The 44,360-nt window shown below is 49.3% G+C and carries 25 protein-coding genes, 4 tRNA genes and 1 riboswitch; of the genes, 26 read left to right on the forward strand and 3 right to left on the reverse strand.

Annotation, left to right across the window (positions count from 1 at the left end; genetic code table 11):
* Positions 1 to 294 precede the first annotated feature (294 nt).
* The 9 genes from PUQ60_RS07370 (at position 295) to PUQ60_RS07410 (ending at position 5,573) form a co-directional block, all read left to right on the forward strand.
* A complete protein-coding gene (locus PUQ60_RS07370; protein WP_273381415.1) occupies positions 295 to 1,242 on the forward strand; it encodes a diacylglycerol kinase family protein in 948 nt (315 codons plus the stop codon).
* 97 nt (positions 1,243 to 1,339) lie between these two features.
* Positions 1,340 to 1,906: a 2-C-methyl-D-erythritol 2,4-cyclodiphosphate synthase gene (gene ispF / locus PUQ60_RS07375; RefSeq protein WP_273381417.1), complete on the forward strand. Its 567-nt coding sequence runs from the start codon at positions 1,340 to 1,342 to the stop codon at positions 1,904 to 1,906.
* A gap of 18 nt (positions 1,907 to 1,924) precedes the next feature.
* Positions 1,925 to 3,334: a cysteine--tRNA ligase gene (gene cysS, locus PUQ60_RS07380; protein WP_107000478.1), complete on the forward strand. Its 1,410-nt coding sequence runs from the start codon at positions 1,925 to 1,927 to the stop codon at positions 3,332 to 3,334.
* Positions 3,319 to 3,807: a ribonuclease III domain-containing protein gene (locus PUQ60_RS07385; protein WP_273381420.1), complete on the forward strand. Its 489-nt coding sequence runs from the start codon at positions 3,319 to 3,321 to the stop codon at positions 3,805 to 3,807. The genes cysS and PUQ60_RS07385 overlap by 16 nt, the downstream gene beginning before the upstream one ends.
* A gap of 68 nt (positions 3,808 to 3,875) precedes the next feature.
* A complete protein-coding gene (gene rlmB / locus PUQ60_RS07390; RefSeq protein WP_022358985.1) occupies positions 3,876 to 4,640 on the forward strand; it encodes a 23S rRNA (guanosine(2251)-2'-O)-methyltransferase RlmB in 765 nt (254 codons plus the stop codon).
* Between the two features lie 234 nt (positions 4,641 to 4,874).
* Positions 4,875 to 4,947 (forward strand) — tRNA-Thr (locus tag PUQ60_RS07395).
* 102 nt (positions 4,948 to 5,049) lie between these two features.
* A tRNA-Ala gene (locus PUQ60_RS07400) sits at positions 5,050 to 5,122 on the forward strand.
* A 276-nt stretch (positions 5,123 to 5,398) separates the two neighbouring features.
* Positions 5,399 to 5,478 (forward strand) — tRNA-Leu (locus PUQ60_RS07405).
* Positions 5,479 to 5,489: 11 nt separating this feature from the next.
* Positions 5,490 to 5,573 (forward strand) — tRNA-Leu (locus PUQ60_RS07410).
* Between the two features lie 149 nt (positions 5,574 to 5,722).
* Here the strand turns inward: PUQ60_RS07410 and PUQ60_RS07415 are convergent.
* Entirely contained in the window at positions 5,723 to 6,058 is a 336-nt protein-coding gene (locus PUQ60_RS07415; protein ID WP_022358984.1) for a cyclic-di-AMP receptor, read from the reverse strand.
* Positions 6,059 to 6,246: 188 nt separating this feature from the next.
* Here PUQ60_RS07415 and PUQ60_RS07420 point away from each other — a divergent pair, with 188 nt between their 5' ends.
* From PUQ60_RS07420 to PUQ60_RS07470, 11 genes are all read left to right on the forward strand, one after another.
* Positions 6,247 to 6,861 (forward strand): HAD family phosphatase, encoded by a 615-nt coding sequence (locus PUQ60_RS07420; protein WP_273379747.1) that lies wholly within the window; start codon positions 6,247 to 6,249, stop codon positions 6,859 to 6,861.
* A gap of 304 nt (positions 6,862 to 7,165) precedes the next feature.
* Positions 7,166 to 7,411, forward strand: coding sequence for a (2Fe-2S) ferredoxin domain-containing protein (locus tag PUQ60_RS07425; protein ID WP_022358982.1), 246 nt, complete (start codon positions 7,166 to 7,168; stop codon positions 7,409 to 7,411).
* A 37-nt stretch (positions 7,412 to 7,448) separates the two neighbouring features.
* The gene (locus tag PUQ60_RS07430; RefSeq protein WP_118522987.1) at positions 7,449 to 9,164 is read left to right on the forward strand and encodes a [Fe-Fe] hydrogenase large subunit C-terminal domain-containing protein; all 1,716 of its coding nucleotides are present in this window, start codon (positions 7,449 to 7,451) and stop codon (positions 9,162 to 9,164) included.
* Positions 9,165 to 10,349 carry a SpoIIE family protein phosphatase gene (locus PUQ60_RS07435; RefSeq protein WP_107000473.1) on the forward strand — a complete coding sequence of 395 codons (1,185 nt, stop codon included), beginning with the start codon at positions 9,165 to 9,167 and terminating at the stop codon, positions 10,347 to 10,349. It abuts the gene before it with no gap.
* A 15-nt stretch (positions 10,350 to 10,364) separates the two neighbouring features.
* A complete protein-coding gene (locus tag PUQ60_RS07440) occupies positions 10,365 to 11,816 on the forward strand; it encodes a 4Fe-4S dicluster domain-containing protein (RefSeq protein WP_118522985.1) in 1,452 nt (483 codons plus the stop codon).
* Between the two features lie 646 nt (positions 11,817 to 12,462).
* Entirely contained in the window at positions 12,463 to 14,076 is a 1,614-nt protein-coding gene (locus PUQ60_RS07445; protein ID WP_273379742.1) for a DUF6273 domain-containing protein, read from the forward strand.
* A 116-nt stretch (positions 14,077 to 14,192) separates the two neighbouring features.
* Positions 14,193 to 18,095, forward strand: a complete 3,903-nt coding sequence (locus PUQ60_RS07450; RefSeq protein ID WP_273379740.1) for a peptidase A26 — start codon at positions 14,193 to 14,195, stop codon at positions 18,093 to 18,095.
* 83 nt (positions 18,096 to 18,178) lie between these two features.
* A complete protein-coding gene (locus tag PUQ60_RS07455; RefSeq protein ID WP_273379739.1) occupies positions 18,179 to 19,123 on the forward strand; it encodes a hypothetical protein in 945 nt (314 codons plus the stop codon).
* Positions 19,124 to 19,183: 60 nt separating this feature from the next.
* Positions 19,184 to 32,683 carry a SpaA isopeptide-forming pilin-related protein gene (locus PUQ60_RS07460; protein WP_273379738.1) on the forward strand — a complete coding sequence of 4,500 codons (13,500 nt, stop codon included), beginning with the start codon at positions 19,184 to 19,186 and terminating at the stop codon, positions 32,681 to 32,683.
* Between the two features lie 59 nt (positions 32,684 to 32,742).
* On the forward strand, positions 32,743 to 33,726 hold the full coding sequence (locus PUQ60_RS07465) for a hypothetical protein (protein WP_273379736.1): 984 nt from the start codon (positions 32,743 to 32,745) through the stop codon (positions 33,724 to 33,726).
* 120 nt (positions 33,727 to 33,846) lie between these two features.
* A riboswitch (glycine riboswitch) is annotated at positions 33,847 to 33,951 on the forward strand.
* A gap of 149 nt (positions 33,952 to 34,100) precedes the next feature.
* A complete protein-coding gene (locus PUQ60_RS07470; RefSeq protein WP_022359445.1) occupies positions 34,101 to 35,504 on the forward strand; it encodes a sodium:alanine symporter family protein in 1,404 nt (467 codons plus the stop codon).
* 253 nt (positions 35,505 to 35,757) lie between these two features.
* Here PUQ60_RS07470 and PUQ60_RS07475 read toward each other — a convergent pair whose 3' ends face one another.
* Entirely contained in the window at positions 35,758 to 36,696 is a 939-nt protein-coding gene (locus tag PUQ60_RS07475) for a DUF4392 domain-containing protein (protein WP_118570162.1), read from the reverse strand.
* A 533-nt stretch (positions 36,697 to 37,229) separates the two neighbouring features.
* Here PUQ60_RS07475 and PUQ60_RS07480 point away from each other — a divergent pair.
* Entirely contained in the window at positions 37,230 to 37,748 is a 519-nt protein-coding gene (locus PUQ60_RS07480) for a MazG nucleotide pyrophosphohydrolase domain-containing protein (RefSeq protein WP_022359442.1), read from the forward strand.
* A 93-nt stretch (positions 37,749 to 37,841) separates the two neighbouring features.
* On the opposite strand, the gene PUQ60_RS07485 is transcribed toward PUQ60_RS07480, so the two are convergent.
* A complete protein-coding gene (locus PUQ60_RS07485) occupies positions 37,842 to 38,270 on the reverse strand; it encodes an Rrf2 family transcriptional regulator (RefSeq protein ID WP_022359441.1) in 429 nt (142 codons plus the stop codon).
* A gap of 548 nt (positions 38,271 to 38,818) precedes the next feature.
* On the opposite strand from PUQ60_RS07485, the gene PUQ60_RS07490 reads away from it, so the two are divergent.
* From PUQ60_RS07490 to sdaAA, 5 genes are all read left to right on the forward strand, one after another.
* Positions 38,819 to 40,102 (forward strand): O-acetylhomoserine aminocarboxypropyltransferase/cysteine synthase family protein, encoded by a 1,284-nt coding sequence (locus tag PUQ60_RS07490; protein WP_273379730.1) that lies wholly within the window; start codon positions 38,819 to 38,821, stop codon positions 40,100 to 40,102.
* Between the two features lie 348 nt (positions 40,103 to 40,450).
* Complete coding sequence (locus PUQ60_RS07495) at positions 40,451 to 41,323, forward strand: phosphoribosylaminoimidazolesuccinocarboxamide synthase (RefSeq protein WP_273379728.1); 873 nt, start codon at positions 40,451 to 40,453, stop codon at positions 41,321 to 41,323.
* A 211-nt stretch (positions 41,324 to 41,534) separates the two neighbouring features.
* A complete protein-coding gene (locus PUQ60_RS07500) occupies positions 41,535 to 42,299 on the forward strand; it encodes an SDR family oxidoreductase (protein ID WP_337539901.1) in 765 nt (254 codons plus the stop codon).
* Between the two features lie 21 nt (positions 42,300 to 42,320).
* Positions 42,321 to 42,980 carry an L-serine ammonia-lyase, iron-sulfur-dependent subunit beta gene (gene sdaAB / locus PUQ60_RS07505; RefSeq protein ID WP_107000463.1) on the forward strand — a complete coding sequence of 220 codons (660 nt, stop codon included), beginning with the start codon at positions 42,321 to 42,323 and terminating at the stop codon, positions 42,978 to 42,980.
* A 42-nt stretch (positions 42,981 to 43,022) separates the two neighbouring features.
* The gene (gene sdaAA, locus PUQ60_RS07510) at positions 43,023 to 43,907 is read left to right on the forward strand and encodes an L-serine ammonia-lyase, iron-sulfur-dependent, subunit alpha (RefSeq protein ID WP_273379725.1); all 885 of its coding nucleotides are present in this window, start codon (positions 43,023 to 43,025) and stop codon (positions 43,905 to 43,907) included.
* Positions 43,908 to 44,360 lie beyond the last annotated feature (453 nt).

The following is a 44,360-nucleotide window of genomic DNA, read 5'->3' on the forward strand; positions in this document are numbered from 1 at the left end:
CCTGTGACCCTCTGCTTGTAAGGCAGATGCTCTCCCAGCTGAGCTAAGATCCCGCTGACACTCACACAAATCGCGACTGCTTTGCAAGTATAATATAAATTTTCAAGATTGTCAACACTTTTGAGAAAATAATTTATAGAAATTTTCTTATCATTTAAAAGGAAGTATGGTATACTTATCTCATGCAAAATTGTAATGGCGCTGTATCCTGTGACAGGTATTCTGGCAGGGTAAAAGATAAAATATAACGCCCCAGCAGGGGAGTTTCTGTATTTTCGGAAAGCAGGGGACGTTATGGCAAAATATGAGGATGGAGTAATGTATTATTTCATTATTAATCCCGCTTCACAGAGTGGCCGCGGCTATAAGATATGGGAGAAAATAGAGCAGCGGCTTGTGCGGGACGGGGTTGAGTATCAGGCATATTTGACAGAATATGCGGGGCAGGCGACAGAGTATGCAAGGAAGCTGACGTCCCACTGCAAGGAGGCACGGGTGATTGTGGTCGTGGGCGGTGACGGGACGATGAATGAGGTCGTGGACGGAATCGTTTCCTGCGACATGGTGACGCTGGGCTATATTCCGGTGGGGACAGGCAGTGATCTGGCACGCGGGCTCCGGCTTTCGAGAAGACCGATGCGCGGACTGCGCCGGATTTTTAAGGCGCGGCGGATCCGGCAGATCGATTATGGTGTGATTGCATACGGCGATGATGTGCTCCGACATCGGCGTTTTATCGTCAGCGCGGGGATCGGGCTGGATGCGGAAGTATGCCAGCATATGCAGCGTTCGGCGATCAAAAATATCTGCAACCGGATTCATCTGCGGCGATTGTCGTACCGGATACTGGGATTTATACAGTATTTGAAGGCGAAACCGATCCGGGGGTATATTTTGCTCGATGGAACGCGCCGGGTGGAATTTAATTATATTTATTTTATCAGTGCACAGATTCAACCCTGCGAGGGCGGCGGATTCTGGTTTGCGCCGAAGGCGGACAGCAGCGACGGCAACCTGGAGGTCTGCATTGTCAGCCATGCCTCGAAGCGGCAGGTGCTTGGAACCCTGCTCCGGGCGTTGTTCCGGCGCTCCCACAACCGGGGGCTTCGGTGCTTCAGCTGCCGGGAGGTCCAGATCTACACGGAATGCCCGATGGCAGTTCACGTGGACGGCGAGAGCTGTCAGTACCAGAGCAATCTGGAAGTCCGCTGTATTGAGCGTAAATTAAAAATTGTTGGATAAGTGTATATTTTTCAAAAGTATAAAATAATTTATCAAATAAAGTAACTGCGGGCAGTCCGGACAGTTACAAAATGACCAAGAAAGGAACTGGAATACGATGAGAATAGGACAGGGATATGATGTGCATAAACTTGTTCCGGATCGGGAACTGATTTTAGGCGGCGTGACGATCCCGTATGAGAAGGGGCTGTTAGGACATTCGGATGCGGATGTGCTGGTGCATGCGGTGATGGATGCGCTCTTAGGGGCGGCGGCACTGGGCGACATCGGACAGCATTTTCCGGACACGGATCCGGCATATGAGGGTGCGTCGAGCATCGAGCTTCTGAAAAAGGTAGGGAAACTTCTGCAGGAACGCGGCTATGTGATTGAAAATATCGATGCCACGATCATTGCGCAGCGCCCGAAACTGGCTGCATACCGCCCACAGATGGCAGAAAATATTGCAGATGCGCTGGGGCTTCCGGTCAGCCGTGTGAGTGTCAAGGCGACGACCGAGGAAGGGCTTGGTTTTACAGGCAGCGGCGAGGGCATTTCCTCACAGGCGATTACCCTGTTGACGGAAGTGGAGAATTACTGTTATGATAGTGAAATGATGACGCAGGCAGCGGCTTGCGGCGGCTGTGGCGGCTGTCAGGCAGCACCGGAAGCAGATTTAAAATAGAAGAGGAGTAATGAGGTTATGAAAATTTTCAACACATTGTCCCGCAGAAAAGAGGAGTTTGTGCCGATCGAACCGGGCAAGGTTAAGATGTATGTGTGCGGACCGACCGTTTACAATTTTATTCATATTGGAAATGCAAGACCGATGATCGTATTTGATACGGTCCGCCGGTATTTTGAGTACAAAGGATATGAAGTAAACTATGTATCTAACTTTACTGATGTGGATGACAAGATCATCAGGAAAGCCATCGAGGAGGGCGTGGATGCGGAGACGATCTCCAAGCGCTATATCGCAGAGTGCAAAAAAGATATGGAGATGATGAACGTCAAACCGGCGACGAAGAATCCGCAGGCAACTCAGGAGATCGGCGGTATGATCGAGATGATCAATACGCTGATCGAAAAAGGACATGCGTATGTGGCAGCTGACGGCACGGTTTATTTCCGCACCAAATCCTTTAAAGAGTACGGAAAACTGTCCCATAAAAATCTGGACGATCTGCAGTCCGGCTTCCGTGAGATCAAGGTAACCGGCGAGGAAGGCAAGGAAGATCCGACCGATTTCGTTCTCTGGAAACCGAAAAAAGAAGGAGAGCCGTTCTGGGAGTCTCCGTGGTGCCAGGGCCGTCCAGGCTGGCATATCGAGTGCTCTGAGATGTCCAAGAAATACCTTGGCGAGTCCATCGATATCCATGCAGGCGGAGAGGATCTGATCTTCCCGCACCATGAAAATGAGATCGCGCAGAGCGAGTGCGCGAACGGCAAGACCTTTGCCAACTACTGGATGCACAACGCATTCTTAAATATTGATAACCGCAAGATGTCCAAATCTCTTGGAAACTTCTTTACCGTGCGTGAGATCAGTGAGAAATACGATTTGCAGGTTCTGCGTCTCTTCATGCTGAGCGCCCAGTACCGCAGCCCGCTCAATTTCAGCGCGGATTTGATGGAAGCTTCGAAAAACAGCTTAGAGCGCATCCGCACTGCGGCAGAGCATCAGGCAGACTGCCTGAAAGCAGCGAAAGAGGGCGAGATGACGGCAGAGGAGAAGCAGAATCAGGCAGCAGTCGAGGAGTTGGTTCAGAAGTTCGAGACGGCGATGGACGATGATTTCAACACCGCAGATGCGATTTCAGCTATTTTTGAGATTGTACGCCTGAGCAACTCCACGATTTCGGAAGCATCGACGAAGGCATATGTTTCCTATGTCAAAGAGACGATGGACAAACTCTGCGATGTGCTCGGTATTATCACGGAGAAGAAGGAAGAGATTCTGGACAGCGAAGTAGAAGACTTGATCGCAAAACGCCAGCAGGCGAGAAAAGACAAGAATTTTGCACTGGCAGATGAGATCCGTGGACAGCTTCTCGATATGGGAATTATTCTGGAAGATACGAGAGAGGGCGTCAAATGGAAACGGGCTTAAATGCGTTTAAGGAAGCGCTGCATTTAAAACATGTTGAGGCGGGGGAGTATTCCCCGCTGGCGCTGGCGTATATCGGCGATGCGGTCTATGAGCTGGCGATCCGAACCCTTGTCATGAACCGCGGCAATATGCAGGTCAACAAGATGCACAAGAAGACGGCGAACCTGGTCAAGGCGGACGCACAGGCACGTTTGTATCTGCTTCTGGAGGAAGAGCTGACGGATGCGGAGAAGGCGGCATACCGACGCGGACGCAATGCGAAATCTTTTACGATGCCGAAGCACGCGACGATGAAGGATTACCGGATGGCGACCGGATTTGAGGCGCTGATGGGCTATCTCTATCTGACCGAGCAGTTTGACAGGATGGCAGAACTTCTGGGAAAAGGGCTGGAACAGATGGGAGAATTGGCGGAGGCAGAGGGAACATCCACAGATTCGCATGCGCTACAGGAAGCAGAGAACGAGAAATAACAGTGAGAGTGCGGAAGTACCGCCGGAAACGCTATAAATATCGTTATAAATCATGATGAGGAAGATAGATGGAACAGGAAAATAAGCAGGAAAATAGATTTGAAGAGACGATGATCGAAGGCAGAAACGCCGTTTTAGAGGCATTCCGTTCGGGCAAGACGGTGGATAAGCTGTTTGTGCTGGATGGCTGCCAGGATGGACCGGTCAAGACGATCACGAGAGAGGCAAAAAAGCAGAATACGATCATCCACTATGTGGCGAAGGAGAGACTCGACCAGCTTTCTGAGACCGGCAAGCATCAGGGCGTGATTGCACAGGCAGCGGCATACCGCTATGCAGAGGTGGAAGATATGCTAAAGCTGGCAGAAGAGAAAGGCGAGCCGCCGTTTCTCTTTATTCTGGATGGCATTGAGGATCCGCACAATCTGGGTGCGATCATCCGTACTGCCAATCTGGCAGGCGCACATGGCGTGATCATCCCGAAACGCCGCGCAGTGGGACTGACATCGACGGTTGCGAAGACCTCGGCGGGAGCGCTGAATTATACGCCGGTGGCGAAGGTAACCAATATTTCAGCCACGATCGAGGAGCTGAAAGAGAGAGGACTCTGGTTTGTCTGTGCCGATATGGGAGGAGAGAGCATGTACCGCCTCGACTTAAAAGGACCGATCGGTCTGGTGATTGGCAATGAGGGCGAAGGTGTCAGCCGTCTGGTGCGGGAAAAATGTGATTTCATCGCATCGATCCCGATGAAGGGAGATATCGACTCCCTGAACGCATCGGTGGCAGCTGGCGTGCTGGCATATGAGATTGTGCGTCAGAGAATGATGTAGGGGAAGTGAAAGGTATCGGGCAACCGATTCCGCTATTCCCCTCCCCGTTGGAATCATATAGAAATATGAAAAGATAGGAAATGAGAATCGGATGTCTGCGAATGAAAACGGAGGCATCCGATGAAAAAAACGGGAAATTTAAAAAAATAAAAAAAATTCAAAAAAACCGTTGACAAAACGATTGTATCATGATAAACTAATCGAGGCTTAGAGATGAGCCGAAAACAAAAAGATGCTGCTGTAGCACAGTCGGTAGTGCGTCGCATTGGTAGTGCGGAGGTCACGGGTCCGATTCCCGTCAGCAGCTCTGCTAGAAAAGAACGGAAGCCTTTGATTTACAAGGGTTTCCGTTTTTTTATTCTCTACTTGCAATTCATTCCAGTTGTGCTATAATGATAACAGTTTGGACGGGGACATAGCTCAGCTGGGAGAGCGTTGCGTTCGCAACGCAAAGGTCGCGGGTTCGAATCCCGTTGTCTCCATGATAGAGAAAGCCTTGAAAACATTGGTTTTTCCGTTGTTTTCAAGGCTTTTTGTGTTTTTAAGATTTCAAGCGGAACAAAATATTCCGTTATAGGTACACACGTTTCGGTACAAGGATCACACGAAAGATCACACGGACTTTCAGTATCGATGAATTTGCCGCACATTTTTTCTAAAAGAACTTTCGAAAAAATTCAAAAAAATAAAAAAAACTCTTCCATTTTGAACTACCCTATGTTATAATAAACTCACTTGTGAGTCAGAAAGACAAGCAAGCGGGCATGGCGGAATTGGCAGACGCGCCAGATTTAGGTTCTGGTACGAGAGTGTGCAGGTTCAAGTCCTGTTGCCCGCACTAGAAATTACGCAGAAGTGGCGGAATTGGCAGACGCGCACGGTTCAGGTCCGTGTGATGGCAACATCATGAGGGTTCAAGTCCCTTCTTCTGCATGATTAGCTGCAGAACCTGAGTGCAGCGTGGAACTCCCAGAGATGATTTCTCCGGGAGTTTTTCTTTTTCTATAAAAGGAATCAAAAAGGGGCAGACGCGCAAGCGAAAGCCCCTTTTGTGATTCGGATTTGTAATATAAATCAAAAAATTAGAATTTCTGAAATTCTTCTACATTTATTACAAATACGGTTGCTCCGCCGACTTTCATGTTCATCGGAACGGTCATATTGACAGTCGGGCAGCAGTTTCCGGCCATGGTCGGCGGCGTGTATACAAGCTGCTCGCGGGCACCGGACATTTTTTTGATGATGGAGATGGCGTCCTCGACGCGTTCATCTTCGACACCGAGCATCAGGGTTGTACTTTTCTTTTTCAGAAAGCCGCCCATCGTGGAAAGCTTGGTGACAAAGAAGGAGTGCTGGTTTAATTCATATACTAAATCATCGGCGTCCTCACTGCCAATGATTGCGATAATCATTTTCATAAGCGGTACCTCCTGAAAAATTTTCTATTATTGTACCATTAATTTATGAAAATGGAAATAAAAAAATGAGAAATTTATGTTAAAATATAAATGATTATGATTGCTTGCAGGTGAGAATTTTTTGGACTGAAAATTCCATCTGCCGCAGGAATGGCGGCAGATTTGCGGGAATAGAGAAAGGCAGAAGTATGATTCGAAATATAGTATTTGATATGGGAATGGTATTACTGGAGTATGATCCGGTCAAGGTGTGCTGGGAGTACACAGATAATCCGGAGGATGTGGAGTGGATGCGCCGCGAATTGTTTGATTCGAAGGAGTGGTCGCTTTTAGACGAGGGAACGCTGACGGATGCACAGGCGCTGGAGCGGGTGCAGAAACGCCTGCCAAATGAACATCTGCGCTGGCTGGCGAAGGAAAGTCTGGAACACTGGCATGAGTACAACATCTGGGCGAAGCCGGGGATGGGAGAGCTGGTGAAGGAACTGAAAGAAAAGGGCTGCGGCATCTACCTCTGCTCGAATTGTTCCGTGCGCCTGCGTGTGTTCGAGCATGAAATTCCGGGCATTGAATATTTTGACGGCACGCTTGTCTCAGCGGAGGAGAAGCTGGCGAAGCCGAATCCGGCGATCTATGAGAGATTGTTTGAAAAATTTCATCTCAAAGCGGAAGAATGCTTTTTCATCGATGACCGTCAGGATAACATCGACAGCGCGAAGGGCTGCGGCATGGATGGTTACTGTTTTGCGGACGGGAATGTGGAGAGGCTGCGGGCGTACATGGGGGAGATGGAAATATTATAGAAAAGCAGTGCAAGGTGCCCGATAAAAAGATTATTTTCCTAAAAAACACCGGGAGAGTCATAAGCTGATGAAAAGAAAGTGAAAAGGTTTTGGAATCAGGTACTTATGGTCTAAAAAAAATACAAAATCAGAAAGAAATTTGATTGATAATAATATCACAATATGAGATAATGAAGAAGAATGGGGAAAGATGCATTTTTAGTAAATTCCCCTGGAAGATGCATGTGAACAGACAGTTTTTTGACCGGGAATCTCCGGTGAAGGGCTGCGTCTGTTTTATAACGGATAGTGAGGAGGTCATTATATGAGAGTATCGATTTGTATCGGAAGTGCCTGTCATCTGAAAGGATCCCGCGAGGTAATCCAGAAGCTGCAGAAGCTGGTTTCAGAGAATCATCTGGACAGTGAGGTGGATTTAAATGGAGATTTCTGCAGCGGCAACTGCCGTAAAGGTGTCTGTGTGACGGTAGATGGAGAACTGTATTCCGTAAAACCGGAGACAACTGAAGAATTTTTCCAGAAGGAGATTCTGGGACGCCTGAACGCGTAATCGTTTACATATAACGGCAAAAAGAGAGGGAGAGTCTATGCCGATTATTGATTTTAAGGCGACGATGTGTAAGCATTGTTATAAATGTGTGCGGGGCTGCGAAGTGAAATCAATCATGATCCGGGATGGTCATGCATATATCATGCCAAATCGCTGTATTCTCTGTGGGCAGTGCCTTTTGAACTGCCCGCAGTCGGCAAAACGTGTTCCGAGCGAACTTTCCAAGGTCAAAAAGCTGATTGAGAGCGGCGCACCGGTTATTGCATCGCTGTCGTCTTCCTATATGGGAGTTCTGCCGTATAAAAAGCGGGGGCAGGTCAAGTCAGCATTAAAAAAGCTGGGATTTACGAATGTTTGTGATGCGGCGGAGGGCGCCGCGCTGGCGACGGAAGAGTATGTCCGTTTATTAGAGCAGGGCGAGATGAAAAATATCATCACAACTGCCTGTCCGAGTATCGTGAACCTGATTGAGATTCATTATCCGGAACTGATCAAATATCTGGCACCGGTGCTGATTCCGTCGGGGATCCATACGCGCATGCTGCACGCGGAGTTCGGCGAGGCGGCGAAGGTAGTCGTGATCGGACCGTGTATCGCGGAAAAAGAGAAAAACAGGGTTGTGAAGCCCGATGCAGTCCTCACATTTGAGGATTTAAAACAGTGGCTGTCAGAGGAACAGATCGAGATCGAAGCATGTGAGGAAGAACCGTTCGAAGATCGTGAACCGGGCGCGAATCTGCGTTATCCGGTCAGCGGCGGACTGCTTACGGCGGTGACGGCGACCCAGAAGAAACCGGACAAGTACCGCAAGTTCTACGTCAGCGGCGTGAAGGACTGCCTGGATGTCTGTGAGGCGATGAAAACCGGCGAGGTGGCTGGCTGTTTCATCGAGATGAACGCCTGTCATGGAGGCTGTGTCAATGGACCGTCCACGGCGACCTCAGTGTCGAGTTTTAAAGTTAAGCTGGATCTGGAAGCGATGCTTCCGAAGGAACCGGCAGATCTATCCCTGATGCATGAGGCGGCGCGCCAGGTGGAGATTCACCGGACGTTTGTGGATCGTTCCCAGAAGGAGCGGATTCCGACCGAGGAAGAGATCCGGGAGATCTTGAAAAAGACGGGCAAGATGACGCCGGAGCAGGAATTAAACTGTGGTGCGTGCGGTTATCCGACCTGCCGGGAGAAGGCAATCGCTGTTTTCCAGAAAAAGGCGGAGGTCGATATGTGTATTCCGTACCTGCATGACCGGGCGCAGTCGCTGTCTCATCTGGTGATGGATACGTCCCCGAACCTGATCATGATCATCGACGATGATATGCGGATCCGGGAGTGTTCGGTGGCGGCAGAAATGTATTTCGGCGTCAAACCGGAGGCGATCAAGGGAAAACCGCTGGAGGACTTTATCAACGCCGAGGATGTCCGCGAGGTATTCCGGACGCACACAAGCGTCCACAGCCGGAAGGTGATCTATCCGGATCGGAATCTTGTGACGCTTCAAAACATTGCGTATATCGATGACGGCAATTTTGTCATTGCCACGATCATTGATGTGACGCGCGAGGAAAAACAGGCAAAACAGGAATATGCCAAGAAAAAGGCGACCATTGATCTGGCACAGAATGTCATTTACAAACAGATGATGGTTGCACAGAATATTGCCGGACTCCTGGGTGAGACGACGGCGGAGACGAAGACAACCCTGATGAAGCTTTGTTCCCTGATTGACGATGAGAGCGAAAGTGAGGTCCGATAAATGGGAGTAACCGTAGATGTCACGTTTAAAAGTCTGAATAAGTATTCAGAGATCCTGTGCGGCGATACGGTAGAGTGCCTGAAAACGGAAGATTCGGACGTTATCATTCTGGCGGACGGCATGGGAAGCGGCGTCAAGGCGAATATTCTTTCGACGCTGACGGCAAAGATTCTGGGTACGATGTTTTTAAATGGAGCCACGCTGGAGGAATGTGTGGAGACGATTGTGCAGACGCTTCCGATCTGTCAGACGAGACAGGTGGCGTATGCGACGTTCTCGATTCTCCAGATTTTCAACAACGGCGAGGTATATTTAGTTGAATATGATAACCCGCGATGCATTTTTTTGCGCTGTGGTCATGTGGTGGAGCTGCAGAAATACAAGCGTCTCGTCAAGGACAAGGAGATCAGTGAGTGCCGGTTCCAGGTTCAGAAGGGGGATGCACTGGTACTTGTCAGCGACGGCGTGACGCACGCGGGAGTCGGAAAGAGCGGAAAATATAAATTTGGCTGGCCGTGGGAGTCGGTGGCAGAGTTTGTTTCGGAACAATGCCTGACCTCTCTTTCGTCGGCACGTATGGCGGCGGCACTCTGTGCGGAATGCAGCCAGATTTACGAGGGAAAACCGGGCGATGATACGACGGTTGTGGTAGCTCGGATCATTGACCGGAAACCGGTCAACCTGATGACGGGACCGCCGCTCGACCGCAATGACGATGAGACGATCACGGCGGATTTTATGAAAGATGAGTCGGCAAAGCACATTGTATCGGGCGGAACCAGCGCGACGATCCTGTCGCGGGAGCTGGGACGACCGCTGCGGGTATCAATGGATTACAGCGACCCGGATATTCCGCCGATCGCTTTTATGGAAGGCATCGATCTGGTGACGGAGGGAGTCCTGACGCTGCGGAAAGCGATCGAACTTCTGAAACGCTATCTGATCGAATGCGATTTAAGTTCTGAGTTTTTCAGCGAGTTGGACAAGAAAAATGGTGCGTCCATGATCGCGAAGATTTTGATAGAAGACTGCACGGAATTACATATGTTTGTGGGAACGGCGGCGAACAGCGCCTACCAGAATCCAGGGCTGGCGTTTGATCTGGGAATCCGCCAGAACCTGGTCAAACAGCTAAAAGAAGCAGTCGAAGGTATGGGAAAGAAAGTTACGGTAACGTATTATTAATAAGGAGGATAAACCATGGTAACGAATGACGCGACAATTCTGCGCATCAAACATGAGATACTTTATGAGGTAGCAAAGCTTGCCTGGAATGATCAGTTAGAGGACGGAAGAGACGATATTCCGTACAAAATCAGCCCTGGTCCGCAGGCACAGTACCGCTGCTGTGTATACAAGGAGAGAGAGATTGTCCGCCAGAGAATCCGTCTGGCAGAAGGTAAATGTCCGTCTGACCGCAATACAAACAACGTCGTACAGGTTATCAATGCAGCCTGTGAGGAGTGCCCGATTGCGTCCTACACAGTCACCGATAACTGCCGTAAATGTATGGGTAAAGCCTGCCAGAACTCCTGTCCGTTTGGAGCGATCAGCATGGGAAATACCAAGGCGCACATCGACCCAGATAAATGCCGCGAGTGCGGAAAGTGTTCCCAGGCATGCCCATACAATGCGATTGCCCATCTGGAGCGCCCGTGTAAGAAGGTCTGCCCAGTGGATGCGATTACCTACGATGAGTATGGTGTATGTGTGATCGATGAGAAAAAATGTATCCAGTGTGGCGCCTGCATCCATTCCTGCCCGTTCGGTGCGATCGGTTCCAAGACCTTCATGGTCGATGTGATCCGCCTGATCAACGCAGGCAAAAAGGTCGTAGCGATGCTGGCACCGGCGACCGAAGGCCAGTTTGGACCGGACATCACGTTTGCAAGCTGGAAAACAGCTTTAAAGAAGATTGGATTTGCAGATATGATCGAGGTTGGTCTGGGCGGCGATATGACCGCGGCAGCCGAGGCAGAAGAGTGGGCGGAAGCTTACAAAGAGGGCAAGAAGATGACGACCTCCTGCTGTCCGGCATTTGTCAACATGATCAAACAGCATTTCCCACAGCTGCTTGACAATATGTCCACGACGGTTTCCCCGATGTGTGCGATCTCCCGTATGCTGAAGGCGCAGGATCCGGAGGTTGTCACTGTCTTTATCGGACCGTGTATCGCGAAGAAGAGCGAGACGCTGGATCTGAATATCCAGGGCAATGCGGACTATGCGATGACTTACGGAGAGATCCGTGCGATGATGCGGGCGAAAGACGTAAATCTGGAGCCGGAAGAGAACAGCATGCAGGAAGCCAGTGTATTTGGAAAACGCTTCGGCAACGGCGGCGGTGTAACAGCGGCGGTATTAGAATGTCTGAAGGAGTCTGGTGAGAATACCGATATCAAGGTAGCGCGCTGCAACGGTGCGGCTGAGTGTAAGAAAGCCCTTCTTCTTCTGAAAGTGGGACGTCTGCCGGAGGACTTCATCGAGGGTATGGCGTGCGTCGGCGGCTGTGTCGGCGGACCGAGCAAGCACAAAGCCGAGATGGAGGCGAAGAAGTCGAGAGACAAACTCATCGCCGAGGCAGATGCAAGAGAAGTACATGAGAACCTGAAGGCGTATGATATGTCGTCGTTCTCGATGCATCGGCATTGATGTGGGATACCCTTGGGAGAATGTGGCTGAGATAAAATAAATAGGAATTTATATATGAGTTAGTGGGAAAGTGCCTGCTCTGGAAAATGAAATTTGGAATATGAATTTTATTTTCTGGGGCGGGCGTTTTTCGTTGTGAAAATTCCAAAAGAGTTCTTGCATTTAGAGAATAGATGTGTTAGACTCAATATATCTTATCGAAATGAACTGCGGTCGCAGGTGGTTTCGTTCTAATTTATCTTTTTATTCTGGTAATTTGTGAGGTGCGTTTCGCACAGAATTCGATGATTTAGGAAAATTTGGGAGAATCGGATAACTGTATCGTTATAAAAAATGTGCAATATATTATATGATATATGCAATGCAAAATGAAAGCTTTTTATAGACGGAAAGAACCGCTGTCTGACTCAGAGTGAGAGTGTGTTTTGAATCAAATTAGAACTTATATAGTTACTGTTCACAGGTAGGCACTTTTGGAACCGAAAGTGCCGTAAGAAAACGTGGTGGCAGCAGGAATTTGCCGTATTTAAATGCGAAGCCACGGCAAATTCCGTTACTGGGCACGTATGCGTGAACAGTAACCTTATATAACTTGCGAAAGAGGATAAGAAAAGGGATGTGAAAAGGGTTTGAGGGGAGGTTTGAGTTGTTAAAAATAAACATGGGGGCTCATAAAGGGTGTCGCTGCCGGAATGGTACCATTTTGGGAATATCACTGATATTGATATTTTCATCCGCTAGAATGGCGCTGGCAGCTGAAAATGCAGTGAAACAGGCAGAAACAGCTGTCATAGTCGGCTACAGCGTCTCATTTATAGATGCTGAGAATACAAATCATCTTATATTTCATACGCAGACGGGCAAAGTTTTGGAAGGAACTTCCCTGAACGTATCTTTCCCAGAGCAAATCATAGGGAGCGACGGGCATATCTGGAAATCAGCGGTACAGTCACCGCAAATATTTGAATTGTATGGAACAGGAACTGAAAAAATTTATATCAAATATGAAAGAGGCGGCAAGGTTCCAGAAATAGGGGCAGAGGAGGATACCGCCATGCTGGCGCTTCGGAAACGCCTGGAACGATGGAAACAGAGTGCATGGGAGGCGGAGTGCGCCATATTTGGGCGCGAGGATGCGGCGGTATCGGGCAGCGGTTCCGGTCTGACCGTTCAAAATCAGTCGGAAAATGATGCCAGGATCCGGAATCTGGTATCTGCGATCGGGGATGCAGCGTGGCATGAATTTTATCTGATTGGTCAGGATTTTACACCGTCGGCAAAAACAATCGGGGTGGAATACGACGCAGTTTATTCTGAGGTGGAAGAGGATTCCTTTTCGGTGGATGGAAAGGAATATATCATCACGCGCATCCGGGTGCGGAGAAACTGGGATGACCGTACTTGTACGCATCAGTGGAGCCAATGGGAGTGGGAGGAAAATGATTGCTTAAAGAATGGGCGGGCAGTGTATGTCTGCGGACGATGTCAGAAAGAAAAGATAGAGCGCCTTCCGGCGCTGGGGCACCTGGATGAAAACGGGGATCAAATCTGTGACCGCTGTGGAAGCGTGGATTGGAGTGAAAGTGAAATGCCCGAAAAAGTGATCTGGAAGGAGGGCGATGTCCAGCTGCGCGAGGTGGGCGGAGAGATTTTGTCATTTACCTGTATCGACGACGATTACCATGACTGGCAGAATGAACACCGGAAAGCAGCGCTGTTTCTCTGTGACCGCGTGATCCGGGCGGATGTGGACACGGCACCGGGAAAAAAGATGAAGATTTTCTCGTTTGGCAAAGACAATAATTATAAAACTTCGCAGGTGCGCGCATGGCTGCAGAAAAACAGTCAGAACAGCAGCTTCTGTCTGGAACCGATCCATACGGGAATCCAGACCGCGTACATGGGAAGCACGGCGGCTGGTGCATTTTCGCAGACGTCCGGGCGGGAACTGGTGCGTCATGATATTGGTTTTCAGCTTATGAACGACCAGCTTTTCTGCCTGTCATTGGAAGAGGCACTTGCGTACCGGGAATATCTATGGCGGTTTGATTCCGGGGATGATAACCCACAAAGTCAGGTCAGTGCCTATTCACAGGGATATTATCTGCGGACGCCTTTTTATTTGCAGGATGAAAACGGGAAATTCATTTATAATCAGCAGATTTATGGCGTTGATCTGGTAAATGGCTGTCTGCGTCCGGTGAGGACGGACAGTGAGACATATGGAGTACGTCCGGCATTTGCACTGTCACAGATGTAAAAAAGAATACTTGTTGAGCTTGGAAAGCGGGAGTGAAGCTGTTTGGCAGTTTGATTAGGAGAAGAGATTGGACAAGGGGAAATCAATCTAATGTTTGGGGAAAGAGGGGAACGTGTATGGGGAAAAAGAAGATGAAAAAAGTGATTCCATTTGCGGTGATGACGACGATGCTTTTGTCGGCGACGCTGCCGGCGTTTGCGGCGAGTGGGTTTGTGTTTGAGGATTGGGATTTGGGGATTATTTCGGAAAGGAAGGAAAAGTTGGATGATACAGACGATGCCATAAAAAGTCGGAAAGAATGGCAGAAGCTGGCTGCATCGTCCAGTGAGCTTATGAATGCGGATGTGAGGGCAACTCCCTCTGAATTACGTTCTTCCAAAGTCATAGAGGCAACTCCTTCACAATTAATCATGCCGCGCGTTAGCGTCAGCGCCAGCCTCGGAAATCTCTGGGAAAACTGGGATGTGGCGGATTTGAGCTTTCTGGATGGAACACATGGACTTGGAACGAAACAAAAACCGTATCAGATACGCACGAAACATCAGCTGATGGGACTTAGCTTCCTGGCGGCGTTTGGCATGCAGCCGGATTACGGCGAGGTGGAAGAAGAGATCGTGGGGGATTACCGGGGCGCATGGTTTGAGCTGACGGCGAACATCGATCTGGGAGGAATGGACTGGAATCCGATCGGTTATTACCGGGATGATTCGGAATTTTCAGGGGAGGTGACGCACCCGTTTACGGCAAATCTGGATGGAAACGGTTATAAGATTTCAAATTTCCGGTTTGCAGGAGGCAGTTCGCCGAATATTGGATTTTTTGGTGCGCTGGATGGGGCGGAGATCCGAAATCTGACGCTGGAACCAGGAAAGCCGGTCAAAGGAGTGCGTCAGGTGGGAATTTTGGCAGGAAATGCGAAGGATTCCAAGATTTTTAATAGTCAGGTAAAAGGCGATGTGGAAGGAACCGGAGCGGTCGGTGGAATGATCGGGCACATGGAAGGCAGCACGGTGGAAAACGGAATGGCACAGGTAACCGTCCGAACGACGGGACGTGCAGCCGGAGCGCAGGCGCTTGCGGGCGGAATCGCCGGGGAAGCGTCGGATGATTCTCGTATCATTGACTGCCAGGTCCGCACCGGGGATAACAGCACCTCGCGGATTCAGGGAACGGATGCGACTGTCGGCGGGATCGTGGGGCTTCAGAATGGGGCGGCTCTCTACAATACCTATGTAAATGGCACGATCGGCGGTTCTGGCAGCCAGAATGTCGGAGGACTCGTTGGAGAACGAATCAGCGGAGACTTGAAAGTGGGGCGGTTTGAGGGAATGATCGGTCAGTCGGGAACCGGGGCTGCCGGACACAGAGGAACCTTCATCGGATACCGCGCACCAGCTAATTATTTTAAATATGGGGATGACATCGCGTACCTGTTTGCGGATACGGAGGCGAAAATCGCAAACAATGTCTGTGGAAGCGGCATTTCAGATGATAACCAGTATACATACGCGGCGCACATCGGATATTCCCACGCGAAGGACAATTTCTTCACGCTGGTATCCGGCGGTGTCACGCGGGATGTGGACGAGCGATATTTTTATGAAGAACTGGAACAGGGGATTCTCTCGATTGTGGATGAAGAGCTGGGCGGGGAGATGGATGCGGAGTCGGTGGGGTATGATCTTGACCATTTTGCACCAAATGATGCGGGACGCCCGGTCCGTGGTTATCTGATTACGATTCCGCAGATCGATACCGTCTCCAATGGAACGAATTATTACGATGTGGCAGTGCTGGAAGCACGGGGAAATGGCGCGTATTACCGGACACTCGATAAAAAACACCGAGGTGCGGTGGCACCGGGAAAGACGGTGACGGTCAGCACCTCGGCAAAGCAGGCGGAAAAAGCGCGCTTTCAGATGGAGGGAATTCCGACGTATACGCGTGGGAAGAGCCGGAAAGATACTACTTATGTAAACGGCGGCGAGTATTGTTTTACGATGCCGGAGGAAAATACGCAGGTGTCGGCGGTTTATAAAAAGGTGGCAGTTTCGGTCGGGCTGACGCCGGGCGTGACGAAATTCCAGGTGGTGCAGGAGCGGACCGGAAACCGGAAACATCCGACGAAAGTCACACGCGTGATGGATGGAAATGGAAAATTAATTGCGACGTACATCCATGGAAATCTGCAGGCAGGAACACAGGTGCAGCCGGTGACGGTGCAGGCGATTGTGGATCGGAATAATGATGTGGCGGATGCATCGGTGCGCTGGAGTATCGATGATTCAGATTTGATTACGTTACTTCCAAATGACGATGAGGAAAGTGGTTATACGAAAAAGAGCGCGTCAGTCCAGGTAAATTTAAATAGTTCGTTTATCACTGATATAGTCCGGAAACTGGAAAAAGAGCAGGCAGACCGCGGATACCAGTATGCGATCGGAAGCGATATATACGGAGCAGGGTATCAGAACGGCGGCGTAGCGGTGTTGACGGCAGAGACGAAACCGGCGGCGAGCTTTGATGGGAAGCCGTGCCGGGGAAATGCGCGGATTGAGGTTACGTTCCAGATCAAGGATCAGACCTATGTAGCCAATGAAGGTGCGGCACTAAATCAGGATCAGTTGAAATTTGAGGTGGTGCGGACATTAAACGGAAATCGGAAACATCCAGATGAAACGATCCGGGTTACGGCACCGCAGGTTTTGAGTGCGTCTTTCACACCCGATTATTTTGACCGGAAAGATATATCGTGGACTGTCGGTGACGCAGCACTGATTTCGGTGGACGGAGAGGATAAGTCTGCCGGTGTGCAGGCGAAAAAGGATGCAAAATGGATCCGGGATCTGATCGCGGCAGATCAGGGCAGACATGTGAATACACCGTATGAAATACAGACAGCTTCCGGCAGCCGCACGACGAAGGTGACAGTGATCGGCGATGATATGCTTGGAAACCGGCAGACGGCATCGTGCAGAGTACAGGTGGATTTCCGGACAGTGGACGAATCGAAGATTTGTGTGGAAGGCATCAGCCTTATACCGAAAACGCTGCAATATGAGATCAAACGCACCCGGACGGGGGCAGGTTATCGTCCGGTGGAGGCATGGACGGGAACCGGTGCGAAAAAGCTGGCAGCGTCGGTATTTCCGGCGCAGGCGTTTAACCAGAAAGTGACATATCAGGCAAGTGATGATTCGCTGTATGTATCATCGGATGGAACCGTGACGGTCAATACGACGGCTTCCTGGATACAGGAGCTTGACCGTCAATACTTAAAATCAGGCAGCCATACGGCATATGTGACCGTGAAAACCGAGGATGGTGGCTTCACGGACCGGGCGGCAGTCACAATTCAGTATGAGGCGGTCGATCAGACATACAGCGGAGGTTCCCATTCGGGCGGAGGTTCTCATTCGGGCGGCGGCTTGGGTGGAGGCTCTTCTTCTGGAAAGGGGGCAGCGGCAGGAAGCAGTGCAGCGAATGCAACCGGACCGGCATCGGGGTTCAGTGATTTGACAGGAGCGGGTATTGGAAATCTGACAGAAGGACAGGCAGGCCCCGGGCAGAATGCGGATGCGGCAGCCATACCGGAATATGTAGTAGCTGGAAACTGGCGGAAGAATGCAGATGGAAGCTGGCAGTTTGAAGCGGGCGGTAGAAGCTATGCTTCTGAGTGGGCGGCTGTCCACAATCCATATGCCGATCCGGCAAAGGGGCAGAGTACGTTTGACTGGTTCCGATTTGATGCAGATGGCAGGATGGTGAACGGCTGGTATACGGATGTGGATGGAAACACATATTATCTCTGGAAGGAAATGGATGGAACACAGGGGCGTATGCTGACTGGCTGGAACTGGCTGCCGGGAAGCAATGGAGTGTTTCATTGTTACTATTTTCAGGAAAAATCTGATGGAATGAGGGGACGTTTGTATCGAAATACGCACACCCCCGATGGGAATTTAGTCAATGCAGATGGTTCCTGGGTGCTGGACGGAATAGTACAGACGAGAAGCTGAGAGAGGAGGAGAGAAGAAAACAGAGGCAAACAGGAAAATGAAGTGGAATGACACGAAAAGAATAAAAAATGGGGGTATAAAAAATGAAACAGGATAAGAAAACAACCAATAAATCGGGATGTACAGCCGTACTGGCAGCAGCCATGATCGCAGCCGGAGGTTTCAGCGCTTATGCAGGCAATCAGGGGACGCATGGCGGTGAATGGAAGGACACAGAGAGTCTGAGATGGGAGTGGCAGAATGGAGAGATGAGTTTTTATGGAAATGGAAGTATTTTTTCAGAGCAGCACCCAGAGATCAGCGATCCGGAATATTACCTGAAAGAGGCAGTCCGTTATCCGGGGGAAGCAAATCCAGGGTGGAATACGAAGGGAGAACCGAAAGCAAATTATAGCTGGGCTTCGGTCGAAGAACTGCAGAAATTTGTCAATAGTTTTGACTGGATTCATTTGGATGAAAAAACGCGTCTTCTGTATGTGCATAACCGGATTGCAAACGGAGAGGGAGGTTTTAACCAGAATCATTACGGTTCGCCGGAAGAGGCAAAGGATTTCCCGGTTTTGGAAGGAGGCGTTGGCGTCTGCCGGGATTTCGCGGAAGAATTTCAGTTCCTATGCCAGATCGTAGGGCTGGAGTGTGTGACCTACACGCCGGAATATCTCCATGATGCGTGCCTGGTGCGGATTGGCACGCAGTGGTATGCGACGGATCCGACCTCCAGCCTGCCGCTATTTTCAAATGCGAAAACATATCCGGTTGACTTTGAGACGGAGTTTTACCGCTATGAGAATAAGGAGCGGGAGCAGAGAAGAAAGGAGTATGAAGTGGATCCAGACAGTCTTGCCAATGTGCTGGCGCTGACCTTGAGTATGCGGGGAGAAGGGACGATTTCCGAGGCTGCCTGGGAGAAAATACAGGTACCGATGGGGCAGATAGAAGAACAGTGGGGACGACAGGAAATATCAAGACAGGAGTATGAAAAGGGGATTATCTCGCTGCTGAAATCAGTTTGGGGAACTGAAAAATAAAGAAAACGAGGGACTGCCGGTGTTAAGGGGCGCGGGGCAGTAAAAACGAGGAGGAAGTTTATGGGGGAGTATCGGTACAGAGAGAATGTGAAACGGGGGATGGCGTTTGTACTGGCAATTATATTGGGAGGAATGGCTTTTTTGCCAGGATTCCCGGTTTTTCCGGCGAAAGCGGCACCTGCGAGCGGTCAGCAGACAACACTGACGACAGCCCATGGCGATACGCTGCTGGGACACAAGCTTTATTGTATCGATAAGGGCGGTTATGCGATCTGGGGAATTGCAGAAAAAGGGGATCTCTATGAAGCACACCGTCCCTCCCAGGCATCCGTTCCGCTGAGCAGTCAGGAACAGAAATATGTATTTTGGGCGATGCTCTCGCTCAGAGCAGCGCTGGGGGATGAAAAGGCAAATACATTTATCCGGGCGATCAATGTGGCAGCAAAAGCACAGGGAAAACCGGAAATTATCAAGATGGTGTCCGAGGAAGATCTGAAAACAATCCTCTATGTTCCAGCTGTGCGGGCAAAATATCCGTGGCTGGAGGCAGCTGCGTCAAATAGTGAGGCGTACATGCAAATGGGAGGAATGCTGTCTGGCGGAGGCAGCGGAAAGGAAAATACCGGTGTCGGCGGCGGAAAGATTCCAGATGTGATAGCTTCCAGCACCTCGCTGGGAACGGCAAAACAGGTAGATGCGGCGACTCTGACGCTGTCGTTTGCGCCGGATGGCTCGGATTGGGATTTTATCCGTTCTGTACCGCTTGAATTTTCAAACAATGACGGTGTTTCATTCAGCCCGGTTCCGACCGATGGATGGACGTATACAAAAACCGACTCGCAGATCATATTTAAAAATCCAAATCCAAAACCGTCGAAAGCCCTGATTCGTTTCCGGGTGGAAGGAACCCCATACGCTTCGGGCGGCGGGGGATATGCTTCGGCGGAGGAGGCGATTGACCAGTCGCTTCAAATCTGGGAGTGTGTGACCTGTTCGGGGACACACGGAGGCGGAACGCCTGCCAAAAGTGATCCGTGGATTCATCAGCGGATGGCATGGATGGAGCTCGGAATGGTTCCGGTCAATTATTTTGCTGCATTGGCGGGCGATCCAACCCCGGTACCGGAGCAGGGAGGCATTCGATTTGAGGTATTTAGGCATGAAGAGGATTTTACTTCCACCTATAATCTGCAGATGTACAAATACGATCATGAGACAGGGAAAGCGCTGGAAGGGGCGCGGTTTGGCTTCTTTGAGCGCTTTGACGATAAGAACAGGGTAAATACTGAGCGGGACGGAGCTGCCGAATTGTATGAGGGCGGAGAACCATATGCCAGCCATTATCAGGATGAGCCGGTTCTCTGGGATGGTTTCAGACAAGTGGGTTCGGCGGTAACGGATGGCGATGGCTACGCCTCCCAGACGGTGGAGCATGGTTATCACTATGACAAGACGTTCTGTGACGGTCATCCGGCACCGGCCTTTGTACCTGTTCCAGAGGAAGAGGAGGACGAAGAGGGCGAAGTCATCAATGAGGAAGAGATTGAGGCGGCGCAGGCAGAAAATATCCGCCTGGCAAATAGCTGGCTTTTGTGCGAAGAGGAATGTGAAGAAAAGGCGGGCGGAGACTTTGAGGGCGTCCATTTCCACTGGATAATGGAGGAGGTCGATGCAGGGGAGATAGAAGGTATCGCGTCAGACGGCGGCTCCGAGGGAGAAACACCCGATGCGGGACCGACGACAGGGGCAGACGGGGAAACTTCGTATGCAAAGTCTGGCTGCCAGGAGGACTGTGGGCAGACGTATGAGAAGTTCATTTCCATGAAGTACAGTTATACCTGGAAAGAATTTAAAGCGCGGGATGGATATATTCTGCATGATGAACATGCAGATGACCTGCCAATTGAGATTATCACAACCGATGCATCTGAGCATGGGGCAAATGCAGCCTTTGGAGGCGGATATTCGCGTGATGTGGTGCTGGGAACGAAGAGTGTGAGAAGGAGTCAGGGCATCGGAGAGGCTTCCGGAAATCAGAATGGAGAAAGTGCGGGGAAGAGTCCTGTATTTCCAGGACTGTTAGAAATGCGTGTTTTGCCGCAGAGGATGGTTCTGTTTACGGCATTGGATGCAGCGCTTCTGGGGAAAGCGACACCGTCGGAGGCGGAGATAGGAGAAAAATCGCAAGATACAGGAAACAAAGCGGGGAGAAAGAGGAATAAGACAAGTGAAAACGAACAGGACATAAATGAAAAAGACAGAAAATTGACACAGGAGAAGAAGGAAGCAACTGCCTCGGAGATGAAAGTATCTATTTCGGAGCGTCTGGTAAATCGCGTCCAGAAAGGTTTTGTGTTTATTGATGAAGCGGATGATGATTTAGAAGAAGCAGAAAAAGCGGAACGTGAAAGTATTCGGCGATATATGGCAACCGGCTCAGATTTATTGACAACCGAGGCAGGTTTTTATACAAGCTGGCATTCACCTTCTTTGTTGTATCAAAATCCGCAGTTGTCACAAAGAACGGAAACACTGGCGGGTGCGGCAGCAGAGTCACTATTTTTCCCTGCCTATGAATCGGCGCTTGTTTCCGCGAGTGTGGGTTCAGCGATAGAGCCGGGAAGTGCTGGCAATTTCAGCCATTGCAATGGGGCAGACGGCGAGAAAGATGCCTGGAGGATCTACGATCACCGGACAGAGGGCGAGGTACATATCAATAAAAAGGATCTGGATCTGAAACAGGGCGAAAATGAGTCTTACAATGCGCTTGGGGACTCACAGGGGGATGCAACGCTGGAAGGTGCAGTGTATGGCTTGTTTGCAGCAGAAGATCTGCTGCATCCGGACGGGAAAACAGGGGTAGTTTACCGGGCCAATCATCTGGTGGCGGTGGCGACGACAGATAAAAATGGAGATGCCTCGTTTCTGGCATGTACAGAGGCGCCGGGGCGAACCTATGATTATTCGAAAGGGTCGATTGCGGATGCAGCAGATGGATGGCGAAAGAAAGCGCCGGGAAATCTGTATACACAAGATGCGGCGATCGATGACTATACGGTAGATAAAGCCTGGGAGCGGATTTATTATAACAATACGTCAAAGAATGGGAATGCCTGGATTGGACGCCCACTTCTGATGGGGGAATATTATGTCAAGGAATTAAGCCGATCCGAGGGCTTTGAACTTTCGGTTGGAAATAAACTTCACGCAGTTACAAACCTGGGACAGGATCTGGAGGCGGCGGTCCTGGAACCGGGAGAAGGATATGCCCATATTTCCATGCAGATGTATGGGGAAGAGCAGGCAGGCGATGGTGGAGCTGATACGAATGAAATTTTCTTTTCGGCAGAGTCAAAGGACACGAAAGAAGGAGTTTATGAGATTGTGGTGTCAGGGCTGCCGGAGGGCGTGAGCTTTTATCGAAAAGACGAGGGAAAAGGAACGGTTTCGGTGGAAGCTGGGACAGGTGAGTATGAAAAAGTTTATACCGGGGAACTGGCAGTGGCAGAGAACGACTATCAGTATCCAAAGTACAATGCGGATGGCACGCCGATGAATAAAAAGGTTCCGATTGAGTATGCGGCGGGGTGGATGCGCCAGGTCCGGGTGCAGGAACTTGTGCCGGAGACAGTGGAAGCCGTTCTTTTGCAGGCAGAAACGGGAATGACCGAGGAAGAAAATGCGGACAAGCTGGCAAAGATATTTGATGTGGATGACTTTTGTTATTTGAAAGGGAAAGCCGAGCGGGTACTCCGCAGACATGCGAAAATAACACCGAGGACACCGGGAGCAGGAGAAAATGCATATTCCAGTATCTATACCGGCGTATTTGACCGGGGCGTCCGGGAAGGAGAGCGGGACGTGTACGGCGTCAGCGGTGTGACACCGGGAGAAAAGGCAGAAAAAACGGTGTATGGTTCGCCGGTCCAGACGATTGCGGTGCCGAAAACAAAAGATGGAATCTCAATGACAGTGGGAGACGTGATCACTTCCGTTCTGGATTTTTATCATACCCATCCATATATCAGCTATGGCGGTCTGGACGCGGTGCAAGAGTCTTCGGATTCGTTTGAATTTACGGTATATGCAGGAATTTTAGGAATACCGGAGAATTTCATGGTACTGGGAAGTGATCCGGAGAAAGACAGCCTGATTTTTCACCGGGCAGAGTGGCTGCCGGAGAATATGGAAATGTGTCCGCGTTATGTGTATATACCATATTCAAATAATCGAGGTCGGGACGCATTTGGAACGTATACTGATTATAGGGAAACTACCGCTGGAAATCAGGTGATGGCGTCGGCACTTTTGCAGACAGATGCTGTGATTGAGGGAGATGGTACGATTGTTCCGAAGGAAAATGAGGTAAATGTCTATTACAAAACCGGGGAAATTCCGTATGATGCGGATGGGCAGCCGATCCAGGTAGTTGTTTACCGGGAAAAGACAGAAACACAGCAGCGGGAGGTAACGGAGACAAAATGGGTTCATCAGGCAGCAGCCCGGAATGCAGATGGGAGATACATACTGCGGGTTAACGCGAATTTTACCGACAGTTTTGGCGTGAAAAAAACAAATGCAGGCGTGCTGGAAGAGCTGGGATTTAAGGCGGTATTGAAAGAGAAGAAGGTTACACTGAACGAGGAAGAAGCCGCAATGCTGGGAAATGGTTTCTTTGCCGGCCACCAGATGAACAGTTCCAGCTATTACACGTGGATAAAACAGGCGCGGGCAAAGGCATATGTCGATTCTGGAGGTTCCGGCCTGACAGGGGATGATTCCTATGTGGTCCCGGTGGCACTGGCGTACCCGGGGCAGGAGACCACCTATCAGGATGCCGGGACAAGGAAAGAACCGCTGGGTGTACTGGAGCGAGTGATCCGCCAGAAGATAAAAATCGTCAAAAATATAGCGACGACACCGGAGGGCACCTATGCACATAACACTTATGCGGAAAGTGGGCACACCGATCCGTTTACGGAAAAAGAGGGAGGAAACGAAAATGTCGCTTCAGCACTGCCAAATTTCCGCTTTAAGCTCTATTTGAAATCCAATCTGGAACGTCTGTACCGGAATACGGATGGCGAAATCGTGTGGATGAACCGGGATGGGGAAGTCGTCTCGTTGCCGGAGATAAAAAAGAATTTTCCACTGCTTAGAGAATCCTTTGCTCCGGTTCAGAAAATTTTCACGCAGGTAATTCATAAAAAAGATTCCCAGACGGCTGGTTCCGTCAATAACAATGTCTGGGGCAGCGCAGTGACGGCAAAGGAACGTCTGTATGAATATGGAAAAGACGGGCAGATCGCGGATTCGAAAGAGGTTAATCAGGGATATACAAGACTTCTTGAGACGGTCATGCGGACCAAGGAAGATGGAGCGGGAGCGGTACGGGAAGTTTCCGGCTATCAGTATGAGAAATTTTTCGATGCGATGGCGGTGGCGAACCGGGATAAATGGCAGCGGGCAGATGCAGCAGATACATCCTTTAAGCCGTTTGCGTGGATCCGTACGGGCATTTTTGGAACCGGTGGCGGAGAAATAAAAGATCCGGCGCATCATAACAATGCGGCGATACAGAACCAGAGCCGTACGTCGGAAGCAGCCATAGAAAATGCAAAACGGTCGGATGCTGTCCGTCAGTTTGCGATGGACTGGTATTTGAAGGATGAGGTAAAGAAGCAGAACATTCAAGCATCGGGCGGACAGGAAGGCTACCCGGATTATATCTATGATGAAGCCTTGCATCAGGCAATTTTAAAAGCAGAGGAATATTTGAAGCCGTTTTTCTCCTATGATTTGGACGATTTATACGCGATTGAGTGGGACAGCGCGGAAAATGGAGGTTCCGATCGGGACAAAACAACGTTGTCAGCAGAAAAATTAAAAAAATCCGAGGAAGGTTATTATTATGGCGTTTCGAAATACCTTCCTTACGGAACCTATGTGGCAGTCGAGCAGCAGCCGTATTCGGGAGCACTGGAAGATTTCAAAAACCAGCATTATCGGATCGACCAGCCGAAAGAAATAGAAGTCCCGTCGGTTTATGAGGCAGGTGGAAACCTCGTATCTCCGGAAAAAAAGTCAGCGGATTATCAATATGACGCCTCGGCATCGCCGGAAACGCTGGCGGCGAACTATCAGATCCGGATGAATGAAGAGTGGGGAGATACAAATCAGGCGGATTTGAGGAAATATGTGATCCGCGCACATGGACAGGATGGAAATTATGAGATTTATAAGTATGGTCTGGATGCGGATAAACGGCAGGGAACGATCTCCTATCCAGGCGGAAGCTATGCCTACAGCGGATTTTCGCCCGCTCAGAGGGAAATGGCGCCGTACAAGGACATTTATCGGTCTGAAAATGCAAACAGCCGGTACCGGAGCAACGAGAAGGTAGAAAGCTATTACCGTTATGGTTCGATCTCAGAGCAGGCAGGGTGGGCAGATTCAGTGGAATATCCGTATGGAGAGAAGACGGATGATAACAATCCGGCGGGATTTTATCTGAAAGATCAGGTCAGGACAATCACCGGGGCGCTGACCGGGTTTGACGGGCGGTATTTTCAGGGATTGGTGCCTTACAGTGTGACAGAACCGGCGGCGGAGTCCGCCTATGATGCGTTGGGATTTACCGGCTACGCGGATGGAAAATACCGGAATACGTTTTATGCTGCAAAGCTTCGGATTGAAAAACTAGATTCGGAGACGGGAGAGAATATTCTGCATGATGATGCGGTGTTCGCTATTTATGCCGCCAGCCGGGACACGTCGAAGTACAGCGAGGGGGAGGTGCAGTTTTATGAAAAAGATACACAGGTGACAGCCAGCCGGGAATTTTTGGAGGCAATGGGGGCAAAGAAAATCGCGCCGGTTGATTTGAAAACACTAATTCCGTCAAAATACCCCTGGAAAGCACCTTATACAGGAAAATATACAGGCATAATCCCGGCAGGAACTCCGATTTGCAGTGAAACCGATCAGGTGGTGATGCAGGATGCCTTTGGGACGCGGACGGGCACATTCCAGGTTTATTCGACGCTGCAGGATTTTGGTGGTTTGGGGGAAACTCTGCCGTCCAACCAGAATACAGGATATCTGATCACGCCGCAGCCGCTGGGAGCAGGAGCCTATGTGTTGTGTGAATTATCTGCACCGGAAGGATACGTGAGAACGAAACCGATAGCGGTGGAAGTGTATTCGGATGAAGTGACGTATTATCGGGACGGAGAGCGCGGTCAGCGGGTGGCAGCTGCCGTGTATGGAGAAATGGTAACCCGGATAAGCAGCAACGGAGAAGCAGTCCAGAACCCGGATGGAACGAAGCCAAATGGCAATAAGCCGCAGGACCGGGGGGATGTGGCGCGGATTTATGTAGGAAATACGCCGATCCGGCTGGAAATCGCGAAAGTAAAACAGGAGGAAACGGAGATTTTGTTTGAGTTGAGCGATCGGCGAGAGGGAACTTTGACCGAGCTTTCGAACCGTTATGGTCTTGAAAATCTGGAACTGGCGTACAATGCGTCGGGAACGTTCCTTGGGTATGGGTGGTCAAAGGGCTGGCTGGATAGTCTGAGGGCAAAACAGGAAGCCGGGGAGTGGATTGACCTGATTTATGAGGATCAGGTTTTTACTGGAAAGGCGATCTGGCATCGGGTTCCAGATACGGCGCACGCACTTAACCGCTATCTTCCAGGTGCATCGATGTGCCTGTATGATGCGATCGAGGTAAAGAAGAACGGGGACAGTGAGGACCGGGCGTATGCCGGTGTCAATGTGGTGCGCGATTCGTTTGGAAATGTGATCCGGATGTATGTGCAGAAAGGTTATGCGGGAAACCGGCTTCTGTATGTGAAGGATAAAGAACAAGAGGGGGAAGATAACAAAGGAGAAAATAACAATTATACACGATATACGCAGGATGACCGGTTCAACGACCAGGGGAAAGGCAGATGGATTCTCAAGTGGGTTGAACGCGAAGATACAGACATTTTATATTACGATCTCGGGGCACTGGAGGTATTTACGACACTTCGGGGCGTGCGGTATGCCTATAACGAAAAGGGCGAACTGGTGCGTCCCAAAGACGGCGAACCGATCTATGCGATGAAAGACGGCGTTCCATTTCTGGAAATTGTAAGCCCCAGCTATGAAGAACTGGCGTACAGCCGGAAAGAAAGGCGGTTTGAATACGTTCCGTCCGGGACAAAATTCTATCATCTGGCATCAGACGGAAGCTGGGACAGCGAGGTAGAACCGTACACGGGAATGGCATATGTGACGGAGGAGAAAACCGGCAAAACATTGGTGTGGGTGGTCCGGGTATCGAAGGATCGCTATGAAAATGTGATTGCCAGGGATAAGATAAAGACTGGCCGCGTGGCAACGATGTATGCTGATACGGAACAGGAATACACGATCGGGACATATGACGGAGGTCTGCTGCAGCCCCATGTCAATCCGGTTTTGAATGAAAATGGGCTGCCGGTTTATTACCAGCGTTCCGATCAGACTTATATCAAAGGATATCCCGTTTATGATCGGGATGGCGATTATGTGCGTTACCGATACAGCGATCTTCTCAAAGCTTACAATGCCAATGCATGGGATCTGCAGTTGAAAGCAGCGCTCTATGATATTGGAAATGATCCGGAAAAACGGGAAGATGACCGACCACTGTACCATCGTCAGGGTGAGGCGTATCTGATGGAAAACAGCTGGATAACCGGGGATGAAATGCCAAACGATCCGTTCCATACACGGATCAGAGATGGGCAGGTGGACGTTTTAAAACGCGTCCCGGTGGGAACGTATATTTTAGAGGAGACGCGTGCCCCATCCGGTTATGCGAAACGGATGCCGGCAGGTCTTACGGTAGAGGAAACCTGTGAGGTACAGGAGCTGTACCTTACTAACCGCCCGATCACGGTGCAGATCGAAAAGATCGACGCGCCAAAACAATATCAGCAGCCAGTCCGGGACTATGATCGCATTTTGAACGAATCGGATTCTAAGATCTGGGAGGAAGGAAAAGGGGGGTATACGTTTTCAAGTGTGGAAGGAGCCGTGTTAGCGCTCTATCCGGCAAAAAGAGTTGCGAGTGATGATTTGGAAGCACATCCGTCCGGGTATTATCTGGAAAAGAAAGGGGAACTTCCGGCGAACTGGACAGTACTAGATGAGAGAAACCAGAAAAAGACAGTGACTGCGAAATGGACCGTCGGAAAGACGCCAATGGCATGGGAGGGGATTCCGGCAGGCGATTATATTCTCGGGGAAATAGAGACGCCTCCGGGATATCTGACAAATCAAATAGAGGTGGAAATCCAGGAAACTTCTAAGCTGCAGCTCATCACGATGCAGGAGGATCATATAAAAACCGCCTTTTTCAAATATGAGGAGAAGGATGGAAAAAAAGAATGTCTGCCGAATGCATATGCGGCGGAGCTGACCCTGTACGAGGCAGTGACAGATGAAAAGGGAATTGTCATGGAAGCGGATGGAACACCGCGCTATGACCGGGAAAAACGGGTGACGAGCTGGAAGACCGAAGATGCGAAAGCCTACAGCCAAGGAAGCGACAGCTTTGCAGCCCGCTATCAGGAGCTGTATGCAGAATATCACACAAGGTTTAACACGGTTGCATGGTGTGGATATACCGCTGAAAAACTGGAAGAAACGGCGACAGAACAGGGCGAATCAGTGCGTCAGCTCTGGAATCTGGGAAATGGTTCGCAGGTGCTTGTTCAGGTAACGAAAAATCTGCAGCCGGATGGAAAAGCAGGCTACAGCTATGATTTCCGCTGGAATTACCAGACGGAGGGGACTCTGGTCAGTTATGATACCTCCGATGGGATTCACCGGATTGATTATTTACCGCTGAATCCGACGAAAAATGATTTGGCTTCGAACAGAAAGAAAGGCTATTACGTTCTGGTGGAGACGAAAACACCAAGCGGCTATCAGAAAGCAGCACCGAAGCCGGTGATTGTCGAAGAAACTGCTGAAATTCAGCTTTACGGGCTGGAAAATAGGGCAAAGTCTGTCTATATTTCCAAGCTGGGAAGCTCAGGAGAGGCATCCGAAGAGGCAATTTATCTGGCAGGCGCAGAACTTGCTGTTTTCCGGGCGGCACAGGATGGAAGCCTGATGCAGGAAAAAGAATATTTAGTGGAACGCTGGATTTCTGGATCGGATGGAAAATTTACAGAGGAAGAAGCAGAAAAACAGGAGATTCCGGCAGGCTGGAAGGCAGGGGACTGGAAGCCGCATCGGATTTCTCCGATTGCCTATGGAGTGTATTATCTGGTGGAACTTTCGGCACCGGCAGGTTATCGCCTCATGGAACCTAAGAAATTTACGGTGGCGACTGCTTCGGGGGAGACAATCGAAGCGGTTAATACGTTGAAACAGGGACGGGTTCGGGTTGAAAAGGTGGATGAGAGAAAGCCAGAGGAAAAACTGGCAGGTGCGGTGTTTGAAGTGAAAAACAGAGAGACGGGAGAAAAGGTTCAGATGGAGACAGACGAGAGCGGTCAGGCGGAAAGCCCGTTTCTGCCAATCGGAACGATAGGGGAGAATGGAAGCTGGATTCCGTACCATTACGAAGTCCGTGAGACGATGCCGCCGGATGGATATCAACTTATTCCGCGCGTGTACGAGGTGCTGATAGAAGATCAGAAGGAATGCGAGGTGCTAACGTATGATCTGACGGTGCCGAATGAAACAACGAAAATCAAAATTTCCAAGCTGGATTTCGATACGGGTCTCTTTGTGTCAGGAGCAAAGCTGGCAGTGTATGAAGCTGGATTTTTGGATGGTGTGTACACTGAAGCGGGTGAGGCATTGGAAACCTGGATCTGCGATGGGAAAACACACGTGATAGAAGGAAAGCTGATTGCCGGGCACACGTATCTTCTGAAAGAACTGGAAGCGCCGGATGGATACACTGTGCAGAAACCGATGATTTTCACGGTGTCAGATACAGGCAGGGGGATTAACGCAGCCAGAGATGGTGCAAATGCGCTGGAGACAGAGACAGCAGACGGTTTATTTGACAGCATAACGTCTCTGCAGGTGCAGGGAAGAAAAGCGCTTCGTCTGGTGAGAACTCTGTGGGATTTGGACAGTGGGGAAGAATTTGTACTTTCTTCACTGATGGAAGCTTCTGCGCCTTATCTGGAACGAGAAAAATGTGAAAAAGAGGGAGTGGCAGAAGGACATCGTTTCGAACTGCGGGAGATCATTGAGTTCAGTGACGGCAGCCGCCGGACGATAGGAAAAAATACATTCCGTTTGAATTGGGATGAGAACGGACATTATCCGCTGACGCTTCGAACATTAAAAGGAACGAGGTATCGTCTGGAAGAATATCATCAGAAAGAGACAGATGGCAGGGAAGTGGAAAGCTGGATCCCGGAAAACAGAGATGGCCTGGGATATATCCATGAAATACGAAATCCGGAATACAGTGACCCTTGTGGCATCCGCGCCGTTTCCCCGATTGGAAAAGACGGAGCAGCGGTGCTGCCGGGAAGTGTAATTGTATATGAAATTACATATCGGAACCAGTCAGATAAAAAAGAAAATATGAAGATTGGACTGGAAATTCCAGCTGGGTGTGAACTAATGACAGCGGCTTCGATGGGCGGAACGGAACAAATAGGTGAATCCTGGTATTGGAATATAGAGAATGTGGCAGCCGGATCAGGAGGCATTTTGCGGGTGGCTGTTCTGGTTGGAGAGCATATAAATGAAAACGGACAGGAAAATCATTCTGGTATGACGGTAACGGCAACAATATGGGGAAAAACGGGCAAGAGCTATGAATCCTTCCATCCAATTCTATCTCCGGGCGCAATTGCTATCGCCGGGCGGGTGACGGGAACTGCCGCGGCGTTGTTAAGGCAGGTAGATATAACATATACGTTATACTTAAAGAATGCGGAGGGAAAAGAGCTTCCAGGCTTGATTTCGTACACAGGTTCTAAATCGGGAACGCTGCGAAGTGGAGGAAGCCTGACGCTTTCTTGTGACGAATCGGTTGTTTTGACAGGGATGCCGTGGGGAACAAACTATGAGGTTCGGGCACAAGTTCCGGCACAGACTCCGGATGGACTGCCGATCGAGTGGAAGAGTACAGGAAGCACGGGACGAACCTCCCGGCAGGGAAATACAGCGCTCTGGGAATTTCATCAGAATGATCGGTCGGTGCGTGAAGTGCTCAAACGTGGGAATAGATACCGCCTGGTTGAACTGCTGGAACTGGACGGTGGAAAAACGGAAGAGGTGAGGTCGAATCAGATGATTTTTTCTCTGGGGGACGATGCACAGATAGATGGAATTGGAATGATAGATTCCCCGACAAAGCTGGTCTTTTCAAAGACAGATCTGGGCGGAACGGAGCTTCCGGGTGCTCAGATAGAGATTCTGGATCAGTCTGGAAATGTAATCGAATCATGGATTTCTGCGGCTCATCCTCATGAGATTATTGGAACGTTGACACCGGGAAAGAGTTATATAATGCGCGAGACGGGAGCGCCGGATGGATTTGCGTATGCGGAAGAGATTCCGTTTACTGTTTCCGAGGATGGAACGGTCGAGCGGATTTTCATGCAGGACAAGCCGACGCACGTGGAAATCACAAAATACAGTGTGACGGGAGAAAAGGAACTGCCGGGGGCGCGGATGGAACTCTGGGAGGAGAAGGAAGGCGGAACCTTGGTTGATTCGTGGGTATCTGATCGGGGCGCCCATGTGATAAAAGGAAAGTTAAACGCTGGAAAAAACTATGTGCTGGTAGAAAAAACAGCGCCGGATGGGTACTGGAAAGCAGAAAAAGTGACATTTACGGTATCACTGGACGGTCGAGTAGATCAGGTGAAGATGTATGACAGACCGACGGAAGTGCAGGTGGAGAAGCGGAAATGGAGGGAGCAGAAAGGAGATAGCGAATTTGTAAAAGGTGCCCACCTGAGGATTTCTGATGAGACTGGAAAGGTAATATTGGAATGGATTTCTGAAGAAAAGGAGAAATGCATACAGGGCATTTTAAAGGAGGGCTGCCGCTATATTCTGGAAGAGCTGGAAGCGCCGGAGGGCTACGAAAAAGCCGAACCAGTTTTATTTACGGTTTCAGAGGGCGGAACGGTGACGGTTGTGCGGATGTATGACCGTTTGAAGCCGGAGCGACCGGGACACGGTCAGCCGGAACATCCAAAGAAAGTGATAGAAGAGCTGAAAGAGGGCTATTTAACAGTTCGCGTGCCAGAGTCGATCTGTGGAGATGGGAAAATTGTTCTCGACGGCAGACAGATGAAGCCGCTTCCGAAGATGGGATATGGAGAATCAGCCACCTGGGAAGTAGAAGGTGCTTATCAGGTTGAGGACGAAAAAGAGCGTCTGAATGAAGCAATTTCACTGATTTGGAAGTGGAAACTGGTGATTGGACTGATATGTATGAGCGCTGGGGCAGGGCTGGCGCTCGCAGAGCGGCGAAGAAAGGAGGAAAATATAAAAAAGAATATGGAGAGGAATGATAAGGGCAAGGAGGAGTAAAAAAATAAGAGAAAAATCAAAATCGATCAGATGGCAGAAAAAGGGAAGGGAGGGATTTTATGGATCAGATGGCGAAAGGGCTGCTCTTCGGAGCAGCCGTACTGAGCCAGGCGGCTGCGGGATGTTTCCCCGCTGCCGCGGCATCCATCGATCGGGTCAGGATTCGGCTGGCAGCAGAAGAGCTGGATGAAATGGGAATGCCTGTTTTGGAGGCGGAAAGCCGGGACAGGGCATATAGCGTCACTGGTGTGGAACGAATCTCCGGTGATCCGGCAAGCGGACCGGCGATGGATAGGGCAGAGGTGGGAAAAAAAGAAAATGAACAATATAAAGGGAGCATACAAGCCGACTCTGAAAATATAGGTACCAAAGAAGTTTCTTTAGAAGAACGAAAGATAGAAGAAATCCGTGCAGAAGAACCTGCTCCGGAAATTCTATACGAAATAGAGCTGGAATCCGACGCAGAAGATTCTTTTTCCGTCCTTCGCCAGGAGGACATCCAGTTTTCAGGGCTTGGCGCGGTATGCAGCAAGGCAGTTCGGAAAGATAATGGCACTACGTTGCTTTTGACGATCGAATTACAGGATGCCGGAGAGATAATAGGAACGGTGGATGCAGCAGTCTGGGCGGAAAGAGGAATTGGCAGGTGGAAGAAAGCGCCGGGGGCTTCGGCATATTTGGTGATGCTTTACCGGGATGCGAAGCGTGTCGGACATCCGCATCGGACGAGTGCTGAACAGTACGATTTTGTACCGTTGATGCAGACTGCGGGCGTATATCATTTTAAAGTGATTCCTCTGACAAAGCAGGGAAAGCGTGGTCAGGCAGCAGAATCAGCATGGAGGAACGTGACGGAGGCAGAGGCAGCTCAAAACCGGGAAGAATGGGGAGGAAAAAAGCCGGGATGGCAGCCAGAAGGGGAAATTCCATCGTATATTTTAAAAGATGGTGCATACCCGCAGATGGATTCTCTTTTGATTGGCGAAAAGTATGAGCAGTTTAATGAAAAGGGGGAAAACGTGTCGCGAACCGTAATATTTTGAGGATTTTCGTATAATTTATAAAAATCAGTTGAAAAAGCAGAAGAAATGTGATAGCATACCTCACATAAGTTCGTTCCTGTTTACTGAACCGTCCTGATGAGTGATCGAAGGTCAGTCAGGCAGGGACACTCTGGAGAGTCTCCAAGAAGGAGCGCCGAAGGTGTAAGACGGATGCACGTCCATGGTATTCGTTGATCTCTCAGGCAAAAGGACAGGGCATACAACCAATCACAATGGAACCAGGGGATGAGTTCTATTGTATGCATATGTTCTACTCTTTGGAGAGCTGATTTGTATCAGCTCTTATTTTATTACTCGATCCCGGATTTATAAAAGAGCCGGAATCGTAACGAAAACATAGAGGAGGATAAAAAATGGACACGATTTTGACACTGGTAAACAAAGGCAATGATTTTCTGTGGAGTTTTCTTCTGCTGATTCTGCTGTGTGGAACGGGCATCTATTACACGATTCGTCTCAAATTCATCCAGGTAAGAAAATTTGGCGAGGGCTGCAAGCATGTGTTTGGACATTTCAGCCTGAACGGAGAAAAACATGAAAAAGGGGAAATGAGCCCGTTTCAGTCGATCATGACGGCGATCGCAGCACAGGTTGGTACTGGTAACCTGGCAGGTGCGGCGACAGCGCTGTTTGGCGGCGGTCCGGGTGCAATCTTCTGGATGTGGCTGAGCGCGTTCTTCGGAATGGCGACCATCTACTCCGAGGCGGTTCTGGCACAGACCTACAAGACAGAGGTAAATGGTGAGGTGACAGGCGGACCTGTCTACTACATCAAGGCGGCATTTAAAGGTAATTTTGGAAAGGTATTATCCACTCTGTTTGCTATCTTTATTGTTTTAGCACTTGGGTTTATGGGCAATATGGTACAGTCCAACTCGATCGGTGCTGCGTTTACAGAGGTATTTCAGGTATATGGAATCAATATTCCGCCGATCACGATCGGTCTTGTGCTGGCAGTACTGGCAGGATTCATTTTCATTGGTGGAACCAAACGTCTGGCAGCTGTGGTAGAGAAGGTTGTGCCAGTTATGGCAGGCGTTTACATTGTAGGAAGCCTGATTCTGATTGGTCTTCATATCAATCACGTGCCGACGGCATTTATGATGATCATCAAGGGCGCGTTTGATCCGAAAGCGGTAATGGGCGCTGGTGCTGGTATCACCGTCCGCGAGGCAATCCGTTTTGGTGTAGCGAGAGGACTTTTCTCCAATGAGGCAGGTATGGGTTCCACACCGCATGCTCACGCACGTGCGAAAGCAGAAAGCCCGCATCATCAGGGGCTTTGTGCGATGATCAGTGTCTTTATTGATACATTTGTTATTTTAAATCTGACCGTATTTGCAGTCCTGACAACGGATGCGATGAGCTCCGGCAAGGATGGTACAGCGCTGACACAGGCGGCATTCATGCAGAGTTTTGGAAACTTTGGTTCTATTTTTATTGCGATCTGCCTGCTGTTCTTCGCATTTTCGACGATTCTGGGATGGCATTTCTTTGGCCTGACGAATGCGAAATATCTGTTCGGCGAGGGCGCGGCAAAGGTTTATTCCTTCATCGTTGTGATTTGTATTGTCATTGGTTCTATGTTAAAGGTAAATTTAGTATGGGCTCTGGCAGATTTCTTCAACGCGCTGATGGTTATTCCGAACGTTTTGGCATTACTTGCATTGAGTCATGTGGTTGTGGCGGCTGACCGGAAAGCGGAAGCGATCACGAAAAATGTGACACAGGCATATCGGGCTGCAGAAGAAAAGTAAGAGCAAATAAGTGAATTGTAAGCGTAAAAGCGAGCGTTAAACAATCATTCAAAAAAGACCTGCTTATGTAGTGAAATACATAGGCGGGTCTTTTTTAAATATAGGAAACTTCGTTCTATGACAAAGAACGCTCCGCGGGATGCGCACTCGCGCGAAGAAAAAATATGTCGCAAGCGACCGCGCGAGACGCCCGAATGTGCCAAGGCACATTCTTTATTCTTGAAAATGAAAACAAATAAAAAACCAAAAGTCCCTAAACAGCTGCCATTACCTTCCGCTCTCTGTAAAAATAAGGAGTCTCTCTCTTTGCTGTCTGCTTTTTAAGCGTTTCATCGGTCAATTTGCGGACAGACTGCAAAATCCTCAGATGCGTCTCCAGAGGGAGTGCATCAACGGTCAGTTCCGCTTTTTTCGTGCATCCATCCACACCGCCTGCTGCCACAACCCGGCGGAGCAATTCTGTCTCGGTGCGGTCAGAGGGGAGAAGATTCCGTCCTAATTCCAGGGAGAGCAGGGAGGCAATGCCCCAGCCCCACCAGTTGGAAACGCCGCTTGCCAGCGTCAGGTCTGCTGCTTCTGCGGTGCAGATAAGTTCGCCGTGTGGAACACCTGCGAGAATTTCACGGCGGAAGGTCCCCATTCCCATCTCGTTGCCGCCATCTCCGATGGAAATGACCGTGGCACCAGCTTCTCTGGCAGCAGACAGGAAAAGTGCCGAATCTGTAATCATATCGTCGAGCTGTTCACCGCGCATGCTGTGATAATGTCCGTTTTCAGCTTTGCCTGGGCGCTCCAGGCTGATCAGATGGGTCGGTTTTGCATCACGGATAAAGGTGCGGATAAAGTTATCCGTATTCTGTTCCGGCAGACGGATCAAGGTTGCCTGCGGAGCGCGGAAGCGGAGAGCCGCTTCCAGATGCGGATAAGAAGACCAGTCGGTTACGACTGACACGCCGCAGCCAGCTGCCGTCAGCGCTGCTGCGAGGTTGGCAGTTCCGGAAGGTCCATCCGTCTCGCCGGTAATAGAACCGTCTGGCATTCGAACCGGGAAACCGGTCAGAAGAACGGCTCTTTTCGCATGGGCGAGAGAAGCAGACACAGCCGCAAGTGGGGAAGCAGGCAGAGATGCTAAAAGTCCGCGACCGCCAAAATCCTGTTTCATAATTGAATCTAAAGTTTCATAAAAAGTCATGGTATCAATCCTCCAGGTATACTGCATTGTGCAGAAATTGACAGGGGATTTTCTATCTGGATGATTCGAGCGCTTATTTACTGGATAATTTCCAAATCAAAAAAGATTGGCAGCAATCCGGTATGGTAGCTGTATCGGAATCATGTGCAATAAAAAAAGACCCACATATCCTGTAAGATTCATGGCTCTTATTTACGAAGGGAGCATCCGGGCAGGAGTCCCGATAAATAAAAGAATCTGTTTTGTTATAATTATATTGTAAATGAAAAATATCAGACTGTCAATTCCAAATTCATTTTACGGCTGACAGAAAGCAAAATTTGGAATATAATAAAAAATGGGGTAACTGTTCAGTAGGTCAGCGCATTTACTGCGCTGACCGTACGAAAACATGGACCAGCAGGCAAAAATCCCATTGCCGTAGGCAATTTTTAATGGATTTTTGCTTGTGGCTGTGAAGGTACTGAACAGCTACAAAATAGGCATATAAACAAGCTCAGAAATAAAAGCAGACAAGAAAATGGATAGAGAGAATGAAACGAGAATCAAATGAGATAAAAAAAGAAAATGACCGCGCCGCATCGTTCATGCGCTTCTGCGAGGTAGTCCGCCATCTCCGTGCCGAGGACGGCTGTCCGTGGGATCGGGCGCAGACGCATACATCGCTGAAACCGTACTGCATTGAAGAAGCGGCAGAGGTGATTGGCGGTATCAATATCTGGGAGGCGACCGGCGATGCGGAGAACCTGAAAGAAGAACTGGGGGATTTAATGCTGCAGATTCTTCTTCACGCGCAGATCGCGGAGGAAGAAGGACTATTTACGATACGGGAGGTCATGGATGGCGCCAGCGAAAAAATGATCCGCCGCCATCCGCACGTGTTTGGTAAGTCGATGCTGTCCGAACAGGGAGAACCGGTCACGGATTGGGATGCAATCAAGAAGCAGGAAAAAGCCGGAAAAGAGTGGACGGAAGCGTATCTTCCGGGAGCGCTGGAAGAGGCGGAGAAACTGCTCGAGCGGGCAAAAGAACGGAAAGGCATCAAAAAATAACATTTGAGATGCTTCAATACTGAAATAAATAGAAAAATCTACATATAAAAAGGCATTCGGTCAAACTGGAATGCCTTCGTTCATTTATAAATGCTAATTCGTACTTTTCGGCAAAGACTGACTTTCCTTTACCAGATCTTCTAAAGTAATATTATAGAAGAAATTGTGTACAACCTGATCAAAGCGTTTCCACATCGGCAGGGTCACACAGCTTGTCTGACGTTCGCACGGCGGCGCATCCGGTGCAAGGCAGGCAACGGAAGAGAGAGAGCCTTCGGTCAGTTCCAGAATCTCTCCGGCGGTATATTCATTAATCGGACGGGTCAGACGGTAACCGCCGCCTTTGCCGCGCTGTCCTTCCAGTAATTTATTTTTGACCAGAACCTTCAAGATGATTTCCAGATACTTTTCAGAAATCTGCTGACGGGTGGCAATTTCATTCAGTGGTATATATCCAGCAGAATTTTGTTCCGCCAGATCGATCATAACGCGCAGGGCGTATCTTCCTTTTGTTGATATCATTCGGTAACCTCCTTACTACTAACCAATTATAACGCAAGGTAATAGGACTTTCAAGGAGAAAAGCGTGGAAAACAAAGAAAAAAAGTTTTTTCCTAATACCTATTGACAAAGTTGGTTTATAAGAGTATCATTAAGCCATCGAGTTCGGAAAGAACATGAAAATGAAAAGGAGGCAGATACAATGGCAAGACAGAATATTGTATGGAACGGAAATCTGATGTGTTGTTGTCGAATGTGTAATTCCCGGGCATTTTATATGGTCAGGTAAATTTGCATATCTGCCGTTCAAGAGAATGACAACGATTTAAGATGCAAGCCATTTGCCCGGGAGCTTAAAGAAGATTAAGCGGTCCGGCTTTTTATTTATCCAAAAAGCAAAATATACATTTGCATAAGCAAATATAGTAATGCGGAAAAGCAATTATTTTATAGAAAGCTTGAAAATAAATGGAAAAACGCTTGCTCAAATAAAAAAATGAATATAGAATAAAAACGAATTTACATACTAGGAAATAAACTTCCAGAAAAAGAAAGAGAGGTATTTTGAGATGGGAAATTATAGATTTGAGACTCTTCAGTTACACGTAGGTCAGGAGCAGCCGGATCCGGCAACCGATTCCAGAGCCGTTCCGATTTATCAGACCACTTCTTATGTATTTAAAAATTCCGCCCATGCGGCAGCACGTTTTGGCCTGGCAGATGCCGGTAACATTTACGGACGTCTGACCAACTCCACACAGGATGTATTTGAGAAGAGAATCGCAGCACTGGAGGGCGGCGTTGCAGCACTGGCAACCGCATCCGGCGCAGCTGCTATTACATATACAATCGAGGCACTGGCAGCAGACGGCGGTCACATCGTAGCACAGAAGACCATCTACGGCGGCAGCTATAACCTTTTAGAGCATACACTTTCCCATTTCGGTGTATCTACAACTTTCGTAGATGCTCATAATCTGGAAGCGGTAGAAGGTGCAATTCAGGAAAATACCCGTGCTATCTATCTGGAGACTCTCGGAAATCCGAATAGTGATATTCCGGACATCGACGCGATTGCTGAAATTGCACACAAACACGGACTTCCGTTAGTCATTGACAATACATTTGGCACACCGTACCTGATTCGCCCGATCGAGCATGGCGCAGATATTGTCGTACATTCCGCTACCAAGTTCATCGGCGGACACGGAACCACTCTGGGCGGCATTATCGTAGATTCCGGTAAATTTGACTGGAAAGCAAGCGGCAAATATCCGGCAATCGCAGATCCGAATCCGAGCTATCACGGCGTATCTTTCGTAGAGGCAGCAGGTCCGGCAGCATTCGTCACCTACATCCGCGCTATCCTTCTGCGTGATATGGGCGCTACGATTTCCCCGTTCAACGCATTCCTGCTTCTTCAGGGAACTGAGACACTGTCTCTGCGTATCGACCGTCATGTAGAAAATACCAAGAAGGTTGTTGAGTACCTGTCTAAACATCCGTTAGTAGAGCACGTTAATCATCCGTCTCTGCCGAAGCATCCGGATCATGCACTGTATGAGAAATATTTCCCGAACGGCGGCGCTTCTATATTCACCTTTGAGATCAAGGGCGGACAGGCAGAAGCTCATAAGTTCATCGACAACCTGCAGCTCTTCTCCCTGTTAGCAAACGTAGCAGATGTAAAGAGTCTGGTTATTCATCCAGCAACAACAACCCACTCCCAGCTGACTGACGAGGAGCTGGCAGATCAGGGCATTAAGCAGAACACCATCCGTCTGTCCATTGGTACCGAGCATATCGACGATATCATCGAGGATCTGGAGCGTGGATTTGCAGCTCTGAAATAAGTAAGAGTGCGTCGGGCTGAGAATCCGAGGCATATACATAATAAATGGTAAATTGATAAAATGCGGTGTCATCTGCCAACTTTTCTTTAAGCAGGGAAGAAAGGCAGATAACGCTGCATTTTTACTATTCCATTTTGGAAGAAAACGGCGTAGAAAAATTCATACCAAACCGCCTTCCACAGGGTAAAATGCTGAATTGTTGGGATTTAAGGAGGAAACGGGGAGGCGAGTCTTGACAATAAGGGCGGGTAAGTGGTAATTTATCAGATAGAAGGATACAGAGCTGTACATTTGTGATATAGGGGGGCTCTGGATTCCACCATAAAATTTAAGAATGAGGTGCAAAAAATGCAGGAGATGAAACCGATTAAAGAAGGAAAAGTCCGTGAAATCTATGACAATGAAGACAGCCTGATTATGGTTGCAACGGATCGTATCAGTTGCTTTGATGTTATCTTACATAACGAAGTGACAAACAAAGGCAAGGTACTGACACAGATGTCCAAGTTCTGGTTTGACCTGACGAAAGACATTATCCCGAATCACATGATTTCCGTAGATGTAAAAGACATGCCGGAATTCTTCCAGCAGGAGAAATTCGAAGGAAAGAGCATGATGTGCCGTAAGCTTGAGATGCTTCCGATTGAGTGCATCGTCCGCGGTTATATCACAGGAAGCGGCTGGGCAAGCTACCAGAAGACCGGAAAGGTTTGTGGAATTGAACTGCCGGAAGGCTTAAAAGAGTCTGACAAACTGCCGGAGCCGATCTACACACCGTCCACTAAGGCAGAGATTGGCGATCATGATGAAAACATCTCCTATGAGCAGAGCGTAGATCATCTGGAAAAATACTTCCCGGGCAAGGGAAAGGAGTATGCAGATAAGCTGCGTGAATACACGATTGCACTTTACAAAAAATGTGCGGAGTACGCACTGGAAAAAGGTATCATTATCGCAGATACCAAGTTTGAGTTCGGTCTGGATGAGAATGGCAACATCGTTCTTGGTGATGAGATGCTGACTCCGGACAGCTCCCGTTTCTGGCCGGCACAGGGCTACGAGGCAGGACATTCCCAGCCGTCCTTCGACAAGCAGTTTGCACGCGATTGGCTGACCGCTCATCCGGGCAATGACTGGACACTCCCGCAGGAGATTGTGGACAAGACCATTGAAAAATATCTTCAGAGCTATGAGATGCTGACCGGCGAAAAGCTGGCATAAGCGGATCGCTCGATGCAGCCAGTCAGGCAGTGGAAGAAAATGCATTGAATAAAAGTAAAAAAGCTGCTGTGAAAAGAATGAAATTCTTGTTTCACGGCAGCTTTTATATATAGAAATAAAAAACAAATATATCGCTAGTTCGTAATCTGCAGCAGAGGGGCTGTTTACAGATGTGTGCTTTTGAAAGGGAAAATAAAAGATGCGCGATTTTATGGATTTATTTAGCTTAAAGGGGAAAAAAGCGATCGTCACGGGCGGAACCAGAGGACTCGGCTATGGCATGGCAGAGGGACTGTGCAGAGCTGGGGCGGAGGTTGCTATTTTGGGAACAAGTGAGAAGGTGCGGGAGAGCGCTGATGCGCTTGCACGGACAACCGGTGTGGTGGTTCACGGAATAGTGGGAGATCTGGTAAGAGAAGAGGAGGTTCCGAATATCTATAAGCGTCTGGTGGAAAGCCTTGATGGTCAGGCGGATATACTGGTAAACTGTGCGGGAGTTCAGCACCGGTGCGTGGCAGAAGATTTTCCGATGGAAGAGTGGAATCGGATTCTGCGAGTAAATTTAGGTGCTATGTTCCAAATGTCTCAGCTGGCGGCGCGGGATATGCTGCAGCGTGGATACGGCAGAATTATTAATGTGGCATCGATGACCTCCTTCTTCGGAAGTGTGATGATACCGGCATACGCGGCAAGTAAGGGCGGTGTGGCGCAGCTCACGAAAGCCTGCTCCAATGAATGGTCATCGCGTGGTGTGACCGTCAATGCGATCGCACCTGGTTATATGGAGACAAAGCTCACATCGGATATGAAAGCCAAAAATCCGGATCAGTATGAAGAGGTAACGGCGCGGATCCCGATGCACCGCTGGGGGAAGGCGGAGGATCTGGCAGGAATTACCGTGTTTTTAGCGAGTGACGCGGCAGAATATATAACGGGAGCGGTAATCCCGGTGGATGGCGGCTACCTGGCGAAGTAAACGAGAGAAAAGGAAAGAAATATGAATCTATTTGATATAGTAGGTCCGGTGATGGTCGGACCGTCCAGTTCCCACACAGCGGGCGCGGTTCGGATTGGATTTGTGGCGCAGAAGCTTCTTGGGGAACCGGTTAAGCGGGCAAGGATTGGTCTGTACGGCTCATTTCTGGCAACGGGAACCGGACACGGAACTCAGAAAGCGCTGATTGCGGGACTTTTAGGAATGGTGCCGGACGACATGCGGATTCCGGACAGCTTTCACCTGGCAGAGGAGAAAGGGATTGAGTTTTCCTTTGAGGAAGCTAATTTAAAAGAGGCGCATCCAAATTCGGCGGAACTGGAGCTTGAGGGCATTTCCGGGCGCAGTCTGACGGTAGTAGGTGAATCACTGGGCGGTTCCCGGATCAATATTGCGAAGGTCGATGGGATTGAAGCCAATTTTTCCGGCAGTTATCCAACCTTGGTTGTCCACAACGACGATCAGCCGGGACATGTGGCGGATGTGACGGCGATGCTGGCGCACAAATCGATCAATATTGCGACGATGCAGCTCTACCGTGCGGCGCGCGGCGGCATGGCAGTGATGGTTATTGAGTGCGATCAAGAGATTCCGGAAGAAGGGCTTGTGTGGCTGCGCCGTCAGGAGGGTATCCGAAAGGTAACATATTTAAGTCTTCGATAGGAAAGATTCATATAAGAAAAGGAATGGAACGGGAAAATGGAAATGTTATATCATTCAGTGAGTGATCTGGTCCTCTTAGCGAACGAACATCAAATTCCGCTCTGGAAGGTGGTTCTTCTGGCAGATGTGCAGGAACGCCAGGTGACGGTGGAAGAATCGTTTGAAACAATGCGGCAGATGTATCAGGCGATGCGCCAGGCAGATCAGGAATACGACGGCTCGATCGTCTCGGCAAGTGGAATGGCGGGCGGCGACGGAGAAAAACTGCACGCATACAATGCCTCCGGTCGCAGCCTGGCGGGCGAATACATGGGGCTTGTGATGGAAAAAGCGGTGAAAATGGGAGAGTCCAACGCCTGTATGAAACGAATCGTGGCGGCTCCGACGGCGGGCGCATGCGGGGTGATTCCGGCGGTATTTTTGTCGTATGAGGAATATTGTAAGGAAACGGAGAACCGGATGGTCGAGGCGCTCTTTGTCAGTGCAGGAATCGGTGCGGTTATTGCAGAAAATGCGAGCATCGCCGGTGCATCGGGTGGATGCCAGGCGGAGATTGGTTCAGCAAGTGCGATGGCAGCAGGGGGGCTGGCATATCTGCAGGGCGGCGATGCGGAGTGTATCGCGAATGCAGCGGCATTTGCCCTCAAAAATATGTTGGGACTAACCTGTGATCCGGTCTGTGGTCTAGTTGAAGTTCCGTGTATCAAGCGGAATTCCGCCGGCGCCGTCAATGCGGCGGTCAGCGCGCAGATGGCAATGGCGGGAATCAAGAGCGCGATCCCGGCAGACGAGGTCGTCGATTCCATGCGCCGGATCGGCAATGCGCTTCCGGCTGCTTTACGCGAGACGAGTGAAGGCGGTCTGGCCGTGACCGAGAGCGCCAGAAAGATAGCAGAACGGATGGGAAAGAAGGAACACATTGCGTAGAAAACCCAGGAAGGTAATGAAAATCAATAGAACCAGACAGCACGCCATTGCAGAACCTGTCAGAACTGTTCCAGCTGCTGATTAGAAAATAAAATTGTAGAAGAAAGAACAGCAACATAGAAATAGCTCTGTTTAAATGATGCCAGAATATTCTTAAAAATCACAAAAAAACATATAAAATAGCAAATTTAGAAAAATGCTTGACTTTCCGGGAATGCTCTGGTATCATAACATACGTCCTTGAGACAAGGACAAAAACAAAACACGAAACGAAAGAAATGATTTGAAGATTCTTGACGAACTCAGAAAAATTTCGAAAAAACGTGGATTTGTAAAAAAATAAAAAAGTGTTGACAAAAGCAAAAACTTTTGATAGACTATAAAAGTTGCTGCTGAGGCAACAACAAAGAACCTTGAAAACTGAACAGTATGTAAAACCCTGAAAATTCTAAG

Source organism: Clostridium sp. AF02-29 (assembly GCF_934835585.1).
In the GTDB taxonomy this organism is placed as follows: domain Bacteria; phylum Bacillota; class Clostridia; order Lachnospirales; family Lachnospiraceae; genus Otoolea; species Otoolea fessa.

Coding starts and splice junctions, on each gene's coding strand:
- PUQ60_RS07370 (WP_273381415.1), top strand. CDS start 295: ATGGCAAAATATGAGGATGGAGTAATGTATTATTTCATTATTAATCCC.
- ispF (WP_273381417.1), top strand. CDS start 1,340: ATGAGAATAGGACAGGGATATGATGTGCATAAACTTGTTCCGGATCGG.
- cysS (WP_107000478.1), top strand. CDS start 1,925: ATGAAAATTTTCAACACATTGTCCCGCAGAAAAGAGGAGTTTGTGCCG.
- PUQ60_RS07385 (WP_273381420.1), top strand. CDS start 3,319: ATGGAAACGGGCTTAAATGCGTTTAAGGAAGCGCTGCATTTAAAACAT.
- rlmB (WP_022358985.1), top strand. CDS start 3,876: ATGGAACAGGAAAATAAGCAGGAAAATAGATTTGAAGAGACGATGATC.
- PUQ60_RS07415 (WP_022358984.1), bottom strand. CDS start 6,058: ATGAAAATGATTATCGCAATCATTGGCAGTGAGGACGCCGATGATTTA.
- PUQ60_RS07420 (WP_273379747.1), top strand. CDS start 6,247: ATGATTCGAAATATAGTATTTGATATGGGAATGGTATTACTGGAGTAT.
- PUQ60_RS07425 (WP_022358982.1), top strand. CDS start 7,166: ATGAGAGTATCGATTTGTATCGGAAGTGCCTGTCATCTGAAAGGATCC.
- PUQ60_RS07430 (WP_118522987.1), top strand. CDS start 7,449: ATGCCGATTATTGATTTTAAGGCGACGATGTGTAAGCATTGTTATAAA.
- PUQ60_RS07435 (WP_107000473.1), top strand. CDS start 9,165: ATGGGAGTAACCGTAGATGTCACGTTTAAAAGTCTGAATAAGTATTCA.
- PUQ60_RS07440 (WP_118522985.1), top strand. CDS start 10,365: ATGGTAACGAATGACGCGACAATTCTGCGCATCAAACATGAGATACTT.
- PUQ60_RS07450 (WP_273379740.1), top strand. CDS start 14,193: ATGGGGAAAAAGAAGATGAAAAAAGTGATTCCATTTGCGGTGATGACG.
- PUQ60_RS07455 (WP_273379739.1), top strand. CDS start 18,179: ATGAAACAGGATAAGAAAACAACCAATAAATCGGGATGTACAGCCGTA.
- PUQ60_RS07460 (WP_273379738.1), top strand. CDS start 19,184: ATGGGGGAGTATCGGTACAGAGAGAATGTGAAACGGGGGATGGCGTTT.
- PUQ60_RS07465 (WP_273379736.1), top strand. CDS start 32,743: ATGGATCAGATGGCGAAAGGGCTGCTCTTCGGAGCAGCCGTACTGAGC.
- PUQ60_RS07470 (WP_022359445.1), top strand. CDS start 34,101: ATGGACACGATTTTGACACTGGTAAACAAAGGCAATGATTTTCTGTGG.
- PUQ60_RS07475 (WP_118570162.1), bottom strand. CDS start 36,696: ATGACTTTTTATGAAACTTTAGATTCAATTATGAAACAGGATTTTGGC.
- PUQ60_RS07480 (WP_022359442.1), top strand. CDS start 37,230: ATGAAACGAGAATCAAATGAGATAAAAAAAGAAAATGACCGCGCCGCA.
- PUQ60_RS07485 (WP_022359441.1), bottom strand. CDS start 38,270: ATGATATCAACAAAAGGAAGATACGCCCTGCGCGTTATGATCGATCTG.
- PUQ60_RS07490 (WP_273379730.1), top strand. CDS start 38,819: ATGGGAAATTATAGATTTGAGACTCTTCAGTTACACGTAGGTCAGGAG.
- PUQ60_RS07495 (WP_273379728.1), top strand. CDS start 40,451: ATGCAGGAGATGAAACCGATTAAAGAAGGAAAAGTCCGTGAAATCTAT.
- PUQ60_RS07500 (WP_337539901.1), top strand. CDS start 41,535: ATGGATTTATTTAGCTTAAAGGGGAAAAAAGCGATCGTCACGGGCGGA.
- sdaAB (WP_107000463.1), top strand. CDS start 42,321: ATGAATCTATTTGATATAGTAGGTCCGGTGATGGTCGGACCGTCCAGT.
- sdaAA (WP_273379725.1), top strand. CDS start 43,023: ATGTTATATCATTCAGTGAGTGATCTGGTCCTCTTAGCGAACGAACAT.